This is a genomic window from Bradyrhizobium sp. 160 (assembly GCF_023073735.1).
GTDB lineage: Bacteria > Pseudomonadota > Alphaproteobacteria > Rhizobiales > Xanthobacteraceae > Bradyrhizobium.
In genome coordinates this window covers 169,009-211,319 of record NZ_JADPKD010000077.1, presented here as the reverse complement: position 1 = coordinate 211,319, position 42,311 = coordinate 169,009, and the positions used below count along the sequence as shown (strand labels likewise).

Sequence of the window (42,311 nt, the reverse complement as noted above, 5' to 3'; positions counted from 1 at the left end):
CGTTGTTCGGCTCCTGCTCGAACTTCACCAATTGATTGTCGACGGTGTCCAGGCTCTCGCTGGTCTCCGTCAAAAACTCCCGCAACAGATCATCCATGAGGTACGCCTTACTGAGCTGGACTTCCGCGGCTGAGCCGCGCTTGGAATCGACGGAAGCCCTCTTTCGATCGTTAGACATCCCCTTTCACGGTCCCGTTAATTTCAGCCTCCGTGCTAATACGGATATTGAAGACAAGTTTGCCGTTCGGCGGCATGCCATGGCACATTTCGGCAAAACCGGCACCGGACCGCGACGGGGAAAGGGCGTGAGGTAAACGCGCCAATTACGGCGCAACGGCGCGCGCGAGAAAGTTCTATCCGTGAAGACGATAGGCACGGCCTGCGTGAAATTGAATGGAGCCGGCGCGCGATCGCGCCCGACCTCACGAGGGCCGCTTCGTGCTTTGCCGAGATCCGCAAAGTTCGGGTTTGCGGTAAACGAACCGTTACCCCGTGGCCGGTGCGGCTCGTTCCGCGCTAACCAGCCGCGCGGACGAGTCGATCTCGGCGCCGGCGGGCGCCGCGCTGATGCACGTCTACTTTCCGCACGACGTGTCCTCATGCCGAGGCCGGACATCTTGTCCCAATTGCTAACATAGCCCAACGTGAACATGTTGGAACTTACTCGCACAAGGAGCGATGGTTCAGAAGGCGAGGAGGCAGCTTTGGAAACGACGGGGCGCCCATCCAACGGTTTCCTGTCTGCGCTGTCGGCAGACGATTATGAGCTGATCCGCCCGCACCTGCGTGCGGTCGATCTGCCCCATGACGCGGTGCTGGTCGAGGCCGGCGAGACCCTCAAGCGCGCCTATTTTCCTCACCGCGGCGTCATCTCGCTGGTGGTGAAGCTCGCCAAGGGCGAGCATGTGCAGGTCGCGATGATCGGCCGCGACAGCCTGCTCGGGACACTCTCGACGATGGGCGATGCATGCGCGCTGAACACGGCCGTCGTACTGATCCCCGGGGTCGCATCCATGATGGATCTCGACCGGCTGCGCGGCGCGGCCGACCAGAGCAGCAGCTTGCGGACCTTGCTCACGCGCCACGGCCTTGCCGTCTACGCGCAGGTCCAGCAGACCGCAGGCTGCAACGCCGCCCATTCGGTGGAGTCGCGGCTGTCGCGATGCCTGCTGCACACCCACGACCTGTCGGGCGACTACCGGCTGCTGCTGACCCAGGAGGCCATGGCACAGATGATAGGGGCGCGGCGCAACAGCGTGTCGCTGGTCGCCAACACCTTGCAGCAGGCCAATTTCATCCACTACAGCCGCGGACACATCCAGATCATGAACCTGGACGGCCTGCGTCAGACCGCGTGCGAATGCTACGCCACCGTGAAGGCGCATTACGACCGGCTGCTCGGCCGGCGCGCGTGGTAAACCGACGGCTAATGCCGGCCCGCAAACACGAGTCGTCCTGCTTCCGGAACTGAAATCCGGATGCCGTAGACATGGCGAGCCTCGCACCGATCCCGGCCCGCGCGGCATGGAATCGTGATCGAGGCAGGCCTGGCCATGTTTGAAGTGAGCGTCGCGCCAGCGCAGAATGTGCTCGATGGCGCGCCCGCGCGCGACCCGAATGCTTACGCCACGCTGGTGCGCGAAATCGGCGAGATCGGGGCCCGCGAGGTGCTTGCGGTGTTCTGGAGCGAGACCTGCGCGCGCCTGCAACTGTTGCGCACGCTCTCGGGCGAGCAGCACCAGGCGAGGCTCGCGCGCGAAGCACATTCGTTGAAGAGTACGGCCGGCACGTTCGGCTATGCCAGGCTCGCGGCGCTGGCGCTGCGGCTGGAGAAGTCCGCGCAGACGCTTCACGACACAGAACTCTGCGAGCTCCTGGACCTGATGGATGCCGCCTACGCCGCGGCGCGCGCGCAGGAACCGGAAGGCTAGAGCCATTTCCGTTCCGATGGAATCGAAGCGGACGTTCTACTCCTGGCTTGACGCGTTTTCTTGACGCGCACCGGCATCCACTTCGCTCGAAAACGCTGTAAACCACCCGCGCGTGCATTCCCGCCGTACTTCTACGGCTTGGGATTTTCACAGATGGCTAATCATAGCTGGCGATAGTCGCGAGAAACCAGGAGGGTTTCCATGTTCACCTACGAGACTGCGGACCAGAAGGAGGTCCGTCGCTTCCGCATCGCTCAGTTCAACGGCCGGATGGCGACGGTGAACGCTGGCGGGTCGACGGTGACTGGCTTCGTGCGCTCGGTACTCGAGCAAGAATCGAGCATCCCTCCCCGCTGGACCATCACGATCATCCCGAACGCACCGAAGGACGAGCCCAAGCCGCTGCGGCCCGTATCGCGCACGCGCCCCTTCGCCGAAGACTATTTCTGAGCGGGATCGGCGTTCTCCCGGGCCGCGCCGCCGGCCGGGCACAAAGCGACCATCAACCTCAATCGATCGAATGCAGCAGCGCCGCACGGACGAGGTCCGCGGTGTTGCGCGCACCGAGCTTGCGCATCGCCTCGGCGCGGTGGCTTTCGAATGTGCGTGGGCTGATCTGCATCCGAAGCGCGCCCTGCTTGTTCGAATAACCTTCGCTGATCAGCCTCAGCACCTCGCGCTCGCGCTTGGTCAGCCGCTTCTGGCCCGACAGGCCAATCAATTCGGCGCTGGGCACGCGCTGCGGCAGCGGCACGCGCGGGATCCGCGCTGCGGCGTCCCCGGTCCCGGATGGGATCGGCAGGCCGCCCTTGTGAGGACCGGCAAGCTGCTTGACGAGGCCGCAAACGCGCTCAGTCTGCGCCAGCGCATTCTCGACAACGCGCTGCAAATAGGCGCGGTCGCCGGTGACGGGCGCGAGCTGATCGCTATGATGCTTGATCTCGCCCATGTAGAGCAGGAGCGCAGTCAGGGGGCCGTTGAGCTCGCGGGCAATGGCGGCGGCCATGTCGTCGGCGGCCTTGGCACGGACGGCGTTCAGGCGGACGAAATCGAGCTCTTCAGCTGGAGCAGCGCTGCGTTCGTACCATTCCGACGGCCGCGAATCAGTGGCCGTATCATTCTGTGACGCCATGTCACTCGTTTAGCGGAACCGAGCCCGGTCTGTGATTAACTTTTTGCTCCGTAAGACTACGGTGATTTCGGCAGCTTTGCGCTAAATCCGCGGCGTCGGCACAATTTATGCTTGCACGGCGCCGCTCTCGGCCACGCTGAGGTTGAGATTTCGGCTCAGATTCTGGAGCAGGCGGGCGAAGAACCCTCAACCGGCACCTCCGCTCCTGCCAGTCCCCCGGATTTTACGGATTAATTAACGGCGACTTGCTTCTCTAAGCGAGGTTGAGAGCGCGCAAATGCCTCCACGCATTGGGCCCGCAAGCCTGCGGGAGACGCTGCGAAAGATTGCGTGCCATGAACGAGATCGATCGGCTGTCGGAATTCTTGCAGAGGCTGACGCCGATGTCGCGGAGCTGTCTGCTCAGCGAACTCGAGCGGCTTGAGCTGTGTGGCATCGACATGCCGGGCTCCGCCGACATTCAGTCCCGCTTGCGCGCCGAGTTTCGCAAGGACGGATCGGCCCATTCGCGCGCCACCAGCCCCTCGCGCTATTTCTTCGCGCCGCTCGAGCTGCTCCTGATCGATGGCGCACCCGAGCACGCCAATGCGGGGCGGATCTCACGCAACACCCTCACCCCGATCTGGGAGTGGATCTGCCGCGACCTGCTGCCGACCATGGCCCGCGACTACATCAAGGCGATCAACGACCAGGTTGCCGCCAACAACCCGAAGGAAGTGCAGAAAATCGCGTCGACCTTCCAGACCAAGGTCCTCAAGGTCCTCGAGAGCACCCTGGCGTCGGCGGAGAGCGCCCAGCTCGCACGCGCCAAGCTCGCGCAGTACACCGCATCGCGCACCGCCTTCGACGACGTGATGAAGATGCTGGACGTGCTGCGCGCCGGCGACGCGCTGCCGAAATTCAACGAAAAGCTGCCCGAACGGATCGCGAAGTTCGATGACAACCAGGTGGCCCAGATCACCTTGCAACTTGACGCCTTCAGGAAGTCCCATCCCCGCGCGATGCCCTTCGCGCTGACACTGGTGGCAAGGCGGCTGAAGACGCCCTGGCAATTGGTACGCCTCGCCACCAAGGCCGCCGCTAGCAAGACCGCCGCAGACGTCGCCGCCGCGCCTTATGCCTGCGTCGTCCCCATGGTGCTCGACCGTCTCGACGACAAGCGCCTCGCTCTTCGGGTCGCGCTCCGGCACAATCGCGTGCTGGTCGCCCGCGACCTGCTCGCCGAGATCTACGACACCGAATACGCGCTCAAGGTCCGCATCGATGGCATCGAACATTGCGATTGGGGCATCCGCCTCCAGCAATTGATGGACGCGATTGCGGCGCTGGTGTCCGCCGAGGTCAGCCGCTTCCCCGCCAATGTCGGTCACATTCTCGGATCGCGCCGGCTGCGCAGCCACGATACCCTGGGTGGCAAGCTGACCTATCTGGCCTGGAAGGGACGCGACGCCATGCAGGACGGCGCGGCGGCGTTTCGCAAATTGATCGGGCAGACCTGATATCGGTCAGTCATCAAGCGCGAGGGACTTTCGCGTTATCGGTGAGCGATCATGTCCTAATGCGCGCGCGGCAGGCACAGGAAGCGATCGAGAAATCGGCCCGACAGCACGAACCTGAACCACCAATACATCATTCGCCGCATCGTCATTGCTGCACTCCTCGACAGCCCACCACCGGCTGGGCGGAGCAATAGCGCAGGCGCGGCAATGCGCATGTGATGTGTTTCACATTTGTGCCGAGGGACGGGACGCATCGTCGCAGAACCGTCACGAGCGAAGGTGGAACATGCCCGTATCGCGCGAAAATGAGTTCCGCGGCCGCAGCTGTCCCTCCTATCCTCCGATGCAGTGAAAGAACAAACCGCAAGGAGGTCCCGATGAGATCGCACCGACGGATCCTGACGATGGTGACGTTGCTCGTGAGTGCGCTCGCGCTCACATCGACGACGATGGCGCAAACGACGCCGCAAGGCGATGCTGTGCCGACCGCCGACAACGCGGTGCTGCTGACCGTCTTCTTCAAGCACGATCAATCCCGGCCGCTGCGCGAGCTGAATACGCAACTCGAAAAGCAGGGCTTCTACAAGGCGTTTCCGCCGCCCGGCGTCGAGGTCTTGAGCTGGTATGTGATGATGGGCATTGGCCAGGTGATCACGCTGCGCCTGCCGGCGTCGCGGCTGCGCGAGGTCAACCGCGTGATCGAGGACACGGCATGGGGCCCTTACCGCACCGAATTCCATCCGACCTATGACTACAAGGCGGTGGCATGGCCCAACACGAAAAAGCCGCCGGAAATTAATTCTCTAATCGCCCTGTCATTGCAGCAAACGGCTACGCAACCGCATCGCTCGATGCGTGGCATCGGCGAGCCGCGCTTCGATCGATCGCGCGGGAGAAATTTAGCATGCGCTGGCTGTCGTTGTCCGTGCGGTGCCTGAGTATGCAAATTCTTTTCGAAGATTCTGTCGACAAATTAGCTCGAATTGCAGCGCTTAACGTTACTCAGATAATTCAACAACGATGTGAAGCTCTCCTTATTTGAACCCACGCTCGCCGTTTATGAAACTGTCACGGAACGGGAGTGGTATGAGATGAACGATGGGATTATTGAACTCGTCGGACGAAGGCCTGTGACCTTCGGACGGCGAAAGGTGACGCCGCGCGCCTGCGTGGCCGACAGCAAGCGCCACTTGCGTGCGTTCCTCAGTGAGGTGCTCGAGGATCTGGGCTTCGTCACCAGCGAATGCGCCAGCGCGGACGAGCTGCAAACCGTGCTCGCCACCGAATTGCCGGACCTGATCCTGCTCGGCGTCGCCACCGATGGCATCGAGCCGGGAAGATTCCTGGAGATTTTGGTGCGCGAGGCATTTGCGGGGAAGGTTCTCGCGGTCGGCGCCCGCGAATCGATCATCGTCAGGGCCGTGCGGCAGGTCGGCGAGGAATATGGCCTTGCGATGCTGCCGCCGCTGACCACGCCTTTTGCCGCGGAGACGCTGCGCGAGCGTGTCGCGATGCTGCTGCCGGAGGAGCCGGCGCCGAGCCCGGCCGTACATGTCGGCGAGGCCTTGCATGCCGGCTGGCTGGAGCTCTGGTACCAGCCCAAGATCGACGCCCGCACGCTGATCCGCAGCGGCGCCGAGGCGCTGGTGCGAATGCGCCATCCCACCTGGGGCGTCGTGCCGCCGGCCTATTTCATTCCCGAGGAGCACGATCCGCATCTGCGTGACCTCTCGGAATTCGTGATCGAGCGCGCCATGCAGGACTGGCACTATCTGCTGGAGCAGCAGAGTCCGGTCGATCTCTCGATCAACCTGCCGGCGTCCTACCTGAAGGAGCCGCAGGCGGTGCGCGATCTCTGTCGCCGCATGCCGACGCATCCGGCCTTCGGCGGCTTGACGATCGAAATCGACAGCCAAGAGGCGACCCGCGATCTCGACCACCTGACGGAGATCGCGCGCGAGGTGGGTCTGCACAATATCGGCCTCGCCGTGGACAATCTCGGCGCCGACTGGCCGGCGCTGATGGGCCTCGACAAGATTCCCTTCGTCATGCTGAAGGCGGACCGGCATTTCGTCACCGGCAGCGGCAATGACCGGCTGAAGCGCACGGTGTGCCGTCACATCGTCGAGCTCGCGCAGGGCTACGGCGCGCGCGTGGTCGCCGAGGGCGTCGAGAGCCGCACCGACCTCGTCGCCGCGAACGAGCTCGGCTTCGATCTCGTGCAGGGCTTTCTGTTCGGCAAGCCGATGCCGCTGAAGAAGTTCGCCCGCTCGACGCTGACGAAAACGGTGATGGAGTGAGCTCGTTCGCGGCTCGTACGTCGCTGGAGACGCGCGAGAATCGTCAAGCTCGCGCGCGTTCGCCGGTCTGCCTGGCAGGGCACTTACGCTATTGCGGCGCTGATATCGGTCGGCGACTGCACGGCGCCCGGCTCACCACGCGAGACGCGCGCCTCGGCTCGCTCGAGGTGAAGCGCGAAACCGTTCGCCTCGGGAGGCTCGAGCCCGGCGCGCAGCTGCATGCTCGGAATCAGGTAATCGCCGCCGTTTTGGCGCCGATAGGGAATGGGCGAGGCCGTCGCAAGCGTTCTCATCCTCTCGCGCAAACGTTCGGCGATCGCTTCGAAACCGGCTTCGCCGAGCTTGTCGGCCTTGTAGACAACGAACGGCGGCAGGACGTCATAGCCGGGGTAATAGAGGATGCCGTGATTGATCGGAAACAGCAGATCCTCGATCGGCCCATTGATCCCCCGGGCCGAATAATGCTCCTGCCAGCCGCCGGCCGTCACGATCAGCATCGCGCGCTTGCCCGCTAGCGTGCCCTCGCCGTAGCGGTCCCCCCACCGCTTGTCGCTGTGCTCGCCGACGCCATACGCGAAGCCATAGGCGAACACGCGGTCGACCCAGCCCTTGAGGATCGCCGGCATGCTGAACCACCACAGCGGGAATTGCAGAATCAGCGCGTCCGCCCACAGCAGCTTCTCGATCTCGCGCTTGACGTCAGGAGTGAGTGTACCAGCCTCGAAGGCCTGCTTGGATGCAGCGGCGGGCGCCAGCCGCGCGTCCGCCGGCAGCGACGGGAAGTCGGCGCGATCGACCTCCGATTTCCAGCCTTGGGCATAGAGGTCCGTCACCCGCACCTCATGGCCCTGGGCCTCGAGCTCTCTGGCGGCAACATCCCGGAGCGAGCCATTGAGCGAACGCTGTTCGGGATGCGCAAAAACAATCAACACTTTCATGATCAGCACCATTCGTTGACGATGTCCCGCAGCTAGCGCGGCGGGCTGCAAACCGGTAGATGTCGGCAATGGATAGAATTGTGCCGGAAAATGGATAAATCGGAGGTCACGCTCGAGCGCATGCGCAGCTTCGTGCGGGTCGCCGAGCGCGGAAACCTGTCGGCCGTCGCGCGCGAGCTTGATTTGGGCCAATCCACGGTGACACGGCACATCCGCGAACTGGAGCAAGCCGTCGGCGTGCCGCTGCTCACCAGGACCACGCGCAGGGTGACGATGACAGAGGAGGGGCGCCGCTACTATGCCGACTGCGTGCAGATCCTGCGCCTGGTCGAGCACGCCGGCGACGAGGCGCGCAGCACGCGCGATGCGCCCGCTGGAATGGTACGGATATCCTGCACTGCGGCCTTCGGCGTGCTGCACGTCAGCCGTTTCATCCTCGCGTTCCAGGACCGTTATCCGGACGTGTCGGTGGATCTCAGCCTGACCGACGAACGGATCGACCTTGTGAGGGAAGGTGTCGACGTCGCACTCCGTCTGGGGCCGCTTGCCGAGAGTTCGATGAAGCTCAAGTCCCTGGGACAGTCGCGGCGGGTGCTTGTCGCCGCACCGACCTATCTTGCCGAGCGTGGCAGGCCCGCGCGTCCGCAAGACCTCGCCTATCATCAGGCCATCAGGATGTCCAACATCGCCGGCAGCGATGTGCTTGTCCTGCAAGGACGTCGTGGCGGCCGCCATGCGGTCCCGTTCGCCGGACGGTTGCGCGTCGATCACGGACTTGCCGCGCGAGAAGCGCTCGCGGCGGGCCGCGGGATTGCACCCGCACATCTTTGGCTCGTCGGCGACCTTCTCGCGACCGGCAGACTCGAACGCGTGCTTGCGGACTATTCGCCGCCTCCCGTTCCACTGAACATGCTGATCGTGCCGGAGCGGTCCGGCGTCGCGCGGGTGCGGCTGCTGGTCGATTTTCTCGCCGAGCAGATCGCGCAAATCCCCGGGATCGAAAAATCGCCGGGCAGAAGGCAGGACTAGCCGGCCATCGTCACGCAAACCGCCGCGCGAAAAAGACGCAAACGACCACGAGGACGGTCGCGGCGATCATGTTCCAGGCAACCGGCTCGTGCAGCAACAGGCCGGCGAGCGCGAGACCGAAGAATGGCTGGAGTTGCTGCAACTGGCCGACGCGGGCGATGCCGCCGAGCGCGAGCCCGCGATACCAGAAGATGAATCCGACGAACATGCTGAAGACCGAGACGTAGGCAAGCCCGACCCAGGCGGGCGCGCTGACGCCGCTCCATGTCGGTGGCCAGGTCCAAATCACGACGGGCACCATCAGCGGCAGCGCGAGCAGCAGCGCCCAGGAGATCACCTGCCAGCCGCCGAGGCGGCGCGACAGCGCGGCGCCTTCGGCATAGCCGAGGCCGCACAAGATGATCGCGGCCACCATCAGAAGATCCCCGGTCAGCGAGCTTGAGCCGTCGTTCGACAGTGCAAAGCCCGCCACGGTCGCACTGCCGAGGACGGCGAACAGCCAGAACAGCGGCTGCGGCCGCTCACCGCCGCGCAATACGCCGAAGATCGCGGTCGATAGCGGCAGGAGGCCGATGAAGACGATCGAATGCGCCGAGGTGATGTGCTGGAGCGCGAGCGCGGTCAGCAAGGGAAAGCCGACCACGACACCGATGGCGACGATGGCGAGCGAGGCGAGATCCTGCCTCGTCGGCCGCGCCTGACGGAGCAAGCCGAGCACGGCCAGGCCTATCAACGCCGCAATGAGCGCGCGCGCGGACGTCAAGAACAGCGCCGAGAAGCCGCCGACTGCCACGCGGGTCGCCGGCAGCGAGCCGCTGAAGATGATGACGCCGAGAAGCCCATTGCCCCAGCCGCTGCCGGAAGATTGCATTCCTGTCTCGCTTTTGGCTCGCAATCCTGGCGCATCGCAGATGACAAGGCCAGCGACAGTTCAGTACAATCTGGCAAAACTGTATGGATACGGAAGACTATACACTTGGACAACGACGCATCAGCGAGAGGGCGCAACGGAACGCGGACCGCAGACGTGATGAGCGCGATTCGTGCCAAGGTCGCGGGCCGCGCGCTCGGTGCCGGCGACCGCTTGCCGTCGATCCGCAGCCTTGCCGCGACAATGCGGGTTTCGCCTTCGACCGTCGTCGAAGCCTACGACCGTCTGGCTGCGGAAGGGTTGATCCGCGCCCGCCGCGGCTCGGGCTTTTACGTCTCGCCGGCAATCATGCCGCCGCTCGCATTGACCGAGGCCGAGCCGCGCCGCGACCGGGAAGTCGATCCGTTCTGGGTCTCGCGGCAGTCGCTCGATGTGGACACGACGGTGCTGAAGCCCGGCTGCGGCTGGCTGCCGCCGGAGTGGATGCCCGAGGCAGCGCTGCGACGCGCCATCCGCGCACTCGCGCGCGCCGACGAGAGCCTGTTGACGGATTATGGCAGCACGCGCGGCTCCCCTGCGCTCCGCCGGCTGTTGCTTGCGCGCCTCGCGGAAGACGCGATCGAGGCGTCGGTCGACCAGCTCATGCTGACGGGTTCAGGCACGCAAGGCACCGATCTCGTCTGCCGCTTCCTGCTCCATCCCGGCGACACCGTGCTGGTGGACGATCCCTGCTACTTCAATTTTCGCGCCTTGCTGCGGGCGCATCAGGCAAAAATCGTCGGCGTGCCCTACACGTCATCGGGGCCTGATGTTGCAAGCTTCGAGCAGATCCTCGCCAGCGAGCGGCCGCGGCTCTACATCACCAATTCAACGCTCCACAATCCGACCGGCGCGACGCTGTCGCTTCCGACCGCGCATCGGCTTTTGACCGCGGCCACCGCGCACGACCTCACCATCATCGAGGACGACATTTTCGGCGACTTCGAGCCGGAACGCTCGCCGCGCCTTGCTGCGCTGGACGGTCTCAATCGCGTGATCCGCACCGGCAGCTTCTCCAAAACACTCTCGGCCTCGGTGCGCTGCGGCTACATCGCAGGGCGAGCCGACTGGATCGAGCAACTCGTTGACCTCCAGGTCGCAACCAGCTTTGGCGGCCCGAGCCCGGTCGCGACACAGGTCATCGCAACGGTGCTGGCCGGCGGCAGCTATCGCAAGCACATGGACGAGCTCAGGCAAAAGCTCATGCGCGCCCGGCGCGACGTCGCGCGCAAGCTTCAGGCGCTCGGCATCGAGCCATGGCTGATGCCGCGCGGCGGCTTCTTCCTATGGTGCCGTCTCCGGGACAGCCAGGATGCTACGGCAGTTGCACGCGCGGCTCTCGAAGCGGATGTGGTGCTGGCACCCGGCAACGTCTTCAGCGTGTCGCAGACGGCGTCGCACTTCATGCGGTTCAACGTAGCGCAGATGAGCGATGCGCGAGTATGGGATGTGATGCGGCGGGCGTTAAAGGCGGGTGGCGCGGCGTGACTTGGGCAGCCCCGTGACAGTCAGGATCACTTCGCCCGTCCAGCGATCCCTGCCCCTCCAACATCGACAGCGCGGACAGGACTCTCTCTCGGAATCAATACACCTTCTTCGTGCGGGCAACCGATAATTCCGTCGACCACCGCTATCGATGCGCACCGAATGCCGCTTAAGAAAACCGACAATTTCCGCAAGCCTGGTCTTATCCGACCGCACATCTGCGGATTCGAAAGCAAACGGCGCAACTCAGGCTCGGCTCCTTCAGCCCGGATACAGGAGAGACAGCAACCTTGGAAGCGAACGTGTTGTCAGGACCGTAGAAGGCGATCGTCCGGACGGCAAAACCGCGCATGCGCTGGTTCTTTCGCAGCCGTTTGTCAGGCCGCGGCCCGATCTTCATTGGCGTGACCAAATCCGCTCGCGGAATTCCTCGACCGGTACGCTCCGACGTCGCTGAAATGGCGGAGAGGGAGGGATTCGAACCCCCGATAGGCTTGCACCTATGCCGCATTTCGAGTGCGGTGCATTCAACCACTCTGCCACCTCTCCTGAAGGTGCCGATAAGAGGTAGGAACCCCCTGTGGTCGGGCGTGTAATAGGCGAGGATGGCCGGCCAGACAAGGCGCGAAAGGCGAAAATCCGCCGCCTGTTTCATCCCTTGACCTCGAGCTCCGCTCCGGGGAATCGAACGGAGCTCTAGATTCTTGTTTTGACGCGTTTTCTTGACGCGAACCGGCGTCCACTTCGCTCGAAAACGCCGCTGCATTCCGAAAGGAACCGCCGTGGAGCATCTGACCGTCCCCGCCAATGGCGCCAATTTCCACCTGGTCCGCACCGGGCGGGGCCAACCGCTGCTTTTGCTGCATGGTTGGCCGGAATTCTGGCTGACCTGGGAGCCGGTGATGATGCGGCTTTCGGACCGCTTCACGCTGATCGCGCCCGATTTGCGCGGCTTCGGTGACAGCGACAAGCCTGACGGCCCTTACGGGCCGGATGGCCATGCGGCGGACATGCTGGCGCTGATGGACCGACTCGGCATCGAGCGATTCGGCGTCGCGGGTCATGACGTCGGTGGCGCCGTGATGCAGCCCCTGGCCCGGCAGGCACCGACGCGGCTTGCCGGGCTGCTCTTCTTCGATTTTGTCTATCCCGGCATCGGGCCGCGCATGGCGGCGCCCGACCGGCTCAACCACATCTGGTACCAGTCCTTTCACCAGATGGAGATAGCACCCAGCCTCGTCGGCGCCAGCCGCGAGACCTGCTGGCTCTATATCAGCCATTTCCTGGAAGGCTGGGCGCACCGGAAGAATGCTTTCGACGACGTGCTCGACGCCTTCGCCGACAACTTCCTCAAAGACGGCAATCTCGCCGGCGGCTTTGCGCATTATCGCGCCTCGCATGCCGGGCGCATCGCGATGATGAAGGGTGAGGCGCCACGCCTGCCGCCGATCAATGTGCCGACCTGCGTGCGCTGGGCCGAGCACGACCCGCTGTTTCCCTATGCCTGGACCGATCGGCTCAGGGAAACCTTCAGCGAGCTCGATCTGGCGATGTTTCCGGACGTCGGGCACTTCCCGCATCGGGAAGATCCGGATCGCGCGGCCGCGGAGATCGCGGCGTTCTTTCAGCGCATCGGCTGGAATTGAGGCCCGGGTCCAAAAACGGGGTGGGACCGCCAGACGCGGTAAACACTGGCGGTCCCGATGCCGCTCATTGAAATACTGGCCAGGAAGGGCGGCTTCGCCGGCCGAGTGAAGCGACGGTTCGACGGTAGCGCGCAGCCGGCATGGCGCAATGCAATCCGCCCCTTAACCTTGCCAGTCAAGGTTACCCCGGAGCCCGAAAGCGAGCTCCAGATCCTTGTTGGACGCGTTTTCTTGACGCGAACCGGTGTCCACTTCGCTCGAAAACGCTAGCTAGTTGTCCTTGCCCTTTTTCTTCCCGTTCTCCGTGGAATCCCGGTCTTTGCCATTACCGTTGTCCTTGCGGCGGTTGGTGAAGCGCGCATTGCCGAGCCCGGTGCCGATGGTGAGGACGCCCCAGCGGTCGACGTCCTGCATGAACGGTACTTCCGAAAGGCCCTGAACCACGCCGTCATTGTGCATCAGGATCGCGGTGTCGTGCTCGCCGATCTGCGGGATGGCTTCGGTGAGGCTCGCCGGCAGGTTGAACTTGCTGCTCTCCCAATTGCCCGGGAGGTTCTGCGCGCCCTTCTCGATGGAGCCGTCCGCGTTGATCACGCCGGGACAGGCGATGCCGATGAACGGCGCGAGCTTGAAGCCTTCGGCTTCGGCATCCTCGATGAGGCCTTCGAGCATCTTGACGAGCCGCTTCACCGCGGCCTCGCGGCTCGGCTCATCATCGGCATGGCGCCACAGATCGGATTTGAAGACGACGGCCTTGGACAGATCGGGCGCCTTCTTCCAGCGCGTCTCAACGATGCCGCAGCGGATGTTGGTGCCGCCGATATCGACCGCGAGGATGCTGTCATAGGCCTCGAAAATCCAGGACGGGGCAAGGTGCAGGGCTCCAATCAACCCGGCATCATCAGGATCGAAGCGGATCGGCACCAGATCGACCTTGAAGCCTTCCGACTTGAGGATGATCTCGGCCCGGGCAATGGCGATTTCGCCGAGTCGGCTCGCACGAAAGCCGCCGCCGACCACGATGCACTCGGTCTTGGCCCAGGCCTTGGTCTTGAGGAACCGCCGCGTCACGTAGGCGAGCTCCTGCGCGAAATCCTCGATCGCGCTGTGCACGACGGCCGTGGCCTCGGTATCGTCGCCGACCAGAACGGCATCGAGGGCCTTCTTGCTGATCTTGTCGGACGGCTCGTCGCCGAAGGGATCCTCGCCGCTCTTGCGAAGCGGTTTGCGCCATTCTTCGAGGATCTCGCGAAACGCGCCCTTGCTGGCGCGATCGCCCAGAAAGCCCTCGTCGTCCTTGATCTCGATGTTGAAGCTGTCGACGTCGACCGACGGCAGGCGGCTCGCCCCATGCTGGGCGATACCCGTCGTCTTGACCAGCTCGTCTGTTGCCATGATAGCCCTTGCCCGCGTGTCCGATTTGCGAGGACACAACGGGGAGGGAACTCGTTGGTTGCAAGCCGGACGCAGATTCAGCCCACGCACCGCAATGGGCCCAAAATCCTTCAATTCTGGCCGTTTTCGGCGGTTTTCCTTGACTTGTGGCGTCCGGCGGCTATAAGTCCCACAACCGGCGCGGGGCGTTTCTCGCGCCGCTTGTTTTTGCGTGGGTTTTCAAGGGGATAAGTCCCACCCGCACAAAACTCGCATAAACCCGTAGCGACTGACAAAAAGCCGGCCCCGACGCGTCTCGTCGCGAGGCCGGGATTGAACACGAAGGAAAAAACGATGTTCGCAGTCATCAAAACCGGCGGCAAGCAATACCGCGTCGTGCCGGATGATGTTCTCGAAGTAGGCAAGATCGAAGGCGAAGTCGGCTCGATCGTGCAGCTGAATGACGTTCTGGTGGTCGGCGGCGACACGCCGGTCCTGGGCGTCCCGACGGTCGCAGGCGCGTCCGTTGCGGTCGAGGTGCTCGACCACAAGCGCGGACCAAAGGTCATCGCGTTCAAGAAGCGCCGCCGCAAGAACTCGCGCCGCAAGCGCGGCTACCGCGACGAGATCACGGTGCTGCGCGTCAGCGAGATCCTGACGGACGGCGCCAAGCCCACCAAGGGCCCGCGTCCGAAGAAGGAGAAGGTGGCCAAGGAGTCCGCACAGGAAGCCGCCGAATAAAAGATTTGATCACGCCAATTCACGAATTGATGCGTGAGAAATCGTGAAATGATTCCGTCAAGGAATTGATCTAGACATACGTAGGATTTCGGAGACGAGCCATGGCTCACAAAAAAGCAGGCGGTTCATCGCGTAACGGACGCGATTCGAAGGGCAAGCGCCTCGGCATCAAGGCGTTCGGCGGGGAGTTCGTCACCCCTGGCAACATCATTGCGCGTCAGCGCGGCACCACCTGGCACCCCGGCCTTAATGTCGGCATGGGCACGGACCACACTTTGTTCGCCAAGGTCGAAGGTCGTGTTGCGTTCCAGGCCAAAGCCAACGGCCGCACCTTCGTATCGGTGCTCCCGATCGCTGAGGCGGCTGAATAGACGGTGGACCAAATTGGAGTCCGCCGGGTCCTGACCAAACCGGCGGAGTCCTAAAGATCAAGTGATCGAAGGCTCCAGGGGAGGCGGGAAACCGGCCTCCCCTTTTCTTTGACTTACTCACTTTGGAATTAGTGACTTTCCAGGAGCCGGACATGTTGCAGGATTTCTCGAGCGTGACCTTGCAGGAGGCGAGACCGACCGTCGTCGCCACCGAGCGGCTGACCTTGCGGCGGCCGACACTGGCCGACGTCAGGACCATCGCGCGGCTCGCCAACGACCGCCGCATCGCAGAAAACACCCGCCGCCTCCCGCATCCCTATTCGCAGGATGACGCTGTCGAATTCATCCGCGCCACCGCCGCGCTCGGCAGCGAGACCGTATTCCTGATCGAGCACGATTCTGGGCCGATCGGCATGGTCGGCATCGACTGCTCCACACCCGACAATGCCGAGCTCGGCTACTGGCTCGGCGTCGAGCATTGGGGCCAGGGCTTTGCGACCGAGGCCGCGCGCGGCGCGATCGACTTCTTCTTCGAGGAGTTCGAGGACGACCAGCTCTATGCCGGCGCGCGCGTCACCAACCCGGCCTCGCGCAAGGTACTGGAGAAGTGTGGCTTCCAGTGGAGCGGCGTCCAGCTGCACCGCTTCCTGGCGCTGGGATCGTCCACGCCCGTCGATTGCTTCCGCCTGTCGCGCGGCGTGTGGGCGTCGCTGAAGAGCTGGAGCAGCGCAAGGCGGATGAGGTAGTGCGCGAATCACCCTCCCCCTTGAGGGCGCTTGAGGAGGAGGGTGGGGATCACGCCGGCGGATTCACTTCTGCGCTTTCACGCCCGAGATCGCGCTCTCGCAAGTAGATATAGAACCCGGCGCCGATGATGATGGCTGCGCCGAGGAGTGTCGCGACCTCAGGCACGTCGCCGAACACGACGAAGCCGAAGATCACAGCCCAGACGATCATCGAATATTGGTAGGGCACCACGACGCTGGCCGGCGCGAGCTTGAGCGAGCGGTTGACGCAGAACAGCGCGGTGACCGAGACGCATCCCGCCAATGCGAAGATCACGAGGCTCCCCGATGTCGGCGGCACCCAGTGAAATGCAGAGAGCACGGCCCCCAGCGAAAACGTGCCGATGAATTGCGAGGACGCCATCACGATGTCAGGCGTCTTGCGCAGGCTGCGCGTGATCAGCATCAGCGTCGCAAACGACAGGCTGCCGCCGAGCGCGATCAGCGCCGGCAGGCTGACGGTCTGCGCGGATGGCCGCAGCGCGATCAAGACGCCGCAGAAACCGATCAGGATCGCGGTCCAGCGCCGCCAGCCGACCCGCTCGCCCAGAAAGACCGCCGACATCGCGGTGACGAAGATGGGGCCGGCCAGATAATAAGTGATGACGTCGGCGAGCGGCAGATAGACGGTCGCGAGGAAGAAGGCGGCCACCTCCAGCGTCGACAGCACGACGCGAAACAGCTGCAACCGCGGCCGCTCCAGCTCCAAGAATTGGCGACGCTGCCGCCAGATCAGCGGCGACAGCAAGAGCAGCGCCGCGCAGGCGCGCAGGAACAAAAGCTGCCCCACCGAATAGGTGCCGACCAGGAACTTGCCCATGGCGTCGCCGAACGAGAACAGGAAGATCGACAGCACCATCAAGGCGATGCCGGCGAGCCGTGCCGAGCGGTCGTCATAGGCGGAGAGAGACTTGAAGAAGGGCATATGCGTCGTTTTAATCGCGTGGGCGCGCCGGACAAGTCCACCTCTGGTGAATTGAACGCATTGTCGCACTGCGCGGAGCGCGATACGCATCATGCACCGAGTCCGTTCCGAATGGTGCAGCGCATGACCGACTTCGATCCCTCCCAGCACCGCATGATCCCCACACAACGCTGGTTTGAAGATTTCGTCGTCGGCGAACGCTTCGTGCTGCCCAGCCGCACCCAGACGTCCGCCGTGTTCGCAGCGTTCCAGACCGCGAGCGGCGACACTCATCCGGTGCACTACGACGTGGAATATTGCCGCAGCCGCGGCATGCCGCATCTGCTCGCCCACGGCTTCCAGACCTTGATCCACACCGCGCCCGGGGCCGGCCTGTTTCCGTTCATGGTCGAGGAGTCCCTCGTCGGCTTCCTCGAGCAATCAAGCCGGTTCCTCAAGCCCGTGTTCGCCGACGACACCATCTATCCCGCGCTTGAAGTCACCGAGCTGGTGCCGGGGCGCACGACCGGCGCCGTGACGCTCAGAAGCACCGTGTTCAACCAGCGCAAGGAGCTGGTGCTGGAGGGCACGCAGAAATTCCTGATCCGGCGGCGACCAGCGGGTTAAGCACGGGGCAAAATCGCCGAAATTCGGCCGATTCACGGAGAAGTTCGGGTTGCCGCGCGGGATCGGCTGGCCTACCTATGGCCCATGAAATTCCTCGACGAAGCAAAGGTCTATATCCGCTCCGGTGACGGCGGGAACGGCTGCGTGGCGTTCCGCCGCGAGAAGTTCATCGAATTCGGCGGCCCCTCCGGAGGCAATGGCGGCCGCGGCGGCAATGTCATTATCGAGGTCGCCGATGGCCTCAACACGCTGATCGATTACCGCTATCAGCAGCATTTTAAAGCCCAGAAGGGTGAGAATGGCTCGGGCTCGGACCGCCATGGCGCCAACGGCAAGAACATCGTGCTGAAAGTGCCGATGGGCACGCAGATCTTCGACGAAGACCGCGAGACGCTGATCCACGACTTCACCAAGGTCGGCGAAAGATTCGTCCTAGCCGAGGGCGGCAATGGCGGCTTCGGCAACGCGCATTTCAAGACCTCGACCAACCGCGCGCCACGCAACGCCAATCCCGGCCAGCCGGGCGAGGAGCGCTGGATCTGGCTGCGGCTGAAACTGATCGCGGATGCCGGACTCGTCGGCCTGCCCAATGCCGGCAAGTCGACCTTCCTCAGCAAGGTCAGCGCAGCAAAGCCGAAGATCGCCGACTATCCCTTCACCACGCTGCATCCGCAGCTCGGTGTCGTGAATGCCGACGGCCGCGAATTCGTGCTGGCCGACATTCCGGGTCTGATCGAAGGCGCGCATGAAGGCGCCGGTCTCGGCGACCGCTTCCTCGGCCATGTCGAACGCTGCCGCGTGCTGCTGCATCTTGTCGACGCAACCTGCGAACATGCCGGCAAGGCCTACAAGACGGTGCGGACCGAGCTCGATGCCTATGGCGGCCAGCTCACGGACAAGATCGAGATCGTCGCGCTCAACAAGATCGATGCGGTCGAGCCGGACGAATTGAAAAAGCAGAAGGACCGCTTGAAGCGCGCCGCCAGGAAGACGCCGCTGCTGCTGTCCGCCGTGACCGGCCAGGGCGTCAAGGAAGCGCTGCGCGCGCTGGCCGACGTGATCGGCGAGAACCCGGTCTCCGCCAAGGCCAAGAGCGCCGCCGAAGCGGAGCCGTGGTCGGCTTGAGGAGAGCGACGCGCTCCCTCCACACCTCTGCGCAGCGGGCCAACGTCCGACAAGAGAGCGGACCCCTCCTCACCCGGCGCGTAGCCGAAGCTCTCTTGAGGACGGCCGCCACAGGCAGCCTATGCCGACATCTCCGTTCGGGAGAGGTTTTCTTCGCGCCATCGATAGCGCAATATCCAGCAAACGAAGTCAGGAGCGAGACGCATGGCGCGCGCGAAGAACGTTCTCTGGATCATGTGCGACCAGCTTCGCTATGACTATCTCGGCTGCACCGGCCATCCTACGCTGAAAACGCCGAATATCGATGCCATGGCCCAGCGCGGCGTGCTCTTCACCAAGGCCTATGTGCAGTCGCCGATCTGCGGTCCGTCGCGGATGTCGTTCTACACCGGACGCTACATGCGCTCGCACGGCTCGCACTGGAACGGCTGGCCCTTGCGCGTCGGCGAGCCCACGCTCGGCGATCACCTCAACAAGATCGGCGTGCGCAACGTGCTGGTTGGCAAGACCCACATGGCGCCCGATCTGGAAGGCATGAAGGCGCTCGGCATCCCGCCGGAATCGGTCATCGGCGTGCATGTCGCCGAATGCGGCTTTGAACCTTACGAGCGTGATGACGGCCTGCACCCGACCGGTCGACCGCGCCCGAAATACGATGAATATCTGCGCCAGCAGGGCTTTGAGGCTACCAATCCCTGGGAGCATTGGGCCAATTCCGGCGCGGCCGACGACGGCTCGTTGCAGAACGGCTGGCTGCTGGTGCATGCCGACAAGGCCGCGCGCGTGCCGGACGCGCACTCCGAGACGCCCTACATGACGCGGCGTGCGATGGACTTCATCACCGAGGCCGAGACCGATGGCAGGCCGTGGTGCCTGCATCTGTCCTACATCAAGCCGCACTGGCCCTATATCGCGCCAGAGCCCTACGCCAGCATGTATTCGACGTCAGACATGATTCCGGTGATCCGCTCCGAGCGCGAGCGCCAGAATCCGCATCCGGTGTTCGGCGCCTACATGGACATGCGCTACTCCCGCAACATGGCACGCGACGTTGCCCGCGAGAAAGTGATCCCGACCTATATGGGCCTGATCACCCAGATCGACGACCAGATGGGCGTGCTGATGAAATTCCTGGAGGCGCGCGGCCTGTTGGAGACAACCATGATCGTGTTCACCTCCGATCACGGCGATTATCTCGGTGATCACTGGATGGGCGAGAAGGACCTGTTCCACGAGCAATCAGCGAAGATTCCGCTGATCGTGATCGATCCGTCGCAAGAGGCCGACGCCACGCGCGGCACACGCAGCGACGCGCTGGTCGAGGCCATCGACCTCGCGCCGACTTTCGTCGATTATTTCGGTGGCAAGGTGCCGGGACACATTCTCGAAGGGCGTTCGCTGCTGCCGCTGCTGCGCGGCCGCACGCCATCAGATTGGCGCAAGGTGGCGTTCTCCGAATATGACTACGCCATGCAGGATGTGCGGCTGAAGTTGAACCAGCCGATCGAGCGCTGCCGCCTGTTCATGGTGTTTGACGGCCGCTGGAAATATATCCACGCCTCCGGCTTCCGCCCCATGCTGTATGACCTCGAAACCGATCCGGCCGAATTTGTGGACCGCGGCGACGACCCCGAGTGCGCCGGCATCATCGCGCGGTTGCAGGCCGAGTTGTTCGACTGGGCGCTGCATCCGAACGACCACATTACGACGCCGCGCGAGAAGATCGCGGCCTATGCGGACAACCAGCTCCAGGTAAAGGGCGGCATTCTGATCGGCGTCTGGGACGAAGCCGAACTGGCGACGATCAAGGACGGCATCGCGCAGCGAGGGAAGCTCTAAGCCCCTCATGGTGAGGAGGCGCGAAGCGCCGTCTCGAACCATGCAGGCCCCGCTGCGCCAGCCGAGCCTTTCATCCGTCGAGACGCGCGCAAGAGCGCGCTCCTCAGGATGAGGAGAAAGAGGGCGCGCGACGCTTTCTCAACGCGTCATGCCCGGGCTTGACCCGGGCATCCACGTCTCACGTCATTTGCGGATGCACGTGGATGGCCGGGTCAAGCCCGGCCATGACGGTGGAGTGTGGGGCGCGCCTCCCGATCTTCTCGATCCGGTATCCCGTCGCCTTCACGATCGGTTGCCATAGCGCGATGTTTGCTGCGAGCTCTTTCGTCAAGCCTTCCGGTGTCGACCCGACCGGAATGAGCCCGATCGCCGTCAGCTTCTCCTTCACCTCGGGCTTGGCGAGCGCAGCGCGCGCGGCGGCACCGAGCTTGCTCGCGAACTCCGGCGAGCTGCCCGCCGGAAGCCACATGCCGTACCAGGCGTCGGCGACAAGATCGATGCCGCTCTCCCTCAGCGTCGGAACGTCTGGTGCAAACGGCGATCGTTCCGCGCTCGCGACCGCGATGATCTTCACGCCCTTGGCACGATGTTGGGGCAGAGCATCGGCCAACGTGGTGATGCCGAACGAGATGTGGCCGCCGACGATGTCGTTGAGGATGGGTGCGCTGCCGCGATAGGGCACGCGGGTCAGGGGAATGCCGAGATCCTTCTCGAGCTTGGAGCCCATGAAATGCGGGATGGTGCCATTGCTCGGCACACCGAACGAGGTCTTGTCCGGATGCGCCTTCAGCCACGTCACAAAGCTCTTGAAATCAGTGGCCTCGACCGCCGGGTTGATCACCAGCGCAAATTCGAACCGCGCCAAGAGCGACACCGGCAAGAAGTCCTTCGCCGTGTCGAAGCTCGGCGTCGTCTCCACCATCGGCAGCAGATACATGGTCGGCCCCGTCGTCACCAGCACCATGCTGCCGTCGGGACTGCCGCCTTTGACCGCCTTGATGCCGATCAGCCCGTCGCCGCCGGTGCGGTTCTCGACCACGATGGTCCGTTGCAGCACCGGCGCCATCTCCAGCGCGATCAGCCGGCACAGCGTGTCGCCGCCTGCTCCCGCTGCGAACGGGAAGATGATCTTTGTGAGCCCGACCTGCGCTTGCGCCCCACCCGCCTGCGCCAGCAGCGGCAGCCCGAGACATCCGGCCATGAATTTGCGGCGATCCATTCGTTTCCTCTTCGGCCCTTTATCGTTGAGCCGCAATTAGAGCCGGGCGGACGCCCGGCACAAGGCCGACATTCGCCGTTTACCATGGCGGCTGCCTTGCGCCCGTCACCGTCCTGCTGCAAAAGCAGAGCTCATCGGCTCCGCCTGTCGCTCCGCCATTTTCCGAACAATTTGCATCCAGCGCCAACACATCTACCCACATGGCCAGCCCCGAACTCAGTCAATTCCGCCGGATCGTCGTCAAGGTCGGCTCCGCGCTGCTGGTCGATTCCGACAGGGGTGAAGTGCGTGCGTCCTGGCTCGCGGCGCTGGCGGACGACATGGCCAAGCTGCACCGCGAGGGCCGCGATGTGCTGGTGGTCTCCTCCGGTTCGATCGCGCTCGGTCGCAGCCGCCTCAAATTGCCGCGCGGCCCGCTGAAGCTCGAGGAGAGCCAGGCCGCCGCCGCCGTCGGCCAGATCGCGCTGGCGCGAATCTGGTCGGAAGTGCTCGGGGCGCACGGCATCGAAGCCGGCCAGATCCTGGTGACGCTTCAGGACACCGAGGAGCGCCGCCGCTATCTCAATGCGCGCTCCACCATCGGCAAGCTGCTGGAATGGCGCGCCATTCCCGTGATCAACGAGAATGACACGGTGGCCACCAACGAGATCCGCTACGGCGACAATGACCGCCTTGCCGCGCGCGTCGCCACCATGGCGAGCGCCGACCTGCTGGTGCTGCTGTCCGACATTGATGGCCTCTACGACGCTCCGCCCAAGAACAATCCGAACGCAACACTCATTCCGGTGGTCGAGAGCATCTCCTCAGAGATCGAGGCGGTGGCCGGGGACGCCGAGTCCGAGCTATCGCGCGGCGGCATGCGCACCAAGGTCGAGGCGGCCAAGATCGCCACCACGGGCGGGACGCACATGCTGATCGCCTCCGGCAAGATCGAGCACCCCCTCCAGGCCATCGCCGATGGCGGCCGCTGCACCTGGTTCCTGACGCCGGCCAATCCCATCACCTCGCGCAAGCGCTGGATCGCGGGCACGCTGGAGCCGAAGGGCACGCTGACCATCGATGCCGGCGCGGTGACGGCGCTGCGCGCCGGCGCCAGCCTGCTGCCGGCCGGCGTGATCAGGGTCGAGGGCCAGTTCGCCCGCGGCGACGCCGTGATCGTGCGCGGTCCCGACGCCAGCGAGGTCGGCCGCGGCCTGATCGCCTATGACGCCGATGTCGCCGAGCGGATCAAGGGCCGCTCCTCCCCGGACGTGATGGCGATCCTCGGCATCAGCGGGCGGTCGGAGATGATCCACCGCGACGACCTGGTGGTGGGCGGGTAGGCCTTTGCCGTCAGGCCCAGGCTTGTCCCGGGCATTCACCTTCTTCGAGCCGCAAGAGGCGTGGATGGCCGGGTCAAGCCCGGCCATGACATCGCGGTTGGGCCAATGGCCTTGTTGCACCATTTCGCCGGGAGACCAGCCATACCGTCCCCGCCCTTCGCAGACGCAGGATTTCCGTGCTAGGACACCGCCTTAGCAGAAGGTTGACTCCCATGGCCGCCCCCCTCAAAGCCGTTGACGGCAATGCCGATCTCCAGGCGCTGATGTCCGATCTCGGTACCCGTGCCCGCGCTGCCGCGCGCGTGCTCGCGCTGGCGCCGCCGGAGCAGAAGAACCGGGCGCTGGAAGCCATTGAGCGGGCGATCCGCGGCAACGCTGCGGCGATCCTCGCCGCCAACGCCGAGGACGTCGCTGAAGCCCGCGCCTCCGGCAACGCGACCTCCTCCTTCATCGACCGCCTGACGCTGACGCCGGCGCGCGTCGAAGGAATGGCCGAGGGCATCAGCACCGTGCGCGGCATTGCCGATCCGATCGGTGTCGTCACCGAGAGCTGGCAGCGGCCGAACGGCCTGACCATCGAGCGCGTGCGCGTGCCGCTCGGCGTCGTCGGCGTGATCTTCGAGAGCCGGCCGAATGTTGCGGCCGATGCCGGCGTGCTGTGCCTGAAGTCCGGCAATGCCGTGATCCTGCGCGGCGGCTCCGACAGTTTCCGCTCCTGCCGCGCCATCCATGAATGCCTCGTGCAAGGCCTGCGCGAAGCCGGCCTGCCCGAAGCCGCGATCACGCTGGTGCCGACGCGCGACCGCGCGGCGGTCGGCATGATGCTGTCAGGATTGAGCGGCGCGATCGACGTGATCGTGCCGCGCGGCGGCAAGAGCCTCGTCGCGCGCGTCGAGCAGGAAGCGCGGGTGCCGGTGTTCGCGCATCTCGAAGGGGTCAATCACGTCTACATCGATGCCAGCGCCGACCTCGCCATGGCAAAATCGATCGTGCTCAACGCCAAAATGCGCCGCACCGGTGTCTGCGGCGCCGCCGAGACGCTGCTGGTCGATCGTGCGGGAGCCGCAAGGAGCCTGAAGCCGCTGGTCGAGATGCTGCTGGACGCCGGCTGCGAAGTGCGCGGCGACGATGCCGTGCAGAAGACCGACGCACGCGTAAAGCCTGCCAGCGAAGACGATTGGGATACTGAATATCTCGACGCGATCATCGCAGCGAAAGTGGTCGACGGCGTCGACGGCGCGATTGCGCACATCCGGAACCACGGCTCGCATCACACCGACGCGATCGTGAGCGCAGACGAGGTCGCCGCCAAGAAGTTCCTGAGCGAGGTCGATTCCGCGATCGTGCTGCACAACGCTTCGACGCAGTTTGCCGATGGCGGCGAGTTCGGCTTCGGCGCGGAGATCGGCATCGCCACCGGCCGCTTCCATGCCCGCGGACCTGTTGGCGCCGAGCAGCTGACGAGCTTCAAATACCGGGTCCTTGGCACCGGGCAGACGCGGCCGTAGCCGCTCGGGGCGGGCATTGAGCAACAATTTCGTCGTGCCGCGTTTTGTGGCGCAAGCGATCCCGCCCTACACCCAGGGCATGCGCGTCGGCCTGCTCGGCGGCTCGTTCAATCCGCCGCACCAGGCCCATCGCGCCATCAGCCAATTCGCGCTCAAGCGATTACAGCTCGATCGCGTCTGGTGGCTGGTGACGCCAGGCAATCCGCTCAAGGAGAACGGCACGCTGCATGAGATCGGCGCGCGCATGCAGGCGGCGCGTGACGTCGCGGCCGATCCCAGGATCGAGGTGAGCTGTCTCGAATCCGTCATTCGCACGCGTTACACTATCGACACGATCAACATCTTGCGCCGCCGTTTGCCCGGCTTGCGCTTTGTCTGGATCATGGGCGCCGACAACCTCGCTCAATTCCACCGTTGGCAGGACTGGCGGCGGATCGCCGCCCAGGTGCCGATTGCGGTCATCGATCGCCCGCCGCAAAGTTTTCGTGCCCTCGCCTCTCCTGCCGCCAAGGCACTGGCGCGCTACCGCTTGCCCGAGAATAAGGCGGCACTGCTTGCGGATCGGCCGGCGCCGGCCTGGGTGTTCCTGACCGGATTGAAGCTGAATCTCTCGTCGACGGGCCTGCGGAACCCGGACGGGAGCTGGAAAGGTACGAAGTGAGAATAGGTACGAAGTGAGACGGAGTGTGTGGATTTGGGGCTCTCTGGCATATTGAAACCCTTAACCCCACATGATGTAGTGTAACCGGTGAGCGCCGGATTCGGCGTTCGCGATACAGTGAAAGGAATGGTCCCTGGCCACATCTGTATTGTCCAAGTCTGTTTTACCCAAGGTTGCTAAGCCTACGCGTAAAACATCGCCCAAAGCTGCCTTGACGGCGCAACCCGACGCCGACAAGACGCTGAGCCTGATCCTCTCCCGCCTCGAGGACATGAAGGCGGAAGAGACGGTCACCATCGACCTTCGCGGCAAATCGGCGTACTCCGACTACATGATCGTTACCACCGGCCGGGTTAACCGGCACGTTGGCGCGATCGCGGAAAACGTCACCAAAAGCCTCAAGGAAAACGGCATCAAGAACATCCATGTCGAGGGCTTGCCCAATTGCGACTGGGTGCTGATCGATTCCGGCGACGTGATCGTGCACGTGTTCAGACCCGAGGTCCGCGAGTTCTACAATCTCGAGCGATTGTACACGCAGGGCCCAGGGGCGGCGAAGGCGATCTAGAGGCCTGACGAGCCGATTTCGAATCGGCTGACGCGCATGCTAGCGTCGTGCGCGCGTCTGATGCGCGCGACCTTGAAAACACGACGCTGAAGCTACCATGCGTGTTGCTGTCATTGCGGTGGGCCGGCTGAAGCAGGGCCCCGAACGGGAGCTTGCCGACCGTTATTTCGAGCGGTTCGCCGAGGCCGGCCGCAAGCTCGGATTTCGCGACCTCTCGATTTACGAACTTGCGGAGAGCCGGGCGCGCGACGCAGCAACGCGGATGGCTGAAGAGGCCGCGGCGATCTCGGCCCATATTCCGGAGAAGGCGGTCCTGGTGGCGCTGGACGAGCGCGGTCAGAATCTGGACTCCACCGTATTCGCACGGCATCTGGCGCGCTGGCGGGACGAAGGCGCCGGACATACTATCTTCGTGATCGGAGGGGCGGACGGACTTTCGCCCGAATTGCGCCGTAAGGCCAAGCTCGCGATCGCGTTCGGCTCTGCGACCTGGCCGCACCAAATGGTCCGCGTCATGCTTCTGGAACAGCTTTATAGGGCCGCCACCATTCTGGCCGGCCACCCCTATCACCGCGCGTGATGCGCGCCACAACGAGCACCTTTGCCGACGAGATGCGTGCGCCGATTCTCAACCTACTGCTGATCACTGGCCTCGCAGGCACAAGCCTCGCGCACGCTCAGACGGCGACGCCGCCGCAGACCGCGGCTGTCTCGCCCGATGTAATCAAGCAGCGCGAGCAGGAGCTCGAGGCCGCGCGCGCCAGGCAGAAGAGCGCGGAGGAAGCGCAGGCCAAGCTCAAGGCCGAGATCACCGCGCTCGGCCAGGACCGCACTCAACTCAATCAGCAGCTGATCGACACCGCCGCCAATGTGCGCACCGTCGAGACCAAGATCGACGAAGCCGAAGCCCGGCTGCGGACCCTGAACGGCCGCGAGCAACAGCTGCGCGCCTCGCTCGATTCGCGCCGCGCCGACATCGTCGAAGTGCTGGCCGCCTTGCAGCGCGCCGGAAGGCGCACGCCACCCGCGCTGCTGGTGCGCCCCGAAGATGCGCTGCAGTCGCTGCGCACCGCGATGCTGCTGGGCGCCGTCGTGCCGGAGTTGCGCGGCCGCGCCGAGAAGATCGCCGGCGACCTCGGCGAGCTCGTCGCCCTGCGCAAGAACATCGCCACCGAACGCGACCAGCTCGCCCTCGACCGCGACCGGGTCCGCAACGACCAGAGCCGGCTCACTGCTTTGGTCGACGAGCGGCAGCGCCTGCAAGCGGCGCGGGAAAAGGATCTCGACGCCGAGAATTCGCGCGCGATCATGCTGTCAAAGCAGGTCGGCGATCTCCAGGGCCTGATCGCCAAGATGGAGCAGGATCTGCAAAGCGCCGCCAAGGCCGCTGAGAAGGCGGCCGAGGCGGCAAGGCAGGCCGAGGCGAAGGCGGCCGCCAGCGCCAAGTCCGGCCCGGGCGCTTTCAAGGACCGGTCCCGGACCACGCCCGCGATGGCCTTCGCGTCGGCCAAGGGGCTCCTGCCTCTTCCGGTTAATGGTAACAAGATCAGGGACTTTGGTGGTTCCGACGGGATCGGCGGGGTCCAGAAGGGCATTTCACTGGCCACCAAGCCGGGCTCTCAGGTCACAACGCCGTGTGACGGCTGGGTGGTCTATGCCGGCCCCTTCCGCAGCTATGGACAACTCTTGATCCTCAATGCCGGGGGCGGGTATCATGTCCTGATCGCCGGGATGGAGCGCATTTCGGTCAACATCGGACAGTTTGTGCTCACGGGGGAGCCGGTCGCGACCATGGGGTCGACCTCTCAGGTCGCCTCCATTCTCGCCACGAACGCGAGTCAACCTGTGCTGTATGTCGAGTTCCGTAAAGACGGCACTCCAATCGATCCAGGCCCATGGTGGGCCGCAAATGAAGGCGAGAAGGTTCGCGGATGATGCGCAAGACTTCAGTAATCCTCCTCAGCGCGGCCACTGGCGCGGCGCTGACGCTGTTCGTGACCCAGCCGCGCGCCGTGTTCATGGGCTCCAGCGCGCGAGCCGCCACCGCGGACACCTATCGCCAGCTGAATCTGTTCGGCGACGTCTTCGAGCGCGTGCGCTCCGACTATGTCGAGAAGCCCGACGACACCAAGCTGATCGAATCCGCGATCAGCGGCATGCTCACCGGCCTCGATCCGCATTCGAGCTACATGGACGCCAAGAGCTTCCGTGACATGCAGGTGCAGACCCGGGGCGAGTTCGGCGGCCTCGGCATCGAGGTCACGATGGAAGACGGCCTGATCAAGGTGGTCTCGCCGATCGACGACACACCGGCTTCGCGCGCCGGCATCATGGCCAACGACATCATCACCAATCTCGACGACGAGGCGGTGCAGGGCCTGACCCTGAACCAGGCGGTCGAGAAGATGCGCGGTCCGGTCAACACCAAGATCAAGCTCAAGATCATCCGCAAGGGCCAGGACAATCCGCTCGACGTCACCTTGGTGCGCGACAACATCCGCGTGCGCTCGGTGCGCGCGCGCGTCGAAGCCGATGACATCGCCTATATCCGCATCACCACCTTCAACGAGCAGACCACCGAAGGCCTGAAGCGCGAGATCGGCAATCTCTCGAACCAGATCGGCGACAAGCTGAAGGGCTACATTATAGATCTCCGAAACAATCCGGGCGGCCTGCTGGAGGAAGCGGTCACCGTCTCCGACTCCTTCCTGGAGAAGGGCGAGATCGTGTCGACCCGCGGCCGCAATGCTGAGGAGACCCAGCGCCGTACCGCGCATGCGGGCGACCTCACCAAGGGCAAGCCGGTCATCGTGCTGGTCAATGGCGGCTCGGCGTCGGCCTCCGAGATCGTCGCCGGCGCGCTGCAGGACCACAAGCGGGCGACAATCGTCGGCACACGCTCGTTCGGCAAGGGCTCGGTGCAGACCATCATTCCGCTCGGAAGCGGCAACGGCGCACTGCGCCTGACCACCGCGCGCTACTACACGCCGTCGGGCAAGTCGATCCAGGCCAAGGGCATCGTGCCCGACATCGAAGTGCTTCAGGACGTGCCGGACGAGCTGAAGTCCCGCACCGACACCAAGGGTGAGGCGTCGCTGCGCGGCCACCTCAAGAACGATGGCGACGAGAAGACCGGCTCGCAGTCCTACGTCCCGCCGGACGCCAAGGACGACAAGGCGCTCAAGCTTGCCGACGATTTGCTCCACGGCATCAAGAACAGCGCCTCGGCCGCGCCGACGCCGGGCGGCGACAAGGCCGCCGCCGACAAGCCCAAAGCGGCGAACTAGAATCGGCGCACACGAACTTCTTGCAAAGGGCGGCTGCAAAAGCCGCCCTTTTTGCTTGGAACTCCCGATGCCCCCGGCCGATCCCGGCCTGCCGCCGCTTGACCTCGGCGTGGTATCGTCGTTGCGAGTGATTCGGGATCGCGCATGACTGAAACGGCCGATGATCTGAGCGCCCCGCTCGGACAGGATAAGCCGCGCCGCAAACGCCGGCTGCGGCTGCCGTTCACGGCCATGCAGCTGCTTGCCGTCCTGCTTTTCCTGTTCCTGGTCACCTTTGCCGGCTTCGCCATCTTCAACAAAGATCCGCTCGGCGGCGAGCCGATGATGCGGATCGCGATCCACGAGCCCAAGACAACGGACAAGGCTATCGAAGAGAAGCCGGCCGCCGCCGGCCATGGTCATGACAGCCAGCACGAGGCCAAGGAGACGGCGAAGCAGGCCGCTCCCAGTGAGCAGAAGACCGTCACCATGATCGACGGTTCGACCGGCGCACGCCATGACGTGGTGATCGGCGCTGGCGAGGCCACCGACAAAGGCGGGGCGGCTTCGGCACCGCCTCCTGTCATGGCCGGGATCGAACCAAAACTGCTGGAGAAGTCGCGCTACGGCATGATCCCGGTGGTCGCCGGGGACTTGAAGCCGTTCAACGTCTACGCGGCCGATGCTGACCGCGCCAAAGCTGCAAAGATGCCGGTGGTCGCCATCGTGATCGGCGGCCTCGGGGTTGGTGCCGCCAAGACCACCGATGCGATCATGAAGCTGCCGCCCGCGGTGACGCTGGCCTTCACACCCTACGGGTCAGACCCTGGCAAGCTTGCCGAGCGGGCCCGCGCCCAGCGCCACGAGGTCTTCCTTCAGATCCCGATGGAGCCCTATGACTTCCCCGACAACGATCCCGGGCCGCAAACATTGCTGACCTCGCTCAGCACTGATCAGAACATGGACCGCCTGTACTGGCACCTGAGCCGGATGCAAGGCTATGCCGGCCTCGCCAATTTCATGGGCGCCCGCTTCATCGCGACCGAGCCGGCGATGCAGCCGATCATCCGCGAGGCGGCCAAGCGCGGGCTCGGCTTCTTCGACGACGGCTCCTCACCCCGCAGCATCGCGTCCCAAGCCGCGGCCAACCAGGCGATGCCGTTCGGCAAGGGCGACATCGCGATCGACGTGGTGCCGACGCCGACCGAGATCGACCGCGCCCTGAACAAGCTCGAAGCGACGGCGCGCGAGCGCGGCGCCGCCATCGGCACGGCCTCGGCCCTGCCGGTCTCGATTGAGCGCATCGCTGCCTGGACCAAGTCGCTGGGCGACCGGGGTATCCTTTTGGTGCCATTGACAACCGCGATGCTGAAATCAAAATCCAGCTAAATCAACGGATTGGTACGGCACGGGTCCTCGCGGGGCCACTTGAGTGCTACCGACGGCATGCGAGAGGTCTGGCCGAATGGCGCGTTACGAGGATCTGCCCTACCGGACCTGCGTCGGCGTGATGCTGATCAATCCGAAAGGCCTGGTGTTCATCGGGCGCCGCGCCGGCGGCATCGAACATGTCGACGACACCCATGTCTGGCAGATGCCGCAAGGAGGCGTCGATCCCGGTGAGGACACTTGGGAAGCCGCCAAGCGCGAGCTCTATGAAGAGACCAGCGTACGCTCGGTCGAGCGGCTCGGCGAGGTGCCGGACTGGCTCACTTACGACATTCCGCGCACGGTGGCCGGACGCACCTGGAAGGGCCGCTACCGCGGCCAGCGCCAGAAATGGTTCGCGGTGCGCTTCACCGGCAAGGACAGCGAGATCAATGTCGAAAAGCCCGGCGGCGGCGGCCACAAGGCCGAGTTCGTGAGCTGGCGCTGGGAGCCGATGAAGAACCTCCCAGGCTTGATCATCCCGTTCAAGCGTCCGGTCTATGAACGCGTGGTGAAGGAATTTTCCGCGCTGGCGGATCAATAATTCGAGTTGCCGTTCCAGGTTCGGTGCTAATCCATCGCGCGGAGTGACTACGAAAGATGCACGCGTGACGGAAAAGCCCTACCGCCCAAATGTGGGCATCGCCCTGTTCAACGCCGATGGCCGCGTGCTGATCGGCCACCGCTTCAAGGGCGATGGGCCCGAGATCATCCTGCCGGGCCTCGACTGGCAGATGCCGCAGGGCGGCGTCGATGAGGGCGAGAACCTGCGCGATGCGGCGATGCGCGAGCTCTGGGAGGAGACCAACGTCGTCAGCGTCGACTATCTCGGCGAGACCGACTGGTTCACCTACGAATTCCCACCTTACGACGGACCGCAGACGCACCGGCTGGCGAAATTCCGTGGCCAGCGCCAAAAATGGTTCGCGCTGCGCTTCACCGGCCGTGACGACGAGATCGATCCGCTGACGCCGCGCAACGGCCAGCCGGCGGAATTCGACGCCTGGCGCTGGGAGCGCCTCGACCGCGTCGCCGACCTCGTGGTCCCGTTCCGCCGCGACGTCTACCGCGCCGTGGCACGGCAGTTCGCGGGGTTCGGAAACTAAAACTGCGAAAACAACCCCATGCACAGTAGCCGAGCACCGCCGGCGCAATGCGCTGTGGTTGGTGCGAAGCCTTTGAAGCGTCGGATAGAATCGGCGGCAAAGCGCAATCGAATGGTGAAGGTGCCGACATCGGCGCCATCGCCGCGCGGCGCTCCGCGGCTCATCGGTGCCTTCGCCATTTGCGTCGGCATTGGGCCAGCTCAATTAGGCGCGCACGGCACGGTGCATCAAAGCTTCAGCGCCCGCCACGGATGTGACGAGCGCTGAAGCTGTTCACGAATTCTAGGCTTGAGCCCCGGAGCGGTGCCCCGGGGCTTAGTGCATAGCCGTGGAGTTGAGCTGGTGCTGGATGCTCTTGAAGTGGTCCAGCCGCTCGATGGCGTGATCGAGCTCGCTGCCTTCGTGCTCCTTCAGATTCTCTTCCATCTCCGCGATCGTCTCGGCGAACTGCGCACGATCGAGCTCGGCCAGCGACGTCGCGACGTCGGCGAGCACGGTCAGGCCCCTTTCGGAGACTTCGGCAAGGCCGCCGAGCACGATGACCTTCTCGTGCCTGCCGCCGGTGGTCACGGTGAGAATGCCGGGGCGGATCGCAGCGACGACCGGCGCATGTCCTGCCAGCACGCCGAAGTCACCCTCGACGCCGGGGATGTCGACCTGGTCGACCTCGCCCGAGAAGGCGAGCTTTTCCGGAGAGACGAGGTCGAAGTGAAAGGTGGCCATGAGAAACCTTGCGAATGGTGAGTAGCGAATAGCGAGTGGCGAAGAGAGCAGCGCTTCTATTCGCTACTCCCTATTCGCCATTCGCGCCTTAGGCCGCCTCGGCCGCCAGCTTCTTGCCCTTCTCGACGGCTTCTTCGATGGTGCCGACCATGTAGAAGGCAGCTTCCGGCAGGTGGTCGTACTTGCCTTCCACCAGGCCCTTGAAGCCCTTGATGGTGTCGGCGAGGTCGACGAACTTGCCCGGCGAACCCGTGAAGATTTCGGCGACGTGGAACGGCTGCGACAGGAAGCGCTCGATCTTGCGGGCGCGGGCCACCGTCAGCTTGTCCTCTTCCGAGAGCTCGTCCATGCCGAGAATGGCGATGATGTCCTGCAGCGACTTGTAGCGCTGCAGCACCTGCTGGACCTGGCGCGCGGTGTCGTAGTGCTCCTGACCGACGACGAGCGGCGAGAGCATGCGCGAGGTCGAGTCGAGCGGGTCGACCGCGGGGTAGATGCCCTTTTCCGAGATCGCGCGCGACAGCACGGTGGTGGCGTCCAAATGCGCGAACGAGGTCGCAGGCGCCGGGTCGGTCAAGTCATCGGCCGGCACGTAGATGGCCTGCACCGAGGTGATCGAGCCCTTCTGCGTGGTGGTGATGCGCTCCTGCAGCGCGCCCATATCGGTGGCGAGCGTCGGCTGATAACCCACCGCCGAAGGAATACGGCCGAGCAGCGCCGACACTTCCGAGCCGGCCTGCGTAAAGCGGAAGATGTTGTCGACGAAGAACAGCACGTCCTGGCCCTGGTCGCGGAAGTGCTCGGCGACAGTCAGACCAGTGAGGCCGACGCGGGCGCGGGCGCCCGGCGGCTCGTTCATCTGGCCGAACACCAGCGCGCATTTCGACTTCACGCTCGGATCCGGATTGTGCGGATCGGCGTTGACCTTGGATTCGATGAACTCGTGATAGAGGTCGTTGCCCTCGCGGGTCCGCTCGCCGACGCCGGCGAACACGGAGTAACCGCCGTGCGCCTTGGCGACGTTGTTGATCAGCTCCTGAATCAGCACGGTCTTGCCGACGCCGGCGCCGCCGAACAGGCCGATCTTGCCGCCCTTCGCATAGGGGGCCAAGAGATCGACGACCTTGATGCCGGTGACGAGAATTTCAGCTTCGGTCGACTGGTCGGTGTAGGTGGGCGCTTCCTGGTGGATGGCGCGCTTGCCTTCCGCCTGGATCGGGCCGGCTTCGTCGATCGGCTCGCCGATCACGTTCATGATGCGCCCGAGCGTGCCGGCGCCCACCGGAACCGCGATCGGCTGGCCGGTGTCGGTCACTTCCTGGCCGCGCACCAGACCTTCGGTCACGTCCATCGCGATCGTGCGCACGGTGGACTCGCCGAGATGCTGCGCAACTTCGAGTACCAGACGGATATTGCCGTTCTTGGTTTCCAGCGAATTGAGAATGGCCGGGAGGTGGCCTTCGAACTGAACGTCGACGACGGCGCCCATGACCTGGGTGACGCGACCGACCGGGTTAGCTGCTGTAGCCATGAAGCTCTCCTTCGAAATTCTGTACTTGAACGACCGTCGTTTAATTGGTGCGTCAGAGCGCCTCGGCGCCGGAGATGATCTCGATCAGCTCCTTGGTGATCTGGGCTTGACGGGTTCGGTTGTAGATCTGGGTTTGCTTGCGGATCATTTCACCGGCGTTGCGGGTGGCGTTGTCCATCGAGCTCATCTGCGCGCCGTAGAACGAGGCATTGTTTTCGAGCAGCGCGCGGAAGATCTGCACCGCGATATTGCGCGGCAAGAGGCGGGAGAGGAGTTCGTCCTCCTCCGGCTCGTATTCGTAGGATGTCACCGGCGCGTTCGCCGCCTTTTCTTCCACGGTCAGCGGAATGATCTGCTGGGCGGTCGGGATCTGCGCGATCACCGAACGGAAGCGCGCGTAGAACAGCGTGCAGACGTCGAACTCGCCGTTGTCGAAACGCGCCAGCACCTTCTTGGCGATGTCCTCGGCATTGACGAAGCCGAGCTGGCGGACGCTGCGCAGATCCATGTGCTCGACGATCTGCTTATCGAACAGGCGACGAAGTTGCTCATAGCCCTTGCGGCCGACGCAGAAGAATTTCACTTCCTTGCCTTGCGCGATCAACGCCTGCGCGCGCTCGCGCGCCAGGCGCACGATCGAGGAGTTGAAGGCGCCGGACAGGCCGCGCTCACCGGTGCAGACGAGCAGCAGGTGAACCTGGTCCTTGCCGGTGCCGGCCAGCAATGCCGGCGCGCCGGGCGAGCCCGCGGCGGCGCTGGCGATATTGGCGATCACCGCGCCCATCTTGTCGGCATAGGGCCGCGCCGCCTCGGCCGCTTGCTGGGCGCGGCGCAATCTCGACGCCGCGACCATCTGCATGGCCTTGGTGATCTTTTGCGTCGCCTTGGTGGAGGCGATGCGGACGCGCATGTCTTTAAGTGACGCCATTCTTCGTTCACCCCGGCGGTTCGAGCCTTACGGTCAAGCCGCTAGCCTATCCCAGTCGTCATGCCCGGGCTCGTCCCGGGCATCCACGTCTTCATAAACCACGCGAAAGGCGTGGATTGGCCGGGACTTCAGATGCGAAGACGCGCTTCGCGCCTTAGCCCGGCCCTGACGGCCTTCTTATGCGAAAGACTTCGCGTAGCCCTCGACCACCGACTTCAGCTTGGCAGCGGTATCGTCGGAGAGATCGCGGCTGTCGCGGATCGTGTTGAGGATGTCGACGTGCTTGCCGCGCAGCAGCGAGAGCAGGCCGTCCTCGAACGCGCGCACCTTGTTGAGCGGCAGCGGATCGAGATAGCCGTTGGTGCCGGCCCAGATCACGCAGACCTGCTCTTCCATCTTCAGCGGCGAGAACTGCGGCTGCTTCAGGAGTTCGGTGAGACGCGAGCCGCGGTTGAGCAGGCGCTGGGTCGAGGCGTCGAGGTCGGAGCCGAACTGCGCGAACGCCGCCATTTCGCGGTACTGCGCGAGCTCGCCCTTGATCTTGCCGGCGACCTTCTTGGTGGCCTTGGTCTGCGCCGAGGAGCCGACGCGCGACACCGACAGACCAACGTTCACGGCGGGGCGGATGCCCTGGAAGAACAGATCGGTTTCCAGGAAGATCTGGCCATCGGTGATCGAGATGACGTTGGTCGGAATGTAGGCCGACACGTCGTTGGCCTGGGTTTCGATCACCGGCAGCGCGGTCAGCGAGCCCGAGCCCTGGTCCTTGTTCAGCTTCGCCGCGCGCTCGAGCAGGCGGGAGTGCAGATAGAACACGTCACCCGGATAGGCTTCGCGGCCCGGCGGGCGGCGCAGCAGCAGCGACATCTGGCGGTATGCGACGGCCTGCTTGGACAGATCGTCATAGATGATGACCGCGTGCATGCCGTTGTCGCGGAAGTACTCGCCCATGGTGCAGCCGGTGAACGGCGCAATGTACTGCATCGGTGCCGGATCCGAGGCGGTGGCGGCGACGACGATCGAGTATTCGAGCGCGCCCTGCTCTTCCAGCACCTTCACGAACTGGGCAACGGTCGAACGCTTCTGGCCGACCGCGACGTAGACGCAGTACAGCTTGATGTTCTCGTCCGGCTGCGCGTTGAGCGGCTTCTGGTTCAGGATGGTGTCGAGCGCGATCGCGGTCTTGCCGGTCTGGCGGTCGCCGATGATCAGCTCGCGCTGACCGCGGCCGATCGGGATCAGCGCGTCGATCGCCTTGAGGCCGGTCGCCATCGGTTCGTTCACCGACTTGCGCGGAATGATGCCGGGCGCCTTGACGTCGACGCGCATGCGCTTGTCGGCCTGGATCGGACCCTTGCCGTCGATCGGGTTACCCAGCGCGTCGACGACGCGACCGAGCAGGCCCTTGCCGACCGGCGCGTCCACGATGGCGCGAGTACGCTTGACGGTCTGGCCTTCCTTGATCTCGCGGTCGGCACCGAAAATAACGACACCGACGTTGTCGGTCTCCAGATTCAGCGCCATGCCGCGGGTGCCGTTCTCGAACTCGACCATTTCACCGGCCTGGACGTTGTCCAGACCGTAGACGCGAGCGATACCGTCGCCGACGGACAGCACCTGTCCGACTTCGGAGACTTCAGCTTCCTGGCCGAAATTCTTGATCTGGTCCTTGAGGATCGCGGAAATTTCCGCGGCGCGGATGTCCATCAGCCTGCCTCTTTCATCGCGTGCTTGATCGAATTGAGTTTGGTGCGAAGCGAACTATCCACCATGCGGCTGCCCAGCTTGACGACAAGGCCACCGATGATCGAGGGATCGACTTTCACGTTCAGCGCGACGTCCTTGCCGGTCACCGACTTCAGGGCAACCTTGAGGGCGTCGAGATTCTTGCCCGAGAGCGCTTCCGCGACGGTGACATCGGCCGTCGTCTCGCCCTTGAACTTGGCGACGAGGGCGCGGTAGGCGCGGATGACGTCCGACACCGCGAACAGGCGGCGATTGGCGGTCAGCACCTTCAGGAAATTGGCGGAGATGCCGGCGATGCCGGCCTTGGTCAGGACGGCCGACAAGGCCCTGGACTGGGTGTCAGCCGCGAACACCGGGCTGCGGACGAGGCGATTGAGATCGGCGCTCTCGGTCAGCAGGGCCTCGAATTTCTCAAGATCGGCTTTGACTTCGTCGACCACTTTCTGGTCGCGGGCCAGTTCGAACAAGGCCGTTGCATAACGGCCGGACACACCGGAAACGGACGTATCTTCTGCAGCCACAGACGCGCTCTTTTTGCTGTCAAACTCGCAAGGGAAAAACCGTCGCCACGAAGCGGCGCCTAGCGATCCAAGCCCTTGGAATTCAAGCGGGACTTCGATTTTTCGACCAACACGGGAGGTGCCGGGCTCGTTAAAATCGCGGCTTTGCTAACATAGCAGGCGCGCAGGTGCAACATGACGCCAAATTAAAGGCACGAGGATCTGTCGCCAGTTCGTCGCACGCCACGACGACGTGACGATGAGCTCACGGAATGCCGTCGCAGCAGCTCGGCACCCGTTGGTTCCTGCCCTCAGCGCATAGCCGCCATGAACACGGATCGCTGAGGCGTGAATCCCGCCGCGTCAGTTCCGTTCGCTGAATACTTACCCAATTCTAAATAGCGGCGGAAATGACTTCATTTTACAGTATTCGCAAGTAATCATCTAGTTAATGAATCGTTAAAGCATAGGATTACGGAACACCGCCTGAATACCGGCACAGGTAACAAGATGTTTCATGACGACACAGAGCGGATTTACTGCCCAATTCACGCCGCATTGCGAAAGGAAACGCCATACCGCTCACAAACTGATGGGGGCTCCACTAGCCACATATGTGGCAATACTAGCTTAGGGACCACTAAATGCTGTCTTTGAAGACGCTGGGCTTTGCGACCCGGCCGCGCACGGCGATCGCATTCGTTGCCGCAACTCTCTTCATCGGTGGAACTGCCACCGAGGCTTCCGCGAAATCCAGACATCACCGGCATCACCATCATCATCACCGCCACCACGCCCAGAACGATACCAACGCGAGCTCCGATTGGCGCAACGCCAATGCGTCGGTGACGCCGTCGTCGGGCACGGGCCGCAGCTTCTCCGGCATGGCCTCCTATTATGGCAACGAATCCGGCAGCAAGACTGCTTCGGGCCAGCGCTTCAACCAGAACGCCATGACCGCCGCGCATCGTTCGCTGCCGTTCGGCACCAAGCTGCGCGTCACCCATGGCGGACAGAGCGTCATCGTCACCATCAATGACCGCGGCCCGTTCATTCGTGGCCGCGTGCTCGACCTCTCCACCGGCGCTGCCCGCGCCATCGGCCTGACCGGCGCCGGCGTCGGCCGCGTCACCGCGGAAGTCGTCTCCTAACGCGCGAACCAGCGCCTCATCTCAGCCGCGCAGTTTTCATCAGTTTGATGCGCGCATGAAACAAGCCCGCGGTCTTGGGGGACCGCGGGCTTTTTTTTACGTTCTGTCATTCCGGGGCAAATCCTACAAAAAGCTCTGCGGATCGACGTCGACCTCGAGCTTGAGATTGCCCGTCGGCTTCGGGCACACGGCGAGCCAGTTCCGCAGATAATCCGACAGATCGAAGCCGCGCGCCGATTTCACCAGGATGCGGAAGCGATAGCGGCCCTTGATGACCGCGAGCGGTGCTTCCGCCGGCCCCAGCACCACCACGCGCTCGTCTCGTGGCGCCAGCGCCACCAGGCGGCGGCCAAAGCCTTCCGCGCTCGGCCGGTCGCCTGCCGAGATGATCAGGCTGGCGAGCCGGCCGAACGGCGGATAGAGCGTCTTCTCGCGCAGGTCGATCTCGCTGTCGTAAAAGGCCTCGCGGTCGCAGGCGATCAGCGCCTTCATCACGGGATGATCGGGCTGGTGGGTCTGGAGATAGCCGACGCCGCGGCCCTGCTCGCGTCCGGCGCGGCCTATCACCTGGTTGAGCAATTGCCAGGTGCGCTCTGCCGCGCGCGGGTCGCCGTTGGAGAGGCCGAGATCCGCATCGACCACGCCGACCAGATTAAGCCGCGGGAAATTGTGACCCTTCGCGACGAGCTGCGTGCCGATGATGATGTCGACACGGCCCTCCGCGATCTCGGCAAGCTCGCTGCGCATCGTCTCGATCGAGGTGATGAGATCGCTCGACAGCACCATGGTGCGCGCGTCCGGGAACAGCGCGGCCGCCTCCTCCTGCAAGCGCTCGACACCTGGGCCGACGGCGACCAGCGATTCCTCCGCAGAACAGTTCGGGCAGACGTGCGGGCGCGGCATCGAGAAGCCGCAGTGATGACAGACGAGGCGCTGACGAAAGCGGTGATCGACCAGCCAGGCGTCGCAGATGGTGCAGGCGAAGCGATGGCCGCAGGCACGGCACAGCGTCAGCGGCGCATAGCCGCGGCGATTGAGAAACAAGAGCGCCTGCTCACGCCGCTCGATCGCGGTCTTGATCTCGCCCGCGAGCCGGGGCGAGATGAAGCGGCCACGCGCCGGCGGCTCGCGGCGGAGATCGATCGCCTCGATATGCGGCATGTGCTGCCCGCCGAAGCGCGCGGGCAGCGCGATGCGCTGATAGCGGTTCTTGCGCGCGTTGACCTCGGACTCGACCGAAGGCGTCGCGGAGGCCAGCACGACCGGTATTTTGGCGATATGCGCGCGCACCACCGCCATGTCGCGGGCGTGGTAATGCACGCCCTCGTCCTGCTTGTAGGCCTGGTCGTGCTCTTCGTCGACGATGATGAGGCCGAGATCGGCATAAGGCAGGAACAGCGCCGAGCGCGCGCCGACCACGACCGGTGCGCTGCCGGCGGAGATCGCCGCCCAATTGCGCGCGCGGGTGCGCGGCGTCAGCTCCGAATGCCATTCCAGCGGCCGAACGCCGAAGCGCTGCGCGAAGCGGTCGAGGAACTGGCCGGTGAGCGCAATCTCCGGCATCAGGATCAGCGACTGTTTTCCGCGACGAATGGCTTCCGCGACCGCCTCGAAATAAACCTGTGTCTTGCCCGAGCCGGTGACGCCGTCGAGCAGCGCGACGTGGAAGGTGCCGTTGGCCGCGAGCGCGCGCATCGTATCGACCGCCGCGCGTTGGAGCGGTGCGAAATCCGGCCGGCCAAAATCCGGATCGGGTGCTGGCGGCGGCGGAGGCGGCGGCATCGGTTCGACCGTGAGCGTGCCTTCGTCGACGAGGCCGTCGATCACGCCCGCCGAGACGCCCGCTTCCTTGGCGGCCTCGGACTTGCCGTGCAGCAGCCGGTCCGACAACACCGCGATCAGGCGCTGCCGCGCCGGCGTCAGGCGCTTCGGCGGATCGCCGACCAGGCGCACGCCGGCGCGCATCCGTTCAGGGCCGAGATTTTCGCCCATGCGCAGGCACATGCGCAGCACCATGCCGCGCGGGCTCAGCGTGTAATTGGCGACCCAATCGACGACCGCGCGCAGCTCGCCCTTCAACGGCGGGATGTCGAGCTTCTCGCTGACGTCCTTGAGACGGTTATGCAGGCGCGGATCGGGATTGGCGTTTTCGGCCCAGACCACGGCCAGTACCTCGCGCGCCCCGAGCGGCACGCCGACGAGATCGCCGGCCTTCAGCTCCATCCCGCGCGGCACCTTGTAGGAATAGGTCTGGTCGAGCGCGACCGGCACCAGCACGTCGACCATAGGGGTCGCGGTGGCGGGGGCGGACGTGCTGCGCGGCGAATGATCCATGAACTGGCTTGGGGGGAGAATCGGAACCTAGGACGTCTCAAGGCTAGCGCCCTGGGGCGGCCTTAGCGAACGATAAACGGGTGTGATGCGATATACTTACGGAATCACCACGTCCAGAGTGCATGAGCAAAGCGGCCGCCCCACCCATCGAACTCGCCAGCGCGGATCCCTCAATCGTGCAGGAGATGGCGCGCTGGCTGTCGCATCTCGGCGCCGAGCGGCGGCTGTCGCCGAAGACGCTGGAGGCCTATGGCCGCGACTTGCGGCAATGCCTGGATTTCCTCTGCTCCCATTGGGGCGAGCGCGTCACGCTTGAGCGCTTCGCCGCGCTGGAAGCCACTGATGTGCGCGCCTTCATGGCGATGCGCAGAGCCGACGATATTGCCGGTCGCTCGCTGATGCGCGCGCTCGCAGGCCTGCGCTCGTTCGGCCGCTTCCTCGAGCGCGAAGGCAAGGGCAAGGTCGGCGCGCTATCCGCGATCCGCGCGCCGAAGGTCGCAAAAAGCCTGCCAAAGCCGCTGCCGATGGCGTCGGCCAAACGGCTTGCGGATGCCGACGAGCGCGCCGGCGAGGAACGCGAGACCTGGATTCTGGCGCGCGATGCTGCGGTGATGGCGCTGCTGTATGGCTCGGGTCTGCGCATCTCCGAGGCGCTCGGCCTGAAGCGCCGCGAGGTGCCGCGACCGGGCGAGGGCGACGTGCTCGTCGTCACCGGTAAAGGCAACAAGACCCGCATGGTGCCGGTGCTGCAAAACGTGCTCGCGCTGGTGCAGGAATACGTTGCGATGTGCCCGTATCCGCTGCCCGCCGAGGGCCCGATCTTCGTCGGCGCGCGCGGCGGGCCCTTGAGCCCGCGCATCATCCAGCTCGCGATGGAGCGGCTGCGCGGCGCGCTCGGCCTGCCCGACAGCGCCACCCCGCATGCGCTCCGCCATTCCTTCGCCACGCATTTGCTCTCGCGCGGCGGCGATCTGCGCGCGATTCAGGAATTGCTCGGCCATTCCTCGCTCTCGACCACACAGGTGTATACCGGCATCGATTCCGAGCGGCTGCTCGAAGTCTATGCCAGCGCGCATCCGCGGCGCTGACACACTGACGTCATAACGTGCTTGCCTCTTGCGCGGCGCACGCGGTTCGGTCAATCGTGGGGAACCGAGGCAGGAGGGACATCATGAGCGCACATGAAAGCATGGAGCATGCCGAGCACGCTGAACACGCGTCCGGCTCGAACAAGAAGATCGCGCTCCTGATCGCGGTTCTGGCGCTGTTCCTGGCGATCTCGGAAACGCTGGGCAAGGGGGCCCAGACCGAATCGATCAGCAAGAACGTCGAGGCCGCCAATCTCTGGGCGTTCTTCCAGGCCAAGAGCATCCGCCGCACCGTGGTGGTGACCGCGGCAGAACAGGGCAAGCTGACGCTGGGTGGCACGACCGACGAGGCCATGAAGGCGACGGTGCAGAAACAGGTCGACGACTGGACCAAGACCGCGCAGCGCTACCGCTCCGAGCCCGAGACCGGCGAGGGCACCGAGCAACTCGCCGAGAAGGCCAAGCATGCCGAGCACGATCGCGACGAGGCGACCGCGAAGTACCATCATTTCGAGCTGGCCTCGGCCGCCTTCCAGATCGGCATCGTGCTGGCCTCAGCCACCATCATCACCGGCATGTTCGCGCTCGCCTATGTC

The 42,311-nt window shown here is 64.4% G+C and carries 40 protein-coding genes and 1 tRNA gene (1 of these 41 running past the window's edge); 28 read left to right on the top strand and 13 right to left on the bottom strand.

Annotated features, from left to right (window positions below; translation table 11 throughout):
- Window positions 1–704 precede the first annotated feature (704 nt).
- The 3 genes from IVA98_RS33075 (at window position 705) to IVA98_RS33065 (ending at window position 2,381) form a co-directional block, all read left to right on the top strand.
- Window positions 705–1,418, top strand: a complete 714-nt coding sequence (locus IVA98_RS33075) for a Crp/Fnr family transcriptional regulator (RefSeq protein ID WP_247304219.1) — start codon at window positions 705–707, stop codon at window positions 1,416–1,418.
- A 135-nt stretch (window positions 1,419–1,553) separates the two neighbouring features.
- Window positions 1,554–1,931 carry an Hpt domain-containing protein gene (locus IVA98_RS33070; protein ID WP_247304229.1) on the top strand — a complete coding sequence of 126 codons (378 nt, stop codon included), beginning with the start codon at window positions 1,554–1,556 and terminating at the stop codon, window positions 1,929–1,931.
- A gap of 201 nt (window positions 1,932–2,132) precedes the next feature.
- On the top strand, window positions 2,133–2,381 hold the full coding sequence (locus IVA98_RS33065; protein ID WP_247304220.1) for a hypothetical protein: 249 nt from the start codon (window positions 2,133–2,135) through the stop codon (window positions 2,379–2,381).
- 58 nt (window positions 2,382–2,439) lie between these two features.
- On the opposite strand, the gene IVA98_RS33060 is transcribed toward IVA98_RS33065, so the two are convergent.
- On the bottom strand, window positions 2,440–3,063 hold the full coding sequence (locus IVA98_RS33060; RefSeq protein ID WP_247304221.1) for a helix-turn-helix domain-containing protein: 624 nt from the start codon (window positions 3,061–3,063) through the stop codon (window positions 2,440–2,442).
- 335 nt (window positions 3,064–3,398) lie between these two features.
- On the opposite strand from IVA98_RS33060, the gene IVA98_RS33055 reads away from it, so the two are divergent.
- From IVA98_RS33055 to IVA98_RS33045, 3 genes are all read left to right on the top strand, one after another.
- On the top strand, window positions 3,399–4,562 hold the full coding sequence (locus IVA98_RS33055) for a hypothetical protein (RefSeq protein ID WP_247304222.1): 1,164 nt from the start codon (window positions 3,399–3,401) through the stop codon (window positions 4,560–4,562).
- A 404-nt stretch (window positions 4,563–4,966) separates the two neighbouring features.
- Window positions 4,967–5,500 carry a hypothetical protein gene (locus tag IVA98_RS33050; RefSeq protein ID WP_524536443.1) on the top strand — a complete coding sequence of 178 codons (534 nt, stop codon included), beginning with the start codon at window positions 4,967–4,969 and terminating at the stop codon, window positions 5,498–5,500.
- Window positions 5,501–5,653: 153 nt separating this feature from the next.
- A complete protein-coding gene (locus IVA98_RS33045) occupies window positions 5,654–6,862 on the top strand; it encodes an EAL domain-containing response regulator (protein ID WP_247304223.1) in 1,209 nt (402 codons plus the stop codon).
- A gap of 83 nt (window positions 6,863–6,945) precedes the next feature.
- Here IVA98_RS33045 and IVA98_RS33040 read toward each other — a convergent pair whose 3' ends face one another.
- A complete protein-coding gene (locus IVA98_RS33040; protein WP_247335084.1) occupies window positions 6,946–7,800 on the bottom strand; it encodes an NAD(P)H-dependent oxidoreductase in 855 nt (284 codons plus the stop codon).
- A gap of 90 nt (window positions 7,801–7,890) precedes the next feature.
- Here IVA98_RS33040 and IVA98_RS33035 point away from each other — a divergent pair, with 90 nt between their 5' ends.
- Window positions 7,891–8,829, top strand: a complete 939-nt coding sequence (locus IVA98_RS33035; RefSeq protein WP_247304225.1) for a LysR family transcriptional regulator — start codon at window positions 7,891–7,893, stop codon at window positions 8,827–8,829.
- A 10-nt stretch (window positions 8,830–8,839) separates the two neighbouring features.
- Here IVA98_RS33035 and IVA98_RS33030 read toward each other — a convergent pair whose 3' ends face one another.
- Complete coding sequence (locus IVA98_RS33030; RefSeq protein WP_247304227.1) at window positions 8,840–9,700, bottom strand: DMT family transporter; 861 nt, start codon at window positions 9,698–9,700, stop codon at window positions 8,840–8,842.
- A gap of 159 nt (window positions 9,701–9,859) precedes the next feature.
- On the opposite strand from IVA98_RS33030, the gene IVA98_RS33025 reads away from it, so the two are divergent.
- On the top strand, window positions 9,860–11,227 hold the full coding sequence (locus tag IVA98_RS33025) for an aminotransferase-like domain-containing protein (protein ID WP_247304228.1): 1,368 nt from the start codon (window positions 9,860–9,862) through the stop codon (window positions 11,225–11,227).
- A gap of 456 nt (window positions 11,228–11,683) precedes the next feature.
- Here the strand turns inward: IVA98_RS33025 and IVA98_RS33020 are convergent.
- Window positions 11,684–11,773: transfer RNA gene (locus tag IVA98_RS33020), tRNA-Ser, on the bottom strand.
- Window positions 11,774–12,006: 233 nt separating this feature from the next.
- Between IVA98_RS33020 and IVA98_RS33015 the strand changes: the two genes are divergently transcribed.
- The gene (locus tag IVA98_RS33015) at window positions 12,007–12,870 is read left to right on the top strand and encodes an alpha/beta fold hydrolase (RefSeq protein WP_247300054.1); all 864 of its coding nucleotides are present in this window, start codon (window positions 12,007–12,009) and stop codon (window positions 12,868–12,870) included.
- Between the two features lie 270 nt (window positions 12,871–13,140).
- Here the strand turns inward: IVA98_RS33015 and IVA98_RS33010 are convergent, their stop codons facing one another.
- Window positions 13,141–14,265 carry an ROK family protein gene (locus IVA98_RS33010; RefSeq protein WP_247300052.1) on the bottom strand — a complete coding sequence of 375 codons (1,125 nt, stop codon included), beginning with the start codon at window positions 14,263–14,265 and terminating at the stop codon, window positions 13,141–13,143.
- A gap of 333 nt (window positions 14,266–14,598) precedes the next feature.
- Between IVA98_RS33010 and rplU the strand changes: the two genes are divergently transcribed.
- From rplU to IVA98_RS32995, 3 genes are all read left to right on the top strand, one after another.
- Window positions 14,599–14,985, top strand: coding sequence for a 50S ribosomal protein L21 (gene rplU / locus IVA98_RS33005; protein ID WP_247279921.1), 387 nt, complete (start codon window positions 14,599–14,601; stop codon window positions 14,983–14,985).
- A gap of 101 nt (window positions 14,986–15,086) precedes the next feature.
- Window positions 15,087–15,356 (top strand): 50S ribosomal protein L27, encoded by a 270-nt coding sequence (rpmA, locus tag IVA98_RS33000; RefSeq protein WP_247300051.1) that lies wholly within the window; start codon window positions 15,087–15,089, stop codon window positions 15,354–15,356.
- Between the two features lie 152 nt (window positions 15,357–15,508).
- Window positions 15,509–16,102, top strand: coding sequence for a GNAT family N-acetyltransferase (locus IVA98_RS32995; protein ID WP_247300049.1), 594 nt, complete (start codon window positions 15,509–15,511; stop codon window positions 16,100–16,102).
- Between the two features lie 49 nt (window positions 16,103–16,151).
- Here the strand turns inward: IVA98_RS32995 and IVA98_RS32990 are convergent, their stop codons facing one another.
- Window positions 16,152–17,066, bottom strand: coding sequence for a DMT family transporter (locus IVA98_RS32990; protein ID WP_247300048.1), 915 nt, complete (start codon window positions 17,064–17,066; stop codon window positions 16,152–16,154).
- A 123-nt stretch (window positions 17,067–17,189) separates the two neighbouring features.
- Between IVA98_RS32990 and IVA98_RS32985 the strand changes: the two genes are divergently transcribed.
- The 3 genes from IVA98_RS32985 to IVA98_RS32975 all read left to right on the top strand — a co-directional run bounded on the left by IVA98_RS32985 (window position 17,190) and on the right by IVA98_RS32975 (window position 20,636).
- Window positions 17,190–17,672 (top strand): MaoC family dehydratase, encoded by a 483-nt coding sequence (locus tag IVA98_RS32985; RefSeq protein WP_247300046.1) that lies wholly within the window; start codon window positions 17,190–17,192, stop codon window positions 17,670–17,672.
- Between the two features lie 84 nt (window positions 17,673–17,756).
- On the top strand, window positions 17,757–18,797 hold the full coding sequence (obgE, locus tag IVA98_RS32980) for a GTPase ObgE (protein ID WP_247300045.1): 1,041 nt from the start codon (window positions 17,757–17,759) through the stop codon (window positions 18,795–18,797).
- Window positions 18,798–19,001: 204 nt separating this feature from the next.
- Window positions 19,002–20,636, top strand: coding sequence for an alkaline phosphatase family protein (locus IVA98_RS32975; RefSeq protein WP_247356448.1), 1,635 nt, complete (start codon window positions 19,002–19,004; stop codon window positions 20,634–20,636).
- A gap of 178 nt (window positions 20,637–20,814) precedes the next feature.
- On the opposite strand, the gene IVA98_RS32970 is transcribed toward IVA98_RS32975, so the two are convergent.
- Entirely contained in the window at window positions 20,815–21,855 is a 1,041-nt protein-coding gene (locus IVA98_RS32970) for a Bug family tripartite tricarboxylate transporter substrate binding protein (protein ID WP_247356446.1), read from the bottom strand.
- 200 nt (window positions 21,856–22,055) lie between these two features.
- Between IVA98_RS32970 and proB the strand changes: the two genes are divergently transcribed.
- From proB to IVA98_RS32920, 10 genes are all read left to right on the top strand, one after another.
- Window positions 22,056–23,177: a glutamate 5-kinase gene (gene proB / locus IVA98_RS32965; RefSeq protein WP_247300038.1), complete on the top strand. Its 1,122-nt coding sequence runs from the start codon at window positions 22,056–22,058 to the stop codon at window positions 23,175–23,177.
- Window positions 23,178–23,389: 212 nt separating this feature from the next.
- On the top strand, window positions 23,390–24,685 hold the full coding sequence (locus tag IVA98_RS32960; RefSeq protein WP_247300036.1) for a glutamate-5-semialdehyde dehydrogenase: 1,296 nt from the start codon (window positions 23,390–23,392) through the stop codon (window positions 24,683–24,685).
- Between the two features lie 16 nt (window positions 24,686–24,701).
- Complete coding sequence (locus IVA98_RS32955) at window positions 24,702–25,346, top strand: nicotinate-nucleotide adenylyltransferase (protein WP_247300034.1); 645 nt, start codon at window positions 24,702–24,704, stop codon at window positions 25,344–25,346.
- 211 nt (window positions 25,347–25,557) lie between these two features.
- Window positions 25,558–25,914 carry a ribosome silencing factor gene (rsfS, locus tag IVA98_RS32950; protein ID WP_247300032.1) on the top strand — a complete coding sequence of 119 codons (357 nt, stop codon included), beginning with the start codon at window positions 25,558–25,560 and terminating at the stop codon, window positions 25,912–25,914.
- 97 nt (window positions 25,915–26,011) lie between these two features.
- Window positions 26,012–26,494, top strand: a complete 483-nt coding sequence (gene rlmH, locus IVA98_RS32945) for a 23S rRNA (pseudouridine(1915)-N(3))-methyltransferase RlmH (RefSeq protein WP_247281223.1) — start codon at window positions 26,012–26,014, stop codon at window positions 26,492–26,494.
- A gap of 32 nt (window positions 26,495–26,526) precedes the next feature.
- Complete coding sequence (locus tag IVA98_RS32940; RefSeq protein ID WP_247300068.1) at window positions 26,527–27,849, top strand: murein hydrolase activator EnvC family protein; 1,323 nt, start codon at window positions 26,527–26,529, stop codon at window positions 27,847–27,849.
- On the top strand, window positions 27,846–29,201 hold the full coding sequence (locus tag IVA98_RS32935) for a S41 family peptidase (RefSeq protein WP_247281224.1): 1,356 nt from the start codon (window positions 27,846–27,848) through the stop codon (window positions 29,199–29,201). The genes IVA98_RS32940 and IVA98_RS32935 overlap by 4 nt, the downstream gene beginning before the upstream one ends.
- Before the next feature lie 144 nt (window positions 29,202–29,345).
- Window positions 29,346–30,569, top strand: coding sequence for a divergent polysaccharide deacetylase family protein (locus tag IVA98_RS32930; protein ID WP_247300031.1), 1,224 nt, complete (start codon window positions 29,346–29,348; stop codon window positions 30,567–30,569).
- 76 nt (window positions 30,570–30,645) lie between these two features.
- Window positions 30,646–31,152 carry an RNA pyrophosphohydrolase gene (locus IVA98_RS32925; RefSeq protein WP_247300030.1) on the top strand — a complete coding sequence of 169 codons (507 nt, stop codon included), beginning with the start codon at window positions 30,646–30,648 and terminating at the stop codon, window positions 31,150–31,152.
- 64 nt (window positions 31,153–31,216) lie between these two features.
- On the top strand, window positions 31,217–31,714 hold the full coding sequence (locus tag IVA98_RS32920; protein ID WP_247300029.1) for an RNA pyrophosphohydrolase: 498 nt from the start codon (window positions 31,217–31,219) through the stop codon (window positions 31,712–31,714).
- A gap of 315 nt (window positions 31,715–32,029) precedes the next feature.
- Here IVA98_RS32920 and IVA98_RS32915 read toward each other — a convergent pair whose 3' ends face one another.
- The 5 genes from IVA98_RS32915 to IVA98_RS32895 all read right to left on the bottom strand — a co-directional run bounded on the left by IVA98_RS32915 (window position 32,030) and on the right by IVA98_RS32895 (window position 37,163).
- Window positions 32,030–32,437, bottom strand: coding sequence for a F0F1 ATP synthase subunit epsilon (locus IVA98_RS32915; protein ID WP_247281228.1), 408 nt, complete (start codon window positions 32,435–32,437; stop codon window positions 32,030–32,032).
- An 88-nt stretch (window positions 32,438–32,525) separates the two neighbouring features.
- Entirely contained in the window at window positions 32,526–33,968 is a 1,443-nt protein-coding gene (gene atpD / locus IVA98_RS32910; RefSeq protein WP_247300028.1) for a F0F1 ATP synthase subunit beta, read from the bottom strand.
- 52 nt (window positions 33,969–34,020) lie between these two features.
- A complete protein-coding gene (locus IVA98_RS32905) occupies window positions 34,021–34,896 on the bottom strand; it encodes a F0F1 ATP synthase subunit gamma (protein ID WP_247300027.1) in 876 nt (291 codons plus the stop codon).
- Window positions 34,897–35,073: 177 nt separating this feature from the next.
- Entirely contained in the window at window positions 35,074–36,603 is a 1,530-nt protein-coding gene (gene atpA / locus IVA98_RS32900) for a F0F1 ATP synthase subunit alpha (RefSeq protein WP_247300026.1), read from the bottom strand.
- The gene (locus IVA98_RS32895; protein WP_247356444.1) at window positions 36,603–37,163 is read right to left on the bottom strand and encodes a F0F1 ATP synthase subunit delta; all 561 of its coding nucleotides are present in this window, start codon (window positions 37,161–37,163) and stop codon (window positions 36,603–36,605) included. The genes atpA and IVA98_RS32895 overlap by 1 nt, the downstream gene beginning before the upstream one ends.
- Before the next feature lie 623 nt (window positions 37,164–37,786).
- On the opposite strand from IVA98_RS32895, the gene IVA98_RS32890 reads away from it, so the two are divergent.
- Window positions 37,787–38,293 (top strand): septal ring lytic transglycosylase RlpA family protein, encoded by a 507-nt coding sequence (locus IVA98_RS32890; RefSeq protein ID WP_247300024.1) that lies wholly within the window; start codon window positions 37,787–37,789, stop codon window positions 38,291–38,293.
- A 123-nt stretch (window positions 38,294–38,416) separates the two neighbouring features.
- On the opposite strand, the gene IVA98_RS32885 is transcribed toward IVA98_RS32890, so the two are convergent.
- Window positions 38,417–40,627, bottom strand: coding sequence for a primosomal protein N' (locus IVA98_RS32885; RefSeq protein WP_247300022.1), 2,211 nt, complete (start codon window positions 40,625–40,627; stop codon window positions 38,417–38,419).
- A 122-nt stretch (window positions 40,628–40,749) separates the two neighbouring features.
- On the opposite strand from IVA98_RS32885, the gene IVA98_RS32880 reads away from it, so the two are divergent.
- Both IVA98_RS32880 and IVA98_RS32875 read left to right on the top strand, forming a co-directional pair.
- Complete coding sequence (locus IVA98_RS32880; RefSeq protein ID WP_247356442.1) at window positions 40,750–41,715, top strand: tyrosine recombinase XerC; 966 nt, start codon at window positions 40,750–40,752, stop codon at window positions 41,713–41,715.
- 83 nt (window positions 41,716–41,798) lie between these two features.
- Window positions 41,799–42,311: the 5' portion of a DUF4337 domain-containing protein gene (locus IVA98_RS32875; RefSeq protein ID WP_247300018.1), read on the top strand. The gene runs 78 nt beyond the window's last position; only the first 513 of its 591 coding nucleotides appear in the window; the start codon lies at window positions 41,799–41,801; the stop codon falls past the right edge of the window.

What these genes read in the sequence shown, in the direction of transcription:
- IVA98_RS32940 (WP_247300068.1), top strand. Translation starts at nt 26,527, where the DNA reads ATGCGTGCGCCGATTCTCAACCTACTGCTGATCACTGGCCTCGCAGGC.
- IVA98_RS33065 (WP_247304220.1), top strand. Translation starts at nt 2,133, where the DNA reads ATGTTCACCTACGAGACTGCGGACCAGAAGGAGGTCCGTCGCTTCCGC.
- IVA98_RS32995 (WP_247300049.1), top strand. Translation starts at nt 15,509, where the DNA reads ATGTTGCAGGATTTCTCGAGCGTGACCTTGCAGGAGGCGAGACCGACC.
- IVA98_RS33055 (WP_247304222.1), top strand. Translation starts at nt 3,399, where the DNA reads ATGAACGAGATCGATCGGCTGTCGGAATTCTTGCAGAGGCTGACGCCG.
- IVA98_RS32985 (WP_247300046.1), top strand. Translation starts at nt 17,190, where the DNA reads ATGACCGACTTCGATCCCTCCCAGCACCGCATGATCCCCACACAACGC.
- rplU (WP_247279921.1), top strand. Translation starts at nt 14,599, where the DNA reads ATGTTCGCAGTCATCAAAACCGGCGGCAAGCAATACCGCGTCGTGCCG.
- IVA98_RS32905 (WP_247300027.1), bottom strand. Translation starts at nt 34,896, where the DNA reads ATGGCGTCACTTAAAGACATGCGCGTCCGCATCGCCTCCACCAAGGCG.
- atpD (WP_247300028.1), bottom strand. Translation starts at nt 33,968, where the DNA reads ATGGCTACAGCAGCTAACCCGGTCGGTCGCGTCACCCAGGTCATGGGC.
- atpA (WP_247300026.1), bottom strand. Translation starts at nt 36,603, where the DNA reads ATGGACATCCGCGCCGCGGAAATTTCCGCGATCCTCAAGGACCAGATC.
- IVA98_RS33060 (WP_247304221.1), bottom strand. Translation starts at nt 3,063, where the DNA reads ATGGCGTCACAGAATGATACGGCCACTGATTCGCGGCCGTCGGAATGG.
- obgE (WP_247300045.1), top strand. Translation starts at nt 17,757, where the DNA reads ATGAAATTCCTCGACGAAGCAAAGGTCTATATCCGCTCCGGTGACGGC.
- IVA98_RS32880 (WP_247356442.1), top strand. Translation starts at nt 40,750, where the DNA reads ATGAGCAAAGCGGCCGCCCCACCCATCGAACTCGCCAGCGCGGATCCC.
- IVA98_RS33050 (WP_524536443.1), top strand. Translation starts at nt 4,967, where the DNA reads ATGGTGACGTTGCTCGTGAGTGCGCTCGCGCTCACATCGACGACGATG.
- IVA98_RS33070 (WP_247304229.1), top strand. Translation starts at nt 1,554, where the DNA reads ATGTTTGAAGTGAGCGTCGCGCCAGCGCAGAATGTGCTCGATGGCGCG.
- proB (WP_247300038.1), top strand. Translation starts at nt 22,056, where the DNA reads ATGGCCAGCCCCGAACTCAGTCAATTCCGCCGGATCGTCGTCAAGGTC.
- IVA98_RS33035 (WP_247304225.1), top strand. Translation starts at nt 7,891, where the DNA reads ATGGATAAATCGGAGGTCACGCTCGAGCGCATGCGCAGCTTCGTGCGG.
- IVA98_RS33010 (WP_247300052.1), bottom strand. Translation starts at nt 14,265, where the DNA reads ATGGCAACAGACGAGCTGGTCAAGACGACGGGTATCGCCCAGCATGGG.
- IVA98_RS32925 (WP_247300030.1), top strand. Translation starts at nt 30,646, where the DNA reads ATGGCGCGTTACGAGGATCTGCCCTACCGGACCTGCGTCGGCGTGATG.
- IVA98_RS32930 (WP_247300031.1), top strand. Translation starts at nt 29,346, where the DNA reads ATGACTGAAACGGCCGATGATCTGAGCGCCCCGCTCGGACAGGATAAG.
- IVA98_RS32915 (WP_247281228.1), bottom strand. Translation starts at nt 32,437, where the DNA reads ATGGCCACCTTTCACTTCGACCTCGTCTCTCCGGAAAAGCTCGCCTTC.
- IVA98_RS33025 (WP_247304228.1), top strand. Translation starts at nt 9,860, where the DNA reads ATGAGCGCGATTCGTGCCAAGGTCGCGGGCCGCGCGCTCGGTGCCGGC.
- IVA98_RS32975 (WP_247356448.1), top strand. Translation starts at nt 19,002, where the DNA reads ATGGCGCGCGCGAAGAACGTTCTCTGGATCATGTGCGACCAGCTTCGC.
- IVA98_RS32935 (WP_247281224.1), top strand. Translation starts at nt 27,846, where the DNA reads ATGATGCGCAAGACTTCAGTAATCCTCCTCAGCGCGGCCACTGGCGCG.
- IVA98_RS33030 (WP_247304227.1), bottom strand. Translation starts at nt 9,700, where the DNA reads ATGCAATCTTCCGGCAGCGGCTGGGGCAATGGGCTTCTCGGCGTCATC.
- IVA98_RS32890 (WP_247300024.1), top strand. Translation starts at nt 37,787, where the DNA reads ATGCTGTCTTTGAAGACGCTGGGCTTTGCGACCCGGCCGCGCACGGCG.
- rlmH (WP_247281223.1), top strand. Translation starts at nt 26,012, where the DNA reads ATGCGTGTTGCTGTCATTGCGGTGGGCCGGCTGAAGCAGGGCCCCGAA.
- IVA98_RS33040 (WP_247335084.1), bottom strand. Translation starts at nt 7,800, where the DNA reads ATGAAAGTGTTGATTGTTTTTGCGCATCCCGAACAGCGTTCGCTCAAT.
- IVA98_RS33045 (WP_247304223.1), top strand. Translation starts at nt 5,654, where the DNA reads ATGAACGATGGGATTATTGAACTCGTCGGACGAAGGCCTGTGACCTTC.
- IVA98_RS32960 (WP_247300036.1), top strand. Translation starts at nt 23,390, where the DNA reads ATGGCCGCCCCCCTCAAAGCCGTTGACGGCAATGCCGATCTCCAGGCG.
- rpmA (WP_247300051.1), top strand. Translation starts at nt 15,087, where the DNA reads ATGGCTCACAAAAAAGCAGGCGGTTCATCGCGTAACGGACGCGATTCG.
- IVA98_RS32990 (WP_247300048.1), bottom strand. Translation starts at nt 17,066, where the DNA reads ATGCCCTTCTTCAAGTCTCTCTCCGCCTATGACGACCGCTCGGCACGG.
- IVA98_RS32885 (WP_247300022.1), bottom strand. Translation starts at nt 40,627, where the DNA reads ATGGATCATTCGCCGCGCAGCACGTCCGCCCCCGCCACCGCGACCCCT.
- IVA98_RS32970 (WP_247356446.1), bottom strand. Translation starts at nt 21,855, where the DNA reads ATGGATCGCCGCAAATTCATGGCCGGATGTCTCGGGCTGCCGCTGCTG.